This is a genomic window from Occallatibacter sp. FHG110214_02 (assembly GCF_059115385.1).
In genome coordinates this window covers 115,343-157,221 of record NZ_JBZYWK010000010.1, presented here as the reverse complement: position 1 = coordinate 157,221, position 41,879 = coordinate 115,343, and the positions used below count along the sequence as shown (strand labels likewise).

The 41,879-nt window shown below is 58.7% G+C and carries 52 protein-coding genes (1 of these 52 cut by a window edge); 38 read left to right on the top strand and 14 right to left on the bottom strand.

The window, feature by feature from the left end; translation table 11 throughout:
• From AC5S3R_RS11460 to rplQ, 32 genes are all read left to right on the top strand, one after another.
• A partial coding sequence (locus AC5S3R_RS11460; RefSeq protein WP_494267177.1) for an EF-Tu C-terminal domain-related protein occupies window positions 1-307 on the top strand: 307 nt, incomplete at its 5' end.
• 72 nt (window positions 308-379) lie between these two features.
• A complete protein-coding gene (gene rpsJ, locus AC5S3R_RS11455; RefSeq protein WP_493933614.1) occupies window positions 380-697 on the top strand; it encodes a 30S ribosomal protein S10 in 318 nt (105 codons plus the stop codon).
• A gap of 55 nt (window positions 698-752) precedes the next feature.
• Window positions 753-1,478, top strand: a complete 726-nt coding sequence (rplC, locus tag AC5S3R_RS11450; RefSeq protein WP_494267176.1) for a 50S ribosomal protein L3 — start codon at window positions 753-755, stop codon at window positions 1,476-1,478.
• Between the two features lie 88 nt (window positions 1,479-1,566).
• Window positions 1,567-2,241, top strand: coding sequence for a 50S ribosomal protein L4 (gene rplD, locus AC5S3R_RS11445; protein WP_494267175.1), 675 nt, complete (start codon window positions 1,567-1,569; stop codon window positions 2,239-2,241).
• A complete protein-coding gene (locus AC5S3R_RS11440; RefSeq protein WP_494267174.1) occupies window positions 2,241-2,534 on the top strand; it encodes a 50S ribosomal protein L23 in 294 nt (97 codons plus the stop codon). Before rplD ends, AC5S3R_RS11440 begins: the two co-directional genes overlap by 1 nt.
• Window positions 2,535-2,643: 109 nt before the next feature.
• Complete coding sequence (gene rplB / locus AC5S3R_RS11435) at window positions 2,644-3,468, top strand: 50S ribosomal protein L2 (RefSeq protein WP_494267173.1); 825 nt, start codon at window positions 2,644-2,646, stop codon at window positions 3,466-3,468.
• 15 nt (window positions 3,469-3,483) lie between these two features.
• Complete coding sequence (rpsS, locus tag AC5S3R_RS11430) at window positions 3,484-3,774, top strand: 30S ribosomal protein S19 (protein ID WP_494267172.1); 291 nt, start codon at window positions 3,484-3,486, stop codon at window positions 3,772-3,774.
• Window positions 3,775-3,902: 128 nt separating this feature from the next.
• Entirely contained in the window at window positions 3,903-4,391 is a 489-nt protein-coding gene (gene rplV / locus AC5S3R_RS11425; protein WP_494267171.1) for a 50S ribosomal protein L22, read from the top strand.
• Between the two features lie 19 nt (window positions 4,392-4,410).
• Window positions 4,411-5,085 carry a 30S ribosomal protein S3 gene (rpsC, locus tag AC5S3R_RS11420; protein WP_494267170.1) on the top strand — a complete coding sequence of 225 codons (675 nt, stop codon included), beginning with the start codon at window positions 4,411-4,413 and terminating at the stop codon, window positions 5,083-5,085.
• A gap of 137 nt (window positions 5,086-5,222) precedes the next feature.
• Window positions 5,223-5,669 carry a 50S ribosomal protein L16 gene (rplP, locus tag AC5S3R_RS11415; RefSeq protein WP_494267169.1) on the top strand — a complete coding sequence of 149 codons (447 nt, stop codon included), beginning with the start codon at window positions 5,223-5,225 and terminating at the stop codon, window positions 5,667-5,669.
• A 67-nt stretch (window positions 5,670-5,736) separates the two neighbouring features.
• Window positions 5,737-5,970, top strand: a complete 234-nt coding sequence (gene rpmC / locus AC5S3R_RS11410; protein WP_494267168.1) for a 50S ribosomal protein L29 — start codon at window positions 5,737-5,739, stop codon at window positions 5,968-5,970.
• Window positions 5,971-6,294, top strand: coding sequence for a 30S ribosomal protein S17 (gene rpsQ / locus AC5S3R_RS11405; protein WP_494267167.1), 324 nt, complete (start codon window positions 5,971-5,973; stop codon window positions 6,292-6,294).
• A 24-nt stretch (window positions 6,295-6,318) separates the two neighbouring features.
• Entirely contained in the window at window positions 6,319-6,690 is a 372-nt protein-coding gene (gene rplN, locus AC5S3R_RS11400; RefSeq protein ID WP_494267166.1) for a 50S ribosomal protein L14, read from the top strand.
• Between the two features lie 28 nt (window positions 6,691-6,718).
• Window positions 6,719-6,967 (top strand): 50S ribosomal protein L24, encoded by a 249-nt coding sequence (gene rplX / locus AC5S3R_RS11395; protein ID WP_494267165.1) that lies wholly within the window; start codon window positions 6,719-6,721, stop codon window positions 6,965-6,967.
• Between the two features lie 99 nt (window positions 6,968-7,066).
• Window positions 7,067-7,615 carry a 50S ribosomal protein L5 gene (gene rplE / locus AC5S3R_RS11390; RefSeq protein WP_494267164.1) on the top strand — a complete coding sequence of 183 codons (549 nt, stop codon included), beginning with the start codon at window positions 7,067-7,069 and terminating at the stop codon, window positions 7,613-7,615.
• Window positions 7,616-7,634: 19 nt separating this feature from the next.
• Window positions 7,635-7,820 (top strand): type Z 30S ribosomal protein S14, encoded by a 186-nt coding sequence (locus tag AC5S3R_RS11385; RefSeq protein ID WP_494267163.1) that lies wholly within the window; start codon window positions 7,635-7,637, stop codon window positions 7,818-7,820.
• Between the two features lie 145 nt (window positions 7,821-7,965).
• A complete protein-coding gene (gene rpsH, locus AC5S3R_RS11380) occupies window positions 7,966-8,361 on the top strand; it encodes a 30S ribosomal protein S8 (RefSeq protein WP_494267162.1) in 396 nt (131 codons plus the stop codon).
• Window positions 8,362-8,507: 146 nt separating this feature from the next.
• Complete coding sequence (gene rplF / locus AC5S3R_RS11375; protein WP_494267161.1) at window positions 8,508-9,047, top strand: 50S ribosomal protein L6; 540 nt, start codon at window positions 8,508-8,510, stop codon at window positions 9,045-9,047.
• Window positions 9,048-9,098: 51 nt separating this feature from the next.
• Window positions 9,099-9,449: a 50S ribosomal protein L18 gene (rplR, locus tag AC5S3R_RS11370; RefSeq protein WP_494267160.1), complete on the top strand. Its 351-nt coding sequence runs from the start codon at window positions 9,099-9,101 to the stop codon at window positions 9,447-9,449.
• A gap of 24 nt (window positions 9,450-9,473) precedes the next feature.
• Window positions 9,474-9,980, top strand: coding sequence for a 30S ribosomal protein S5 (rpsE, locus tag AC5S3R_RS11365; RefSeq protein WP_494267159.1), 507 nt, complete (start codon window positions 9,474-9,476; stop codon window positions 9,978-9,980).
• A 3-nt stretch (window positions 9,981-9,983) separates the two neighbouring features.
• A complete protein-coding gene (gene rpmD, locus AC5S3R_RS11360) occupies window positions 9,984-10,172 on the top strand; it encodes a 50S ribosomal protein L30 (RefSeq protein WP_494267158.1) in 189 nt (62 codons plus the stop codon).
• A gap of 155 nt (window positions 10,173-10,327) precedes the next feature.
• Window positions 10,328-10,801 (top strand): 50S ribosomal protein L15, encoded by a 474-nt coding sequence (gene rplO, locus AC5S3R_RS11355; RefSeq protein WP_494267157.1) that lies wholly within the window; start codon window positions 10,328-10,330, stop codon window positions 10,799-10,801.
• Between the two features lie 197 nt (window positions 10,802-10,998).
• Window positions 10,999-12,384 (top strand): preprotein translocase subunit SecY, encoded by a 1,386-nt coding sequence (gene secY, locus AC5S3R_RS11350; protein WP_494267156.1) that lies wholly within the window; start codon window positions 10,999-11,001, stop codon window positions 12,382-12,384.
• Window positions 12,384-13,103: an adenylate kinase gene (locus AC5S3R_RS11345; RefSeq protein WP_494267155.1), complete on the top strand. Its 720-nt coding sequence runs from the start codon at window positions 12,384-12,386 to the stop codon at window positions 13,101-13,103. Before secY ends, AC5S3R_RS11345 begins: the two co-directional genes overlap by 1 nt.
• A gap of 111 nt (window positions 13,104-13,214) precedes the next feature.
• Window positions 13,215-13,967, top strand: a complete 753-nt coding sequence (map, locus tag AC5S3R_RS11340) for a type I methionyl aminopeptidase (protein ID WP_494267154.1) — start codon at window positions 13,215-13,217, stop codon at window positions 13,965-13,967.
• A gap of 39 nt (window positions 13,968-14,006) precedes the next feature.
• Window positions 14,007-14,225: a translation initiation factor IF-1 gene (gene infA, locus AC5S3R_RS11335; RefSeq protein ID WP_494267153.1), complete on the top strand. Its 219-nt coding sequence runs from the start codon at window positions 14,007-14,009 to the stop codon at window positions 14,223-14,225.
• A gap of 54 nt (window positions 14,226-14,279) precedes the next feature.
• Window positions 14,280-14,393, top strand: coding sequence for a 50S ribosomal protein L36 (gene rpmJ, locus AC5S3R_RS11330; protein ID WP_058186099.1), 114 nt, complete (start codon window positions 14,280-14,282; stop codon window positions 14,391-14,393).
• A gap of 147 nt (window positions 14,394-14,540) precedes the next feature.
• Entirely contained in the window at window positions 14,541-14,927 is a 387-nt protein-coding gene (gene rpsM / locus AC5S3R_RS11325; RefSeq protein ID WP_494267152.1) for a 30S ribosomal protein S13, read from the top strand.
• Window positions 14,927-15,337 carry a 30S ribosomal protein S11 gene (gene rpsK, locus AC5S3R_RS11320; RefSeq protein ID WP_494267151.1) on the top strand — a complete coding sequence of 137 codons (411 nt, stop codon included), beginning with the start codon at window positions 14,927-14,929 and terminating at the stop codon, window positions 15,335-15,337. The genes rpsM and rpsK overlap by 1 nt, the downstream gene beginning before the upstream one ends.
• A gap of 165 nt (window positions 15,338-15,502) precedes the next feature.
• The gene (rpsD, locus tag AC5S3R_RS11315) at window positions 15,503-16,132 is read left to right on the top strand and encodes a 30S ribosomal protein S4 (RefSeq protein ID WP_494267150.1); all 630 of its coding nucleotides are present in this window, start codon (window positions 15,503-15,505) and stop codon (window positions 16,130-16,132) included.
• Between the two features lie 176 nt (window positions 16,133-16,308).
• Complete coding sequence (locus AC5S3R_RS11310; RefSeq protein WP_494267149.1) at window positions 16,309-17,400, top strand: DNA-directed RNA polymerase subunit alpha; 1,092 nt, start codon at window positions 16,309-16,311, stop codon at window positions 17,398-17,400.
• A gap of 94 nt (window positions 17,401-17,494) precedes the next feature.
• Window positions 17,495-17,965 (top strand): 50S ribosomal protein L17, encoded by a 471-nt coding sequence (gene rplQ / locus AC5S3R_RS11305; RefSeq protein ID WP_494267148.1) that lies wholly within the window; start codon window positions 17,495-17,497, stop codon window positions 17,963-17,965.
• Window positions 17,966-18,055: 90 nt separating this feature from the next.
• On the opposite strand, the gene AC5S3R_RS11300 is transcribed toward rplQ, so the two are convergent.
• The 3 genes from AC5S3R_RS11300 to AC5S3R_RS11290 form a co-directional block, all read right to left on the bottom strand.
• Complete coding sequence (locus tag AC5S3R_RS11300; RefSeq protein WP_494267147.1) at window positions 18,056-18,559, bottom strand: VanZ family protein; 504 nt, start codon at window positions 18,557-18,559, stop codon at window positions 18,056-18,058.
• 16 nt (window positions 18,560-18,575) lie between these two features.
• Complete coding sequence (gene guaB, locus AC5S3R_RS11295) at window positions 18,576-20,105, bottom strand: IMP dehydrogenase (protein ID WP_494267146.1); 1,530 nt, start codon at window positions 20,103-20,105, stop codon at window positions 18,576-18,578.
• 756 nt (window positions 20,106-20,861) lie between these two features.
• Entirely contained in the window at window positions 20,862-21,464 is a 603-nt protein-coding gene (locus tag AC5S3R_RS11290) for a TetR/AcrR family transcriptional regulator (protein WP_494267145.1), read from the bottom strand.
• 117 nt (window positions 21,465-21,581) lie between these two features.
• On the opposite strand from AC5S3R_RS11290, the gene AC5S3R_RS11285 reads away from it, so the two are divergent.
• Window positions 21,582-22,412, top strand: coding sequence for an oxidoreductase (locus tag AC5S3R_RS11285; protein ID WP_494267144.1), 831 nt, complete (start codon window positions 21,582-21,584; stop codon window positions 22,410-22,412).
• A gap of 78 nt (window positions 22,413-22,490) precedes the next feature.
• Here the strand turns inward: AC5S3R_RS11285 and AC5S3R_RS11280 are convergent, their stop codons facing one another.
• Window positions 22,491-23,972 (bottom strand): cellulose synthase family protein, encoded by a 1,482-nt coding sequence (locus AC5S3R_RS11280; protein ID WP_494267143.1) that lies wholly within the window; start codon window positions 23,970-23,972, stop codon window positions 22,491-22,493.
• A 319-nt stretch (window positions 23,973-24,291) separates the two neighbouring features.
• On the opposite strand from AC5S3R_RS11280, the gene AC5S3R_RS11275 reads away from it, so the two are divergent.
• Together AC5S3R_RS11275 and AC5S3R_RS11270 are read left to right on the top strand one after the other, a co-directional pair.
• Window positions 24,292-26,082 carry an acyl-CoA dehydrogenase FadE gene (locus AC5S3R_RS11275; RefSeq protein WP_494267142.1) on the top strand — a complete coding sequence of 597 codons (1,791 nt, stop codon included), beginning with the start codon at window positions 24,292-24,294 and terminating at the stop codon, window positions 26,080-26,082.
• 681 nt (window positions 26,083-26,763) lie between these two features.
• Window positions 26,764-27,867 (top strand): hypothetical protein, encoded by a 1,104-nt coding sequence (locus AC5S3R_RS11270; protein ID WP_494267141.1) that lies wholly within the window; start codon window positions 26,764-26,766, stop codon window positions 27,865-27,867.
• Between the two features lie 41 nt (window positions 27,868-27,908).
• On the opposite strand, the gene AC5S3R_RS11265 is transcribed toward AC5S3R_RS11270, so the two are convergent.
• The 7 genes from AC5S3R_RS11265 to AC5S3R_RS11235 form a co-directional block, all read right to left on the bottom strand.
• Complete coding sequence (locus tag AC5S3R_RS11265; RefSeq protein ID WP_494267140.1) at window positions 27,909-29,042, bottom strand: phospholipase D-like domain-containing protein; 1,134 nt, start codon at window positions 29,040-29,042, stop codon at window positions 27,909-27,911.
• A gap of 230 nt (window positions 29,043-29,272) precedes the next feature.
• Window positions 29,273-29,455: a hypothetical protein gene (locus AC5S3R_RS11260; protein ID WP_494267139.1), complete on the bottom strand. Its 183-nt coding sequence runs from the start codon at window positions 29,453-29,455 to the stop codon at window positions 29,273-29,275.
• A gap of 348 nt (window positions 29,456-29,803) precedes the next feature.
• Window positions 29,804-33,100 (bottom strand): translation initiation factor IF-2, encoded by a 3,297-nt coding sequence (gene infB, locus AC5S3R_RS11255; protein ID WP_494267138.1) that lies wholly within the window; start codon window positions 33,098-33,100, stop codon window positions 29,804-29,806.
• Window positions 33,101-33,236: 136 nt separating this feature from the next.
• Entirely contained in the window at window positions 33,237-34,781 is a 1,545-nt protein-coding gene (gene nusA / locus AC5S3R_RS11250) for a transcription termination factor NusA (RefSeq protein ID WP_494267137.1), read from the bottom strand.
• A 156-nt stretch (window positions 34,782-34,937) separates the two neighbouring features.
• Window positions 34,938-35,540, bottom strand: coding sequence for a ribosome maturation factor RimP (rimP, locus tag AC5S3R_RS11245; protein WP_494267136.1), 603 nt, complete (start codon window positions 35,538-35,540; stop codon window positions 34,938-34,940).
• A 255-nt stretch (window positions 35,541-35,795) separates the two neighbouring features.
• Window positions 35,796-36,182: a type II toxin-antitoxin system VapC family toxin gene (locus tag AC5S3R_RS11240; RefSeq protein WP_494267135.1), complete on the bottom strand. Its 387-nt coding sequence runs from the start codon at window positions 36,180-36,182 to the stop codon at window positions 35,796-35,798.
• Complete coding sequence (locus AC5S3R_RS11235) at window positions 36,179-36,424, bottom strand: type II toxin-antitoxin system Phd/YefM family antitoxin (RefSeq protein WP_494267134.1); 246 nt, start codon at window positions 36,422-36,424, stop codon at window positions 36,179-36,181. Before AC5S3R_RS11235 ends, AC5S3R_RS11240 begins: the two co-directional genes overlap by 4 nt.
• Window positions 36,425-36,469: 45 nt before the next feature.
• Between AC5S3R_RS11235 and AC5S3R_RS11230 the strand changes: the two genes are divergently transcribed.
• From AC5S3R_RS11230 to AC5S3R_RS11220, 3 genes are read left to right on the top strand one after another with little or no spacing between them, the layout of a single operon-like run.
• The gene (locus AC5S3R_RS11230; protein ID WP_494267133.1) at window positions 36,470-36,640 is read left to right on the top strand and encodes a hypothetical protein; all 171 of its coding nucleotides are present in this window, start codon (window positions 36,470-36,472) and stop codon (window positions 36,638-36,640) included.
• Window positions 36,640-36,870: a M24 family metallopeptidase gene (locus AC5S3R_RS11225; RefSeq protein WP_494267132.1), complete on the top strand. Its 231-nt coding sequence runs from the start codon at window positions 36,640-36,642 to the stop codon at window positions 36,868-36,870. The genes AC5S3R_RS11230 and AC5S3R_RS11225 overlap by 1 nt, the downstream gene beginning before the upstream one ends.
• Window positions 36,870-37,220, top strand: coding sequence for a hypothetical protein (locus tag AC5S3R_RS11220; protein WP_494267131.1), 351 nt, complete (start codon window positions 36,870-36,872; stop codon window positions 37,218-37,220). Before AC5S3R_RS11225 ends, AC5S3R_RS11220 begins: the two co-directional genes overlap by 1 nt.
• Before the next feature lie 69 nt (window positions 37,221-37,289).
• On the opposite strand, the gene AC5S3R_RS11215 is transcribed toward AC5S3R_RS11220, so the two are convergent.
• The 3 genes from AC5S3R_RS11215 to AC5S3R_RS11205 form a co-directional block, all read right to left on the bottom strand.
• The gene (locus AC5S3R_RS11215; protein WP_494267130.1) at window positions 37,290-38,150 is read right to left on the bottom strand and encodes a putative outer membrane beta-barrel protein; all 861 of its coding nucleotides are present in this window, start codon (window positions 38,148-38,150) and stop codon (window positions 37,290-37,292) included.
• A gap of 184 nt (window positions 38,151-38,334) precedes the next feature.
• Entirely contained in the window at window positions 38,335-41,505 is a 3,171-nt protein-coding gene (locus AC5S3R_RS11210; protein WP_494267129.1) for an Rne/Rng family ribonuclease, read from the bottom strand.
• A gap of 44 nt (window positions 41,506-41,549) precedes the next feature.
• Window positions 41,550-41,879: the 3' portion of a hypothetical protein gene (locus tag AC5S3R_RS11205; protein ID WP_494267128.1), read on the bottom strand. Its footprint extends 15 nt past the window's final position; 330 of the gene's 345 nt are visible here — the last part of the coding sequence; the start codon falls outside the window, past its right edge — the gene reads right to left on this strand; it ends in the stop codon at window positions 41,550-41,552.

Genomic DNA, 41,879 nt, shown 5'->3' with positions numbered 1-41,879 from the left:
GGCGAAGACCGGATCGATCACGCCTCACACGAACTTCAAGGGCGAAGTTTACGTGTTGTCGAAGGAAGAAGGCGGCCGTCACACTCCGTTCTTCAAGGGCTATCGTCCGCAGTTCTACTTCCGCACGACGGACGTGACGGGCGTGGCGGAGCTTCCGGAAGGCACGGAGATGGTGATGCCTGGCGACAACGTGCAGCTGGTTGTTGAGCTGATTACGCCTGTGGCCATGGAAAAGGGCCTGCGCTTCGCGATTCGCGAAGGCGGACGCACCGTCGGCGCTGGCACCATCAGCGAGATCATTAAGTAAGTGGAATCAGGGGCCTGAGTTGAAGCATCAGGAATAAGATGCCTCTCCTCGGGCTCCTCAGAAAGAAGAGCCATGGTAGGACAGAGAATTCGCATCCGGTTGAAGGCATACGACTATCGCGTGCTCGACACCTCGACCGGCGAGATTGTGGAGACGGCCAAGCGCACCGGAGCACAGGTGGCGGGTCCGATTCCCTTGCCGACGATCAAGAACAAGTACTGCGTGCTGCGTTCGCCGCACGTGGATAAAAAGTCTCGCGAGGCTTTCGAGATCCGTACGCACAAGCGTCTGATCGACATTCTTGAGCCGACGCAGCAGACGGTGGACGCGCTGATGAAGCTTGATCTGCCTGCTGGTGTGGACGTCGAGATTAAGGCTTTCGAGAAGTAGTTTCATTAACCCGGCAGTGCGTGGTGATGAGCCTCGCATGATGAGGAGAGGAAAAATGGCAGTTACAGGAATTCTTGGAAAAAAGATCGGCATGACGCAGGTCTTCGACGAAAAGGGCGAAGTTCACCCGATCACGGTGCTTCAGGCCGGTCCCTGTGTTGTTACGCAGTTGAAGACCCTGGCCAAGGACGGCTACGAGGCCGCGCAGATTGGTCTTGTCGAGTTCGTGAAGGCAAGCAAGCTGACCAAGCCCGAAGCGGGTCACCTGAAGAAGTCGGATGCGCCCCCAGTAAAGTTTGTAAAGGAAATCGACCTTGAGCTTGGCGAAGACGGCCAGGAGAACACCAAGGCTGGCGACCGCGTTCTCGTAGACATCTTCTCGGATGCGAAGTTTGTCGATGTGATCGGCACCTCGAAGGGCCGCGGTTTCGCGGGCGTTGTGAAGCGTCACAACTTCGGCGGTGGTCCTGCTGCTCACGGACACATGTTCCAGGTGCAGGGTTCGATTGGCGCCTCGAGCTTCCCGTCGCGTGTTTTCCCTGGTCAGCGTATGCCTGGCCACTTCGGCACCGACCAGGTGACGGTCCGCAATCTTCGGATTCGTGGCATCGACTTGGACGAGAACCTGCTGATGGTGGAAGGCGCGGTTCCGGGCCCGAAGGATGGTTACGTGATGATCTCGAAGGCCAAGGCTCCGCCGCGTGAGCGTCGTGGATTTGGCGGCTCGGGCACGGTTGATCCGCTGAAGGCTTCGAAGAAGGCTTCGCCGAAGAAGAAGTAGTTCTTGCGGCTTGAAAAATATGCGCTCGGTATGAGTGCGACAAGATGACGAGCTGACAAGCAAGAAGAGTCAGCGGAAGAAGAAGACGATGGCAAACGTGGATGTAGTTAATCTGAATGGGCAAAAGGTGGGCTCGGTGGAGCTGGCCGACGCTATCTTTGGCGCCGACCAGGTGAACGAGGCTCTGCTCTGGGAGGCGGTCAAGCACTACCGTGCTTCGCTGCGTCAGGGTACGCACGCCACCAAGAACCGCAAGCTGGTTGCCGGTTCGGGCAAGAAGCTTTGGAAGCAGAAGGGCACGGGCCGTGCGCGTATCGGCTCGGTGCGTTCGCCCCTGTGGCGTCATGGCGGCACGGTTCACGGACCTCAGCCCCGCTCGTACGACTATGCTTTCCCCCGCAAGAAGCTCATGGGCGCACTGCGCTCGGCTCTCGCGGCCAAGCTGGCCGACGGCAAGCTGACGATTGTGGACTCGCTCGAGATCAAGGAAGCGAAGACCAAGCTTTATCGCAAGGCGCTGGATACCTTGGGTGTGAAGCGTACGGCTCTGCTTGTCGACAACGGCAAGACGCTGACGACGGCTGTGGTGCTTGGCGCACGCAACCTCGAGGGCGTGGAACTGGTGCTGAACAACGAGGTTCATCCTTATGACCTGCTGCGTTATGATCGCGCGATCTTCTCGAAGGAAGCGATTGAGCAGTTGGCCGAGGTGCTGACCAAAACCGTGTCGAAGCGCAAGCTGGCACAGACGGAGGCTGCGTAATGCCTACGATTTATACCGTAATTCGCCGCCCCCTCATTACAGAGAAGGGCCTAGGCATGAAGGAAACCGAAGGGACGCTGGTGTTCGACGTGGCTCCCGAGGCGACCAAGACCGAAGTGAAGCAGGCCGTTGAGGCTCTTTTCAAGGTCAAGGTTGCCGCGGTTCGCACTTCGAACGTGGTCGGCAAGGAACGCCGCCGCGGCCGTTTTGCGGGATTCCGCCCTGACTGGAAGAAGGCATATGTCCGGCTGAAGGCCGGCGAAAAGATGCCTGAGTACGTGAGCAACCTGTAACAAGGGGCTCGCGACTTGAGAAGGATTATCGGAGCGCGGATTGGATAGCGCTCCGGAGAAACGGGGAGAGTGGCGTTGAAGTTTGCGCCGATTCTCCAGGACAAAGACGATGGCTATCAAGACATATAGACCGATAACGCCGACGCTGCGCTTCAAGAGCACGCAGGTGAACGATGATCTCACGACATCGACGCCGCACAAGCCGCTGCTCACCACGCGTAAGCGTACCGGCGGACGCCGCAACTCGGGCGATCTGACCATCCGTCACCATGGCGGTGGTCACAAGCAGAAGATTCGTCTGATCGACTTCAAGCGCGACAAGACCGGCGTTCCGGGCAAGATTGCGACGATTGAGTATGATCCGAACCGCTCGTCCCGCATCGCGCTGGTGCACTATGCAGACGGCGAGAAGCGCTACATCCTGCAGCCGGTTGGCCTGAAGGTTGGTGCGACGGTGACCTCTGGTCCCGAAGCCGACATTCTCGTTGGCAACGCTCTGCCGCTGCGCTTCATCCCGGCTGGTACCACGGTGCACGCAATTGAGCTTCGCCCCGGCAAGGGCGCGCAAATGGCGCGTTCGGCTGGCGCGCAGGCGCAGTTGGTTGCCAAGGAAGGCGACTACGCACTGCTCAAGCTGCCTTCCGGTGAAACCCGCAAGGTGCTGGTGGATTGCTACGCAACCATCGGCCAGGTGGGCAACACCGACCACGAGAACGTTTCAATCGGCAAGGCCGGCCGTAACCGCTGGAAGGGCATTCGCCCGACCAACCGCGGTGTGACCATGAACCCGGTTGACCACCCACATGGCGGTGGTGAAGGCAAGACCTCGGGCGGACGTCATCCTGTGACGCCGTGGGGCCAGCCGACTCGCGGATACAAGACGCGCAACAACAAGCGGACCGACGTGTTTATCGTCAACCGCCGGACGAAGTAAGGAGCGAGGAGAAAAATGGCACGTTCAACTAAGAAGGGTCCGTTTATTGACTCGCACCTGATGGTAAAGGTGGAAGCGCTCAACGCGGCGAATGACAAGAAGGTTGTGAAGACCTGGTCGCGTCGTTCGACCATCTTCCCTGAGTTCGTAGGGCACACTATTGCCGTGCATAACGGCAAGAAGTTTGTTCCGGTTTACGTAACCGAGAACATGGTAGGCCACAAGCTGGGCGAGTTTGCTGCAACGCGTACGTTCAAAGGCCACACGGCAGGCAAGCAGGCCGAGGCCGGCGCGAAGGCAAGGTAACAGGGCAGCTTCTAGCTCCTAGCCTCTAGCTTTTTAGCTTGATGCGTGGAAATAGACAGCTTGCCAGAACTAGATTGGCTAGCAGCTAGAAGCTAGCAGCTAGAAGCTGATTTTCGAGGAAGAAGACGATGGCAGTCGAGACAAAAGAATATCGGGCAGAGGCCAAGTTTCAGCGCGTGTCGCCGCAAAAGGCGCGCCTGGTGCTCGATCTGATCAGGGGCCGGGGAGTGCAGGAGGCGCTGGAGACAGCGGCCTTCACGAAGAAGCGTATCGCTCCGGTGATCCACAAGCTGTTGGTTTCGGCAGTGGATAACGCCAAGTACGTGGCGGGCGAGCAGGGATTGGACCTGGATGTGGATAACCTCTACGTCAAGCAGGCACTGGCGAACGACGGACCGCGCATGAAGCGCATCCGCCCTGCGCCCATGGGCCGTGCATACCGTTACCAGCGCCGTCTGGCACACATCATTGTGTCGGTCGCGGAGCGCAGCGGTGGTGCAACGCTCGTGACAAAGGTGGAAGAGCCCGAAGTAGCGGCGAAGCCTGCGAAGAAGGATCCGGCAAAGAAGGCTCCCGCGAAGAAGACCGCAACCAAGAAAGCCGCCACCAAGGCGTAAAGGGATTGAGGGAGTAATTATGGGACAGAAAGTCCATCCTTACGGATTCCGGCTGGGAGTAAACAAGCCGTGGCGTTCGCGCTGGTACTCAGAGCGCGACTATGACAAGCTCCTTGTCGAAGATGTCAAGCTGAAGGCCGAGCTTCGCGAGAAGCTGAAGGCCGCCGGTGTCAGCTCGGTCGAGATCGAGCGTCCGGGCAACAAGCTGCGTTTTCTCATCCGCACGGCTCGTCCGGGCATCGTGATTGGCCGTAAGGGCGCCGAGATCGAAAAGCTCAAGGCTGAGCTTGGCAAGCGCACCAACCGTGACGTGTTCATCGACATCATCGAGGTAAACAAGCCCGAGCTTGACGCTCAGCTCGTCTCGGAGAATATCGCTCTCCAGCTCGAGAAGCGCGTCAGCTTCCGCCGCGCTATGCGTAAGAGCGTGGATTCGGCGCTGCGCTTCGGCTGCAAGGGCATCAAGGTTCGCGTTTCGGGCCGTTTGAACGGTAACGAAATCGCTCGTTCTGAGTGGTATCTGCAGGGCCGTCTTCCGCTGCACACGCTTCGCGCGGATATCGATTACGGCTTCACCGAAGCGAACACGACCTATGGCGTGATCGGTGTGAAGACGTGGATCTATCGCGGCGACATCTATGAGCAGAAGCGCCGTACGGCGCAGGTTCCGGTAACGGGCACGTCGGTGTTCTAATCGCAGCTTCCCGTCTTCAGTACCTGGCCGGATTTGGTTCCGGCGGGGAGCGGGACGGGAAACAAGCTGCAGGGTAAGCAATTCAAGCTAAGCGCTGGTAGCTCCAAAGCTAGTAGCAGCTTTTGAGGAAATTCGCTATGTTGATGCCAAAGAAGGTAAAATATCGTAAGCAGCAAAAGGGCAAGCGTCGCGGTAAGGCGTGGCGCGGTTCGCAGCTTGCATTCGGTGAGTACGGCCTGAAGGTTCTTGAGGCGGGCTACATTACGGACCGCCAGATTGAAGCCAGCCGTATCGCCATGACACGCTTCATTAAGCGCGGTGGCAAGATCTGGCTCCGTCTGTTTCCGGATAAGCCGATTACCAAGAAGCCGGCCGAAGTCCGAATGGGGTCGGGCAAGGGCGCGCTGGACCACTGGGTAGCCGTGGTTCGTCCGGGCAAGATTCTCTTCGAGATGGAAGGTGTCGCTCCGGAGATTGCGCAGGAAGCCATGCGCTTGGCAGCAAACAAGCTGCCGCTGAAGACGAAGTTTGTGCAGCGCCCTGGCGTCATCAAGGCTGCGGCAGAGAAGGAAACGGCTGCCTAAGCAGCGTTTGAAGATTGAGCGGTAGTAAGTTCTGCTTGCAGAAGACTGCGCCGCTGGAGAAGAAGAGATGGAACTCGATAAGATTCGCAACTTGAGCGATGAAGAACTGGCAAGCCAGGAGAAGACCTCGGCGGAGCAGCTTTTCCGCCTACGTTTTCAGGCGTCGCTGGGCCAGAACGACGGAGTGAAGAAGCTCCGCGAACTGCGCAAGGACATTGCTCGCATCAAGACCGTGGCGCGTGAGCGTCAACTCGGCTTCGCGCCTAAGGCGGCTACGAAGGCTGGAAAGGGAGCACGCTAAATGGCGAACGAAGAAGCAGTGCAGACGCCGGCGGCTAGCTCGCGGCGCAATGAGAAGGTCGGCAACGTGGTCTCGACCAAAATGCAGAAGACCATCGTTGTTGAAGTGGAAATGCGCAAGGCGCACCCCAAGTACAAGCGCATTGTGAAGAGCTCGAAGAAGTTTTATGCGCATGACGAGCAGAACTCGGCGCGCGTGGGCGATGTGGTTCGCATTCGCGAAACCCGTCCGACGAGCAAGCTGAAGCGCTGGGCACTCGAAGAGATCGTCCGCCGCTCGTCGCTTGGCCAGATTGAAGACGCCGCGAAGCCGGCTGCGGTTTAACGCGCGAGGAAAGGGAGAAGAACCATGGCAGTGCAAATGAGAACCATGCTCGCGGTGGCCGACAACTCCGGCGCGCGCAAGCTGCAGGTCATCAATCCGATTGGCGGCAGCCTTGGCCGCACGGCGTCGCTCGGCGACATCGTGACCGCCGCGGTGAAGGAAGCTTCGCCGGATGGCACGGTAAAGAAGGGCAAGGTCGTCAAGGCCGTGATCGTCCGTACGCGCAAGGAATACCGCCGTAAGGACGGCACCTACATTCGCTTCGATGAGAACGCGGCTGTGGTGATTGACGATTCGCATGAGCCGGTGGGAACCCGTGTTTTCGGTCCCGTTGCTCGTGAGCTCCGTGAAAAGAAGTTTTTGAAGATCGTTTCGCTGGCTCCGGAAGTTGTTTAGTTTTCGAGTCTGCTGAAGAGAGAAGAAGATGGCCAAGGTTAAGATTCATCGCAACGATACGGTCAAGGTGATTACGGGCAGCGACCGCGGCAAGACCGGGCGCGTTCTGCGCGTCTTCCCTGACAAGGGCAAGGTGCTGGTTGAGCACGTGCGCATCATCAAGAAGACGATTTCGTCGAAGACCGGCCAGCGTACGCAGGGCGGCATCGCCGAGCAGGAGTCGCCGATCGACGTCTCCAACGTGGTGCTCGTCGAGCGCGGGAAAGCTGGTAAGTAAGCAACAGTTCTCAGCCACGCGCTGAGAAAATTGAACACCTGCCGTAACGGTATACGGTCGAAAGGCCACTCCGACAACCGGCAGAAAGAGAGCAAAGAAATGGCAGCAAGGCTGAAAGAGAAGTACAACAAGGAACTCAAGCAGGCTCTTCAGAAGGAGCTTGGTCTTGAGAATCCGAACGCAGTGCCGAAGATTGAGAAGATTGTTCTCAATATGGGTCTGGGTGAAGCGACGCAGAACAGCAAGCTTCTCGACCCGCTCGTGGGCGACCTCGCGGCGATCAGCGGCCAGAAGCCGGTAACCACCAAGGCCAAGAAGTCCATAGCGGCCTTCAAGGTTCGTGAAGGCATGCCGATTGGCGCGATGGTGACACTGCGCAACGATAAGGCGTACGAGTTTCTGGACCGCCTGATTGCCACGGCTCTGCCTCGTGTTCGCGACTTTCGCGGCGTTTCAACCAAGAGCTTTGACGGACGCGGCAACTACACGCTCGGCCTGCGCGACCAGCTTATCTTCCCGGAGATTGATTACTCCAAGGTTGAGAAGCTCAAGGGCCTGAACATCACCATTGTGACCACGGCCCAGGACGACAACTCTGCGCGCGCGCTGCTGAAGGCTTTCGGCATGCCGTTCCGTCAGGGTGCCTAAGAGGAGTTAAGAGGATTTTATGGCAACCACTGCAAAACGAGTGAAGGACGCGCGGAAGCCGAAGTTTAGCTCCCGCAAGCACAACCGGTGCAAGCTCTGTGGACGTCCGCGAGCCTATCTGCGCAAGTTCGGCGTTTGCCGTCTGTGCTTCCGTGCACTGGCGCTGAAGGGCGAAATCCCCGGCGTTGTGAAGTCAAGCTGGTAAGTAAAGTAGCTTTAGCCTTAGCTCTTAGCTCGATATGTGGACCGATGCGCTCGCAACGAGTAGCAGGCTAAAAGCTAGAAGCTGGTTTTAACCATTTCCGCTGGTTTCCGGCAGAGCCGGACGAACGGGAAATGAAGGAGAAGGAATGAGTCTGACAGACCCTGTAGCAGATTTTCTGGCGCGCATCCGCAATGCGATCCGTGCACGCCACCAGAAGCTGGATGTTCCAGCCTCCAAGCTGAAGACCGAGATTGCCCGCATCCTCAAAGAAGAGGGCTACATTTCGAACTACAAGACCCAGGAAGAAGATGGCAAGCAGGTTCTTCGCGTGTACCTCAAGTACGGCGGAACCGAGTCGGCCATCCGTGACCTCGCTCGCATTTCGCGTCCCGGCTGCCGTGTGTACATTGGCCGCGATGAGATCAAGCGCGTGCAGGGCGGACTGGGCATCTCGATCATGACCACCCCCAAGGGTGTCATGACCGGCCGCCAGGCTCGCCGCGAAGGTGTAGGCGGCGAAGTGCTCTGCGAAGTTTGGTAAAGCCAGGGAGCAGGGCACCGCGTATCGAGGACAGTTCAGGCATCATAAAGCTACTGTACCCCGTACCCTGTACCCTAACCCCTGTTTCCGGCTGCAGTGGAACGATGGCGACATCGGGACTCGCAAGCCACTTAAGGATTGAAGCAATGTCTCGTATTGGAAAGAAGACGATTGCGCTCGCCGCTGGTGTCAAGTACACCGTGGATGGCAACACGGTTCTCGTGGAAGGCCCCAAGGGCAAGGTTACGGCGATGGTTGCCGAAGGTATCACGCTCGAGACCAAGGATGGTCAGCTCCTCGTCAACCGTCAGGATGACAAGTACGCTGCTGTTCACGGCCTCACCCGCGCTCTGGTCTTCAACGCAGTCGAAGGCGTGACTAAGGGCTGGACGAAGGAACTCGATATCGTCGGCATCGGTTACCGCGCCGAAATGAAGGGCAAGAACACGGTTGTGTTCACGCTGGGCTACTCGCACGTGATTGAGTTCCCGCTGCCCACCGGCATCGAAGTCACCATCGACCCGAAGCAGACGCACCTGACCGTGACGGGCATTGACCGTCAGAAGGTTGGCCAGGTTGCCGCCGACATGCGCTCACTGCGTAAACCGGACCCCTACAAGAACAAGGGCGTTCGCTACTCGAATGAGAAGCTGAAGAAGAAGGCCGGCAAGACGGGCTCCAAGTAAGAAATAACCCGAACGGGGTCGCAGGGCGGCCCCGCTGATAGGAAGTGACACATGATCACACAGACCAAGAGAAATGAAATTCGCAAGCGCATCCACTCGCGCATTCGCCGCAAGCTCAGCGGCACCACCGAGCGCCCACGCCTCAACGTTTACCGCTCGCTCAACCACATCTACGCACAGGTGATTGACGACGCGACCGGCGTAACGCTTGTCTCTGCTTCGACCATCAAGTCGAAGACCGGCGGCAACGTAACCGCTGCCAAGGAAGTGGGCACGGAAGTTGCGAAGAAGGCAGTAGAGAAGGGCATCAAGAAGGTGGTCTTCGACCGCGGTGGCTATCTCTATCATGGGCGCATCAAGGCGCTTGCCGATGCTGCTCGCGAAGCCGGACTTGAGTTCTAACGGATTTTTGAAGGAATCGACACGATGACGACGAAGAAGAAACTCGATGCCAACCAGTACAACCTGAAGGATCAGGTGGTGGCCATCAACCGCGTGACCAAGGTGGTCAAGGGCGGCAAGAACATGTCCTTTGCCGCGCTGGTCGTGGTGGGCGACGCCGCTTCGGGCGTGGTCGGCTACGGCTCCGGCAAAGCCAAGGAAGTGCCGCAGGCAATCCGCAAGGGTATTGAATCGGCGAAGAAGAATCTGGTCCGCATTAACCTGACCGAGACCACGATTCCTCACCAGGTTCTGGGCCGTTTTGGTTCGGGACAGGTGCTGCTCAAGCCGGCTCCGGAAGGTACCGGCGTGATCGCCGGCGGCGCGGTTCGCGCTGTCATGACCTCTGCCGGTGTGCAGAACGTTCTGACCAAGAGCCTCGGCACCGCCAACCCGCACAACGTAATCAAGGCTACCTTTGACGCCCTGGTTCAGCTGCGCGACAAGGCTGAAGTCGCCACCACGCGCGGCAAGGCCGTAGAGGAGCTATAAACAATGGCTGAGACCAAGAAGATTCGCATTCAGTACTACCGCTCGGCCATTGCTACCCCGGTGAAGCACAAGCTGGTAGTGAAGGGCCTAGGCTTCACACGCCTCAACCAGATCGTCGAGCGTGAAGACTCCGACTCGATTCGCGGAATGGTCAAGAAGGTTCCGCATCTGGTTCGTATTTTGGAAAGCTAGCTGTTAGCTCCTAGCTTTTAGCTACTAGCTGTTCCGTAGGGAATCGATAGTGTCGGTTCCAGCAGGATGAGCTAAAAGCTAACGGCTAAGAGCTAAAAGCTTAATTAACGCGAGTCGTCCGAACCAACTTCGGACGGCGGTATAGCGAGGAAAACATGGCAACTCGTAATCTTTCAAATCTGCGCGCCCCCAAGAAGGCAAACACTGGGCGCAAGCGTGTCGGCCGCGGTATGGGCTCCGGCATGGGTAAAACTTCAACCCGCGGCCACAAGGGCCAGGGTTCGCGTTCGGGCTCCAGCCTGATGCGCGGCTTTGAAGGCGGCCAGATGCCGCTGCATCGCCGCCTCCCCAAGCGCGGCTTTACCAACATCTTCCGCACCGAGTACACGGTTGTGAACCTTGACCGCATTGCGGAGCTGGGCGTTTCGGAAATCGCGATCGACGACTATAAGAAGCTCGGCCTCGCATCCAGCAAGAAGGCTCTCATTAAGATTCTTGGCTCGGGCGAGCTGACCTCGGCGGTCAACATCACCGCGCACAAGTTCTCCAAGTCGGCTGTTGAGAAGATCGAAAAGGCTGGCGGCAAGGCAGTCGTGCTCGGCGGCGAACCGGAAGCGGCAAAGGCCTAAGCAGGAAACAGGGTACGGGGTGCAGGGTACAGTATGTGGTTACATGCCAGACTGTACCCTGCATCCCGTACCCTGCACCCCGTTTGAATGCGCGGCAATCCCCGGTCAGCGCTGCGAAGACAGCCCCGAGCGAGACGATCTAATATAGACGCACACGGACATTTCGGCGCCTGCGGGCGCGAAGGATATTCCTAAACATGCTTGAGAAGTTCCTGAACATCTTCCGGGTTCCCGATCTACGTAAGCGCGTGCTGTTTACGCTCGGAATTCTGGCCGTTTACCGTCTTGGCGCATTCATTCCCACTCCCGGCATCAACACTGACCTGCTCGAAAAGCTGTTCGCAGCGCAGAGCGGTTCGGCGCTGGGCCTCATGGATCTCTTCGGTGGTGGCAACCTGCGCCGCATGACGATCTTCGCGCTCGGCATTATGCCGTACATCACCGCGTCGATCATCTTCCAGCTTCTGACCGTGGTTTACGAGCCGCTCGCCCGCATTCAGAAGGAAGGCGAACTAGGCCGCCGCAAGATTACGCAGTGGACGCGCTACGTAACAGTTGTTCTCGGTGCACTGCAGTCCATCGGCATTGCAACCATTCTCACCAAGCAGGGACTCGTCCTTCACCCTGGCATCGGCTTCAGCCTCATGACCGTATTGACGCTCACCACCGGCACAGCTTTCATCATGTGGCTCGGCGAGCAGATTACAGACCGCGGCATCGGCAATGGCATGAGCTTGCTCATCTTCGCCGGTATCGTTGCAGGTCTTCCGCACGGCGTCGTTGATCTGGTCCAGAAGATTCAGTCGAACGCCTGGGGCGCCTTCACGCTCTTCGGCATCCTGATCGTCATCGTGCTGATGATTGCTGTCGTCGCATTCATCGTCTATGTCGAGCGTAGCGAACGCCGCATTCCGATTCAGAGTGCGCGCCGCATCGTTGGCCGCCGCATGATGGGCGGAGCCTCCAGCCATCTGCCTCTCAAGGTCAACTCCGGCGGCGTCATGCCCGTCATCTTCGCCAGCTCCATCCTCTCGGCTCCGCTGCTCTTCAGCCAGATCGAGTGGGTGCAGAACAACAAGCTGCTCCAGCCCATCGTCCGCGCACTCACGCCCGGCGAGCCTTGGTATGAGTTGCTGTACATGCTCGGCATCATCTTCTTCGCGTACTTCTACGTGTCCATCGTGATGAAGCCAGATGACATCGCGGATAACTTCCGCAAGTCGGGTTCGTTCATCCCCGGCATCCGCCCCGGCAAGCGCACCTCGGATTTCATCAACGACATCCTGACCCGCATCACGCTGGTCGGCGCGCTCTACCTCATCATCATCTCGCTGGTTTCTACCTTCATGATCTCCGGCATCCATCTCAACCACCTGCCGCTGATTGGCCGTGTGTTTGATGCGCTACCGGCATGGATGACCAACGGCCTCGGTTTCAGCTTCGCCTTCGGCGGCACCTCGTTGCTGATCGTGGTGGGCGTAGCCATGGATACGGTCAACCAGATTGAGTCGCAGTTGATTATGCGGCACTATGACGGCTTCTCGCCTCGTTCAGGCCGCATTCGTGGAAGGAAAACCTGGTAATGTCCTCCTCTGTTGCGGAAATCATCTCTGGCCGGGAATCGGGAAACTCCACGATTCCCGGCCCTATCCTTTTGCTCGGCGCGCCAGGCGTGGGCAAGGGCACGCAGGCCAAGGAGCTGGTCAAGCTCTGGAGCATCCCGCAGATCTCCACCGGCGACCTGCTACGGTTCCATAAGGACAATGGCACCTCTCTCGGCCTGATTGCCAAGGACCTGATGGCGCGCGGAGAACTGGTCCCGGATAACCTCGTGAATGAGATGGTCGCGGATCGTCTGGCGCAGCCCGACACGAGCCGTGGTTATATTCTGGATGGCTTTCCCCGCACGTTGAATCAAGTCGATTGGCTCGACAGCCGGCTGGCATCCCAGCAGAGTGGCCTCCCCGTGGTTGCCGTCAGCATCAAAGTGGACTATAATCAGTTACTGCGCCGAATTACGGGGCGCAGGAACTGTCCTGTCTGCCAGACCATCTACAACATCTACGCTAAGCCCCCGAAAGTAGAAGGCTTATGCGATGTAGAAGGCGCTGCGCTGGTCCAGCGAGCCGATGACACGGAAGAGGTCTTTGCGGAGCGCATGAAAGCGTACTCCGCATTAACCGCGCCTGTCGTCGAGCACTACCGGACCCAGGGACGTTTCGCGGAAGTGGATGGAGACCAGCCCATTGAGGTGGTTTCCGCCGGAATTATTGCCGCCGTCGAGCGGTTGCGGGAAAGCTAGCGCAACCGGCGGTGGATTCTGCGTGTAAACGCGTAAGCGTGGTTCTGAGCACGAAGCCGGTTCAACCGGCATCAAGCTAAGAGCTAAAAATTAGGAGCTAGTAGCTGCCTTATGGCTGTTGTTCTGAAGTCGTCGAAAGAGATCGAGAAGATGCGCCGCGCGGGCAGTGTAACTCGGCAGGTGCTGGAGCGCGTGCGCATGGTGGTCAAGCCCGGCGCCACGACAGCCGATCTCGACCGCGCAGCAGAAGAGGCACTGAAGGAATTTGGCGCAAAGGCTGCCTTCAAGGGCTACCACGGCTATCCCGCAGTGCTCTGTACCTCGGTGAACAGCGAAGTGGTGCACGGCATTCCTTCCTCGAAGCGGGTTTTGAAGGAAGGCGACATTGTTTCGCTCGACTTCGGTGCGATTGTGGACAGCTATTACGGCGACTCGGCAATTACGGTTGCGGTGGGCGACAAGATTGATCCCCAGACCGAGCGTTTGCTAAAGGTCACAGAAGAGTCCCTGCACAAGGCAATTGCCGTCGTAAAGCCCGGCGCAACTCTGGGCGATATCGGCGCGGCCGTGCAGCAGGTGGTCGAAGCCGAAGGATTCTCCGTGGTTCGTGATTTCGTCGGCCACGGGATTGGAACATCGATGCACGAAGACCCGCAGGTGCCGAATTACGGCAGCGCGGGCAAGGGCATGAAGTTGAAGGCCGGCATGGTCTTTGCCATCGAACCGATGGTGAATGTCGGCAAACCGGCAGTCCGCGTTCTCAAGGATGGCTGGACGGCGGTTACGGATGATGGAAGCATGAGTGCTCATTTTGAGCACACGGTGGCGGTAACCGACACCGGGGCAACAATTCTGACAGCGTAGCAGTAACGCGCATGTCCAAAAAGTAAAGGTGCGGAGCGCTTGTCGAAAGAAGACGCGATTGAGGTAATGGCAACGGTCGTTGAAACGTTGCCCAACGCCATGTTTAAGGTCAAGCTCGAGAATGAGCATGAAGTTCTGGCTCACGTCTCGGGCAGGATGCGCAAAAACTTTATCCGCATTCTTCCGGGTGACCGCGTAGCGGTGGAACTGAGCCCGTACGATCTGAATCGCGGACGAATTGTGTACCGCTACAAGTAAGTTTTACAACCCCGCGTGGTCACCACGATGCGCGGAGAAAAGGGCAGCAAACGAATGAAAGTCCGTGCATCAGTAAAGAAGATTTGCGTGAAGTGCAAGGTCATCAACCGCAAGGGTGTGGTTCGTGTGATCTGCGAAAACGCAAAGCACAAGCAGCGCCAGGGCTAATCAAGCCTGGTATTGCGGAACCTTCATCATGAGGCGAGTTAGCTTGAGTCAAGGCTTGCGAGGAACCTCGAAGGGCATCCGATTAACCCGTGCGAACCGGCGCTAGGCCGGAGGCACATAACCTGAAGCAGTAAGAAGGATTCTCGAATGGCACGTATTGCTGGCGTCGATCTGCCCCGCAACAAGCAGGCCCGGATCGCGCTGACCTACATCTACGGCATCGGTGATCCCCGTGCCGCTCGCATTCTGGAGAAGGCCAACATCGATGGCTTTAAGAAGATCCAGGATCTGGGCGAAGACGAGGTCAACCGCATCCGCCAGGTGATTGAGGACGAAGGTGGTGTCGAGGGCGATCTCCGCAAGGACACCCAGATGCACATCAAGCGCCTCATCGACATCCAGAGCTTCCGTGGCAGCCGTCATCGTCGCGGCCTGCCTGTTCGCGGACAGCGCACCCACACCAATGCCCGCACGCGTAAGGGCCCTCGTAAGGGTACCGTGGCTGGCAAGAAGAAAGCGACGGCGAAGACCTAATGGCGAAGGAACAAAAGGGCAAGGCTGGCAAGAACAAGAAGTTCAAGAAACGGGAGCGGAAGAATGTGCCGTACGGCATTGCGCACATTCAGGCCTCGTTCAACAACACCATCGTGACCATTACGGACCAGATGGGCAACACGCTGAGCTGGAAGACGGCTGGCTCTCTGGGCTTCAAGGGTTCGCGCAAGGGAACCCCGTTTGCAGCACAGCAGGCGGCTTCCAACGCTGCTGGCATCGCCCGCGACCACGGCCTTCGTGCCGTCGATGTTCGCGTGGCTGGTCCCGGCTCGGGCCGCGAGTCGGCAATCCGTGCTCTGGCTGCCGCAGGTATCGAAGTGAAGTCCATTCGCGACGTCACCCCGGTGCCGCACAACGGTTGCCGTCCGCCGAAGCGCCGCCGCGTGTAAGAAACAGGAACTAGGGACGTAGAGACTAGGGACTAGAAAGCACAACGCAGTATCGTGCTAGTCCCGATGTCCCTAGTCCATAAGTCCCTCAAAGAAAATTCGGGCCGGGATGAAGTGCTCATCCGGACACGTAAACCGGCCGTCACCTGAGATTTAGGAGAAGAAATGGCTCGTTATACCGGAGCAGTATGCCGCCTTTGCCGTCGTGAAGGCACCAAGCTTTTTTTGAAGGGCACCAAGTGCACCTCGGACCGTTGCCCGCTTGAAAAGCGCAACTTCGCCCCTGGCCAGCATGGCAAGGACCGCAAGACCAAGGTTGTAGGTTACGGCCTCCAGCTTCGCGAAAAGCAGAAGGCAAAGCGCATCTACTTCACGCTTGAAGGCCAGTTCCGCGCTTACTACGAAAAGGCCAGTCGCGCCACCGGCGTTACCGGCGATCTGCTCGTGCAGCAGCTTGAGCGCCGCCTCGACAACGTTGCCTTCCGCCTCGGCTATGCGATTTCGCGGCGCCAGGCCCGCCAGGTTGTCCGCCACGGTCACGTCCTCGTCAACGGCAAAAAGGTCAACATTCCTTCCTACCAGGTGAACGTGGGCGACACCATTTCCATCCGCGAAGGCGCCAAGAAGCACGTCATCATCGAGCAGGGGGTGCAGTACGCCGCACAGAACCTGGTTCCGGCGTGGCTTGAAGCTGATTTTGCGAACCTCTCGGGCCGCATTCTGTCGTTGCCTGAGCGCAAGGACGTGAGCCTGCCCGTCAACGAGCAGCTCATCGTCGAACTTTACAGCAAGTAAAAAAGAGGGACATAGGGACAGGGACATAGGAACTAGGAAGTACAGCTTGATTCAGCGGTTTTTCTAGTCCTTAGCCTCTACGTCCCTAGTCCCTGAATTCCAACTGAAGGAGAACTTGCGCGGCCGCCGCAGAATGCTTCGCGACGTACCTGCCGCGCGGGAAACGAGAGACACATATGCTTTGGAGAGGATTTCAAAAACCCAAGCGCCTCGCAGTTGATGCCGAGACGCTCACTGACACCTACGGTAAGTTCAGCGCTCAGCCTTTTGAGCGTGGCTTCGGCACCACCATTGGCAACGCGCTTCGCCGCACGCTGCTCAGCTCGATTGAAGGCGCGGCTGTTACCGCCATTCGCATCGAGGGTGTGCTGCACGAGTTCCAGTCGATCACGGGCGTTGTAGAAGACGCGACCGACATCATCCTGAACCTCAAGCAGGTTCCCTTCAAGCTGGCGGGCGATGGCCCGAAGGCGCTCTACCTGCGCGCTGACCAGCCCGGCGTCGTAACCTCCGGCATGATTGAAGCCGACGGCGACGTTGAAATTCTCGACAAGAATGTGTATCTCGCGACAGTCTCCGAGGGCGGCAAGCTCGAAATGGAGATGCGCCTGAAGCGTGGCCGTGGCTATGTCTCCGCCGACAAGAACTTTGACGCGGACCTCGGCCTCGGATTCATCCCGGTGGACTCGGTTCACTCGCCCGTACGCCGCGTGAACTACGTGGTCGATGCTGCCCGTCTCGGGCAGATCACCGACTACGACAAGTTGACGCTCGAAGTGTGGACCAACGGTGCCGTGCTTCCCGCCGACGCAGTGGGCCTTGCAGCCAAGCTGCTCAAGGACCACATGAACATTTTCATCAACTTCGAGGAAGAAATTGAGGCTGGTCAGGAAGGCGTGGAAAGCCCCATCCGCCTGACGAACGACAACCTCAACCGCTCCGTCGAAGAGCTGGAGCTTTCGGTCCGCAGCTACAACTGCCTCAAGAACGCCAACATCCAAACCATTGGCGAACTTGTACAGAAGACCGAAGCCGAAATGCTGAAGACCAAGAACTTTGGCCGCAAGAGCCTGAACGAGATCAAGGAAATTCTCGCGCAGATGGGCCTCTCGCTCGGCATGAAGATCGACGAGCGCGGCAACGCGGTTCCGGGGCCGACCAGCATTCCGCCAGCGGCGGCACTGGCAGCCAGCTATGGCCGCTATGACGACGAAGACGAGCCACTGGATTCGGTTGACCTCCAGTTGCCCACCGAAGAGAACTTCTAAGCTTCGGTTGTAACAGATTTTTCAGGGTGCCCCGCATCAAGTTTTCGAGATGCGGGGAAACTCCCAAGCAGATTATCGGAAAGAGAGTTTCACCATGCGCCATCGCAATGCAGGATTCAAGCTCGGACGCAACACCAGCCACCGCCGCGCGCTGCTGCGGAATCTGGTCACGTCCGTGATCGTGGAAGACCGCGTGGAGACGACCGTGGCCAAGGCCAAGGCTGTTCGCCCGCACATCGAAAAGATGATTACCCTCGGCAAGAAGGGTGATCTGCACTCGCGCCGCCAGGCGCTTAGCTTCCTGATGACCGACACGGCCGTTACCCGCCTCTTTGAGACGGTGGCTCCGCGCTACGGCGACCGCCAGGGCGGTTACCTGCGCATCGTCCGCACCGGCTTCCAGAAGGGCGACGGTGCCGAGAAGGCATTCATCGAACTGCTGGGTGCTGAGAAGCAGTTGGACGAGAAGCGTCAGAAGCGCGCCGAAGTGAAGGCCAAGAAGCGTGCCGAGCTGGAAGCAGCTCTGGAAGAAGCTAAGAAGGAAGGCGGCGAAGAGGCTGCTTAATCGCAGCGTTATTTGCACCGCAATTTAGAGCCTGCCGCAATGCGGCAGGCTCTTTGCGTTTATGCAGGAATAGAACCTGATATATGGTTTTTAGGCAGCGCGTTGCAACTGCCCAGGCTGAAAAATACGCAGGAAGACGTAGACGCAGCACTGCAGGATGAGTGATCCAGTGCAATCCAGCATTACGTCACGAATAGACGAAGTGCGGTTCGGCAGGAAGCTTTGATGGAGCTCGTCGGAGCCGGCGATGAGGAAGGTGAACAGGAGAGCCAGCTTTACATCCGTGGAAAAGCGTAGGTTTGGCAGACTGCGCCAGAAGGCGCGCAGCCATGTAATCCCAATCAGTCCATAACCGAAGAAATGGCCAGACTTACGTATGTAGAGATGGATGACATCCCAGCGCTGGCTGCTTACCTTGCCGAAGATTGTCTCATAGAGAACACGCAGAGGGTGGTTGGTGTTGTCCGAGCCCATCGCCCTGGTTGACTCCACGCAAATGATTACGATGCCAGCCGCGACGGGAAGCCAAGTCCAGAGCCAATACCTGAGAGTTCTGTTTGAGTGCGTGCGCTCCGTGTCCGTCGGTGCGGACACGGGCGCTTCGCTCAAGTTACTCGACATGATAGTTCGGAGCTTCGCGCGTGATGATGACGTCATGGACGTGGCTTTCGCGAAGGCCGGCGCCGGAGATGCGGATGAAGCGGCCGTTCTCCTGCAACTCCTGAATCGTGCCGCAGCCGAGATAGCCCATGCCGGAGCGAAGGCCGCCGACGAGCTGGTAGACCATTTCGCTCAAGGGGCCACGATAGGGAACGCGGCCTTCAATGCCTTCCGGCACAAACTTGGCGAGGCGGTTGGAGTTCTCAGCGCGATCGCGTGCCACAACGCCTGTCGTGGAACCGTCGGTGGCGCCCTGCAGGTCTTCTTTGCCCTGGAAATAACGCTCGCCTGAGCCTGCGCTCATTGCGGAGAGCGAACCCATACCGCGATAGCTCTTGAAGCTGCGGCCCTGGTAGAGAATCGTTTCGCCGGGGCTCTCGTCCACACCCGCGAAGAGCGAACCAATCATGACACAGCTTGCGCCGGCGGCGATGGACTTGGTGATTTCGCCGGAGTACTTGATGCCGCCATCGGCGATGACGGGAATGTTGTGCTCCTTAGCGGCGCGGTAGGCTTCGGAGATGGCGGTAATCTGGGGCATTCCAGCGCCGGTGACCATGCGCGTGGTACAGATGGAACCTGGGCCGATGCCAACCTTAACGGCGTCCGCGCCTGCTTCGATAAGAGCCTTGGTACCTTCGTAGGTTGCCACGTTGCCGGCGAGAAGGCCCACATTCGGGAAGCGCTTCTTGATTTCACGAACGGCTTCAATCACGCGGGACGAGTGGCCGTGGGCGGAATCAATGGCAAGAACATCAGCGCGGGCGGCTACAAGCTCGGCGGCGCGTTCGAGGAAGTCTCCCGTTGCGCCGATGGCTCCGCCTACTCGCAGGCGGCCTTTTGAGTCCTTGGCGGCGTTGGGATACTTCTGCTTCTTCTGGATGTCCTTGACTGTGATGAGGCCCTTGAGCTCGTACTGGTCGTTGACGACGAGCAGCTTTTCAACGCGATGCTCGTGGAGAATCTGTTCGGCTTCTTCGAGGGTGGTGCCTACGGGCACGGTAATGAGGTTCTTGGCGGTCATCACGGAGCCCACGGGAATATCAGTGCGGGTCTCGAAGCGAAGGTCGCGGTTGGTGAGGATGCCGACGAGCTTTTTGCCCTCGGTAACCGGCACGCCGGAGATCTTGTAGCGGCGCATGACTTCGAGTGCGTCGGCGATGAGCTGATTGGGACCGATGGTGACGGGGTCCACGATCATGCCGCTCTCGGAGCGCTTGACCTTGTCGATTTCCCCTGCTTGCGCGGAGATGGACAGGTTACGGTGCACGATGCCGATGCCGCCCTGCTGCGCCATGGCGATGGCCATGCGCGACTCAGTCACGGTATCCATGGCCGAGGAGATGAGCGGTGTATTGAGCACGATGTCGCGCGTGAGCTGCGTCTGCGTGCTTACCTGGTTCGGCACTACGTCGCTGAAGGCAGGCACCAGCAGGACATCATCAAAAGTCAGGGCTTCAGGAAGATTTGGGGCAAGCATAATACTCTGATGCGCCTGGCGGCACGGGGATTCGAGTCCCCGGACGGCAGGCGCTTCCTAGTATTGTACAGGGCTTTGGTAAGTATGCAGATAAGGGGTTTGTAAAGTGGCTCGGGGGAAGGGAAAGGCCTGTCTTTACGGTTCCCTTATGCGTCCGTGTGTATGCGCACAGCGGGGTACTTTCCCATTTCTTTTATTTTGTTTGGGTTGTGTGGGATTGCACAGGGACTGTGCAGTTTCTTTATTCCGGAACTGTGCAAAAGGCGGGGGACAGGGTACGGAGTGCAGGGTACAGGGGATTGTGCTTGCTGTTGACGGCATGGGGTCTCCTTTCTTTTGCTGTAGCTGGTTAGCAGCGCTTCGCGCTTGGCGAGTCAGTGGAAAAACAGAACGGCCCGATTCCTTTGGGATCGGGCCGTTTCTTCTTCTGCTGATTCTATTGTGGCAGATTTCGCATAATTGAGCGCAAACTTGGATGGGAATTTTTCTGAATGGAATCAATGAGTTAGGAAATATTTTCGGGTTTGGGGCTTGACAGGATTTTTCCACAGGACAGCGGGAGAGCTTGATGCGGGAAGAACTCTCGGTATGGGTATCCCCGGTCCCCAAATGCCAGGGACCGGGGGCACCCGATATTTGGGGGCTAATTGAGAAAAGATAACGGCAAGGGCGACTGCAGAGGCTTTTCAGGAGGCTCGGGCGGGCTTTGGGGTGTTTGCCTGTTTTATTGATACCGCTACTGTGTCCACGGCGTTTTTAGTGGCGGGCTTTGGGGCGTTGGTGGCCCTTCAGGAATTGCTTGTAGAGCTGTTTGATGAAGGGGCGGTCCAACTCGCCGGTTCCGAGGAGCAGGCGGTAGTAGAGAGGGCCGTAGAGCAGGTCGGTGGCGGTTTCGAGGTCGAGGTCTTTGCGGAGGTCGCCTTGCTGGATGGCGCGCTGGAGGGTTTCCTGGACGCCACGGCGGCGGGGAAGGAGCCAGCGTTCACGGAAGGCGGTGGCCAGCTCTTCGTCGGACTGCGCTTCGGCGAGCAGGGAGCGGATGAGGCGGCCGTAGTCGCTGCAGAAGAACTTTCCCTGCAGGAAGAGTTGCTGCTGGAGGCTTTCGAGCGCGTTGGGCTGCGAGGGGAAATCGGTTTCCGGGCCTATCAGTTCGAGCAGCGCATCCATTACGAGCGCGGACTTGTTGGGCCAGCGGCGGTAAATGGTCATTTTGCCGACGCCGGCTTCGGCGGCTATCTGGTTAACTGTTATGGCGCGGAAACCCTGTGTGGATACGAGATGGAGGGCAGCCTGGAGAATGGCGTTATGCGCGCTTTCACTGCGCGGGCGACCAAGACGGGGTGTAACGGGAGGATTCATCCGTGATTTCCTTAAGACGAATTTCCTTAGACCGGATTTTTTTGCATCTTTAACGATACTCTAAGTATCGTATACTAGGGCTGTAACGATACCTTGGGTATCGTTAAGGAGAAATCGATGGCTAAGGTTGTTTTGATTACAGGTGTGAGCACGGGATTGGGCCGTGCCTTTGCGGAAGAGTTGCTGGCCGCGGGTTACAGCGTTGTGGGTACGGTGCGAAAGGAAGAAGCGGCGAAGGAGTTTGACGCGATTCAGCCGGGAGCGGCATTTGCGCGTGTGCTGGATGTGACGGATGAGAAGGCGATTCCCGCGGTGGTTGCCGATATCGAGGCAAAGGTTGGCCCAATTTATGCGCTGATTAACAATGCGGGATATGGGCATGAAGGAACGCTGGAAGAGAGCACGATGGAGGAGCTGCGCCAACAGTTTGATGTCAACGTGTTTGGCGCGGTGGCAATGATGAAGGCGGTGTTGCCGTATATGCGGCAGCGGCGCGAGGGGCGGATTCTCAACGTGACTTCGATGGGCGGGCTGATGGCGTTTCCGGGGATTTCGTATTACCACGGGAGCAAGTTTGCGCTGGAAGGGCTTTCGGCTTCGCTGGGCAAAGAGGTGAAGAGCTTTGGCATCTTTGTGACGGCGGTGGAACCGGGGATGTTCCGCACGGATTGGGCGGGACGGTCGATGGTTCGCGCGCCGCGTAGCATTGCGGATTACGATGCGGTGTTTGATCCGCAGCGTGCGGCGAGAGCGGCACGGAGTGGGAATCAGGCGGGCGATCCGGCGAAGGCTGGGAAGGCCGTGGTGAAGCTGCTTGAGGCTGCGAATCCACCAGCGCACTTGCTGCTGGGGCCTGATGCTTTTGAGCTTGTGACGAAGAATCTGGAGGATTTGAAGGCGGAGTTTGCGGAGTGGGAAGCCGTGACGAAGTCTACGAATTTTGATTGAGATGTGGTTTTGCATTCTTGCAAGAAGAAAGGCTGCTCTGTTTCGAGCAGCCTTTTCTTCTTGGATTGGATGTGGCGTTTACACGCCGACGGGGAATGGTTTGGGGCTGGATTCTTCTTCGTTGGCTCCGGCGCGCCAGCGGTCGAAGCTGCCTTGCAGCAGGCTCATTAAACCTGTGTACCAGTAGCCAGCTACGAAGAGGATGAGAAATGGCGCGGTGAAGTAGTTCTGGTTGACGAAGCAGTAGACGATGGCCAGGGCGAAGTAGCTGCCGATAAATAGCTCAATCCACGGGGCGAAGTTGAGGCGCTTGCGGTATTTCTTGGCGGCGACGGATTTTTCGCCCTTCTTTTGGACGGCGAACTTGGGCGTGCGGGCGAAGGCTGTCTGGATGCCGAAGAGGGCTTCCATTACGGCTTTGGTGTTTGTCACGGTGAGGCCGATGCCGAGCGCCATGAGCGCGGGGAGATAGAGGAAGGTCTTCCACCATGTCTTGGGGAAGAGCTCGCGCTGGGCGACTACGTAAAAGACGGCGATGGAGAGCGTGCTGGCGGTGAAGAGCGGCACGTCGATGAGCAGCATCTGGAACCAGCCCTGGTAGAAGCGCACGATCATGCAGGGGATGAGCAGCGCGGTCATGATGACCATGAGCGGGTAGGAGATGTTGGCCGTGAGGTGGTAGACGGCTTCGATCTTGAGCTTGCGGGGAATGTCGGCGTGCCAGATTTTTGGCATTAGCTTGAGGCTGACCTGAATGAGTCCCTTGGCCCAGCGCGCCTGCTGGGTTTTGAAGGCGGTCATTTCGATGGGGAGTTCCGACGGGCACTCTACGTCGGGTAGATATTTAAACTTCCAGCCGGCCATTTGCGAGCGGTAGCTTAGGTCAGTGTCTTCGGTGAGGGTGTCGTGTTCCCAGCCGCCTGCGTCGAGGATGGCCTGACGGCGCCACATGCCAGCGGTTCCGTTGAAGTTGAAGAAGTCTCCGGCGCGGGAGCGGCCGCCGTGCTCCAAGACAAAATGTGCGTCGAGGAGGATGGCTTCGATCTGCGTAAGGATGGAGTAGTCGCGGTTGAGATGCGTCCAGCGGGTTTGCACCATGCCGATGTTGGGCTCGGCGAAGTGGTGGATGACGCGCATGATCCAGTCGGTAGGCGGAACGAAATCGGCGTCGAAGATGGCCACGAATTCGCCTTTGGCTACGGCCAGGCCCTCGTCTAATGCGCCGGCTTTGTAGCCGTGGCGGTTGGTGCGGTGGATGTACTGGATGGGGTGGCCCATTGCGGCGTAGCGGGCTACGATGTCGGCGGCTACCTGCTGCGTTTCGTCGGTCGAGTCGTCGAGGACCTGGATTTCAAGCTTGTCGGCGGGGTAGTCCATGGCGCAGACAGCTTCAATGAGGCGGTCAATGACGAACTGCTCGTTGTACATGGGGAGCTGGACGGTGACGCGGGGCAGCTCATCGAAGTGCATGGGGGGATTGGGGTTGTAGTTCTTTTTGTACTTGTAATAGAGGTAGACGAGCGTATAGCGGTGGATGCCGTAGATGGCTAGGACAATCATGACGGCGAAATAGGGGAGAAGGAGCGAGAGGTCGAACCAGTTCCAGTGGTAGAGACCCTCGAAGGTGCGGTCGGCGTACTGCGATTTGAGGTAGTGCTTGAGGCTGTTCTGCGGCGCGAAGGCGAAGAGGGCCAGGCGGGTTAGGGCTGCGGGTTCAAAGAGGCTGGCGAGCGCGGCGAGCAGGGTGAATCCTCCATCGAGTGGCTATGGGGTATTGTATGCGAGCAGGGCTGGGTTTCTGCGGGATTCGGGGCGGTGGGGTTGTCTGCGAATGTGCGGCTGGCGTAGTGTTTGAGGCATTGAGGAGTGTGTTGCGGGTATGGCTACTTTGACTGGGGTTCCTGTAGCGGCGGCGGGCGGAAGTTTTTTGCTGGAAGAGCGCAGGCCGGAGGAGGTTTTTACGCCGGAGGACTTCTCGGAGGAGCACTGGCAGATTGCTGCTACGGCGGCGAAGTTTGCCCGTGAAGAGATTGCGGCGGCGGTGCAGGAGATTGAGGCCAAGGAGCCGGGCGTGGTGCGGGGGCTGCTGGAGAAGGCCGGCGAGCTGGGATTTCTGGCTAGTGATATTCCCGAAGAGTTTGGTGGGCTGGGGATGGATAAGACCAGCTCGGCGGTGATTGCGGATCATCTGAGTGTGTTGGGGAGTTTTTCTACGGCGTTTGGCGCGCATGTGGGGATTGGGACGCTGCCGCTGGTGTGGTTCGGGACTGCTGAGCAGAAGGAAAAATATCTGCCGAAGCTGGCTACGGCGGAGTGGGTGGCGGCGTATGCGCTGAGCGAGGCTTCGTCTGGGTCGGATGCGATGAATGTGCGGACTCGGGCGGTGCTTTCGGAGGATGGTTCGCATTATGTGTTGAACGGCGAGAAGATGTGGATTACCAACTGTGGCATTGCGGATTTGTTTACCGTTTTCGCCAAGGTGGATGGCGAGAAGTTTTCAGCGTTCCTGGTGGAGAAGACTTTTTCTGGAGTGACGGTTGGTGCTGAGGAGCACAAGCTGGGGATTCGCGGGTCTTCTACTTGTCCGCTGGTGCTGAATGATTGCAAGGTGCCGGTGGGGAATCTGCTGGGTGAGGCAGGCAAGGGACATCACATTGCTTTCAATGTGCTGAATGTGGGGCGGTTCAAGCTGGGTGTGGCCTGCGTGGGCGGGGCGCGGTATGCGCTGGCGGAGATGATTCGCTATGCGAAGGAGCGCAAGGCGTTTGGGAAGGCGATTGCGGAGTTTGGGCTGATTCAGCGGAAGATTGCTACGAGTGCTGCACGGCTGTTTGCGGCAGAGAGCATGGCTTATCGCACGGTTGGGTTGATTGATGCGGCGCTGGCTTCGCTGGATGATGCGAAGGCGAAGGAGTCGCGGGAGATACAGAAGAAGATTGAGGAGTATGCGGTTGAGTGCTCGGTGCTGAAGGTGTATGGCTCGGAGATGCTGTCGTATATTGCGGACGAGCTTGTTGGCACGATGGGCGGGTATGGGTATGTGGAGGATTATCCGGCGGAGCGCGTGTATCGCGATGCGCGGATTAACCGCATCTTTGAAGGGACGAATGAGATTAACCGGCTGATTATTACGGGCTGGTTGATGAAGCGGGCTTTGAAGGGGCAGCTTCCGTTGCTTGGTGCGATCAAAAAGGTGATGGATGAGGTGATGGTGGGGCCTTCGTTGGATGCCGGCGACGCGAGCGGGGAAGTACTGGAGCGCGAGGCTTCTGTGTTGGCGAGCATGCGGAAGATGACTCTGTTTGCGGCGGGAGTGGCTAGTCAGCGGTATATGACGGCGCTGGAAGAGCAGCAGGAGATTATGGCGGATCTTGCGGACCTGATTGCGCAGGTGTTTGCGCTGGAGTCCTGCTTGCTGCGGGCGCGGAAGATGGATGGCAAGAGCAATGCGGCTGTTGCTGCGCAGATGACGGGGATGATTGCGGAGGAGTCGCTGGCGTTGGCGGATGCTGCGGCGAAGCGTGTGCTTGCTGCTTCGGCTGAGGGAGATGAGTTGCGGACGCAGCTTGCGATTTTGCGGCGGCTGGCCAGGGCTGTGCATGCGGATTCGGTGGTGTTGAGCAGGGCTGTGGCTAAGGAGTGTGTGAGGCTGGAGCGATATCCGGTGTGAAAATTGGAAGACGAGGCAGAGTGAGGGATATAGAGAAAAGCAGAGTCTATAAAGGCTGTATCTGTTCCATCTATGTGCTAAAGCCACACGCGAGTGAGGCACCGGGCGTTGTTATCGATATTTAATTTGACATTTTCCCTTTTTTTTGCTGCAATCGCCCGCATAAGGGGGAGCAATGAAAATTATGCGGAAGCTTAGGAAAGTTTTGTTGCTGGGTACTGTAATTTTGCCTCTTGGCATGGCAAGAGCCCAGCAGCCCCCATCATGCTATGAGGCCACAGAAAATTTGTGTTCTGAGCAATGCCAAGGTGGGTACAACACCTGTCTTGATGGCGCAGAAGCGTCTCCAAGTGGGAGCTTTAGTCAGGCAACTTCTGTTTCGTCAAAATGTGTGGTGGGGGCAGGTGGACCACCATGTATCGCATATGGCTTGGCGATTAACTTTTGTTCAATACTAGCCCCTTGTTCGACAGACGTGTCTCTTGCACCGCGAGTCGCACATCTCCAGCAAATCGCTCATGGAGCCCCAATCTTTGTGGCGTCTTGTACTGGCGGTCTCAGTCGGGGAGATATTCGGGGGCTACAGAGAAATACAGCCAACAATGGCGATGGTATAGAAAGTGTTCTTCAAAGAATCAATCGAGAGCCCTCGGTACCCATTTTGGGGAAAGGAGCAAAGAGATGAGGGAGTCAGTCAGTTTCCTTCCAATGCTATTTGCTATCGCGCTTTGCTGTTGCAATTTGCAAGCGCAAGAGCATGGTGTTGCCGCGCCTGCACCGCAGCTGGAGTTTTCCCGGCCCAAGCTAATTGAGAATGTTGGGGCGGGGGCCATGTTTGCCGCGAGATTTGATTGCGACAGTGATGGAACAATTTATGCGCCTGTGATCGGGTACGTTGGAGGCAATGGCAGTAATCGTGATCCGATGCTGTTGTCTATCCATTCCGACGGGTCATCGGCGAGTTTTGCAGCGCAGTTACCAGGTGTTACAGGATTTTCCATGCCGGAAGCAGTTTTTGTGGGCTATGGCAAGGTTTATATCCTGGCTTCCGTGCAAAGCGATTCGCCGAATCCGGGAAGTGCATCAAGACATTCGGTGGTTTTGATCTTTGACAAGCAAGGGAGGCTGATTAATACGATCCAGGTAGAGCAGGGGGTGAGGCCGCTTGTAATTGGAGCATTTCCGTCCGGGCATATTTTGTTGGGCTCAGAGGATCGCTTGAATCATCGTTTGGCGTTGACCCTTATGAACGATCATGGGGCATATATTCGCGATATTGCATTGCATGGCGACGATCTGGTAGTTAGAGCCGCTTCACTTCCACAAGACGGTGTTGGGGCTGGAAGTTATTCCTCACATTTACTCATTGCAATGTCGAAATTCATTCCATCGGGCGATCATCTTCTGCTTGTTCCGTTACTAACATCTGGTCTGCCAATTATTGAATTGGGAGAAGAGGGGGTGATCCATTCTCTCGTTCCTAAGATGCCTGACGGTAAAATTTTGAGCGCATTCTTAGGCTCAGATGCAGCAACATTCAAAGTGCAACTGGGTACGAGGATTGTTCCCCGCAGGCAATATGCGGATGCGGACGGCAAGATTTCAGGTGGGGGTGTTCAACCCATGCCATCTGTCACAGAGATTTCGCGTACCGATGGGAGCATTGTGAGAGAGAGTGCTCTGGGCGGAGACCAAGTGCAGCCTGCGTGCGAAGCGAAAGGCGTTCTCTATTTGCTGACTGGAAGTGATGAAAGGTTGCAGGTTACGACTGCCGCTCTTCGTTGAGTGTGGGGCGTGCGGAGGACGGTACTGGGATTGTAATTCCACTAAATAATTTGCGGGTGGAAGTGGGCGGGGACTACTAAGGTCTGGCTGCCGTTGTTGTAGTCGGCAGTGATGGCGGTGTAGACGCCCTCCATGCAAGCTGCGTCGTTGAAGATTAGGCCCAGTTCACGGTTCTTGTCCAACGAGGGAGTGGAGACATTCTCAGAGCCGAGGAAGAGCGTGGCCTGTGCGGTGTTGTAGTCGGCGAGGATGATTTTGGCGTGGATGTAGTAGCCGGTGCGAGAGGAATAGGTAGCTACGCTGGCTCCGTCTGCCTTGAAGGTTTGCAGGATGGCGGAGTAGGTGCCGGTCATGTTTTCCTGCACGAGTGTTACGGCTACGCCGCGCTTGAGTGCGGCTTCAATGGCGGATTCGACGCCGGTGTCGGACATTTCTTCCTGTGCGATTAAGAGCGATTGGGTTGCGTTGTTGATGACACTGAGCAGGGAAGTGCGCGCGTTGGTGGGAGACCACACCAGGTTGTCGCCGGTGGGCGGCGTGATGGTGGCGTCGGTGAAGTCGGCGTTGAAGGTGGTTTCGATGGCGGCGATGTCGGCGGGGTTGTTGGTGATGACGGCGAAGTCGCGCGTGGTGGAGTAGTACTCCGGCGTGAGGTTGGCGGTCAGGATGGCGCTGGTGGCCGAATCTATGGTGATGGTCTTTTGGTGTGTGACGGCGTAGGTTGGGTTGGCCCAGTGGACGGAGACTCCGCCCGCGGTGAGCGTGTTGTAGGCCGTGGTGTTTGATTTCTTCTCGTTGTTCTGGTCGAGGATGACGCGGACGGTGATTCCGGAAGCGGCTGCGCCAGTGAGGATGGACGTGACGGTGGTATCGGTGAGCTCGTACATCGTCATGTCGATGGTGTTGGTGGCGGATTTGAGCAGGTTATAGATGGCGGTGAGGCCGTCGTCGGGCAAGATAATGAGTGTGTAGGTTGTGGGGCCGCTGGTAGGCGCGGGTGTGGTTGTTGGCCTTGGGGTGGTGGTTGTGGTGTGCGCTGGCCGGGGCGTCGTTGTATGTACGGGTTTCGGGGTAGTTGTATGTATAGGCCTTGGAGTCGTGGTTGTATGTGTCGGCTTTTTCTTATGTACGGGCTTTTCAGGCGCAGGCTTGTGCGTGGCTTTCTTGATAGTCATGCATTCTCCCTTCGGATAGCAGACGAGCAAGGGATGCAAAGGGTATAACCTGTGCTGATTTTGCCGGCGTGTTTTCGCGCGGTCAGGGGAGATTTTAGTTGCCGGGAATGAAGTTCCGATGAATTGTGAAGAAAGGTCTGGCGGACGTTTCAACGGAGACTGGCGCAAAGCAAACGGCCTGCTCTTCGGAGGAGAGACAGGCCGCTGGTGCTGCTGGGAGAACCTGGTTGTTACTGCCCCTGCTGCTCGTTGCGCTCTTCTTCCTTCTTCTCGATAAAGTTCTCGACGGCGCCCGCGCCTTCAAAACCGGCGACTGCGGCGACGGCTTCCGTGAGGATTCCCGCGTTGGGGTCGAGCTTCTTGACGCCTTCAACGGCGGCGAATGCGCCTGCTGCTTCTTCTAAAAGACCCATGATTTCTCTCCTTTGCGTTGAACGTTCTATTTGTATTACCTGCCGGAACGAATGCGCTCCGGAGGGAAAGGTTCCGCTTCCTGCGGGGGAAGGCAGGATGGCGGTGTATGAGATTGGATGCAGGAATGGGGTTGGGCGTTTTCCACAGCATTGCATGCAGCCATTGCGCGCCGGCCTGGCTTAGGTGGTCCTCCCGCTGGTCGGTATCGACTGCAGCGAGGGGTCAGGATTTAATTTGCTGCTGCCTAAATTATGTATGCGTATCAATCATTTTATTGTGTTCGTTGCGGGAGAAAAGAAAACGGCCCGATGCGCAAGCATCGGGCCGTTGTTGTTGATTGGATTGCGTTATGCCTTGGCTGAGGTCAGGGCGCCGAGGTCGGCAGCGATTTTCTCTGTCGTGAAGGCTTCGATGATGTCGCCTTCCTTCAGGTCGCTGAAGCCCTGGATGCCGAGACCGAACTCCATGCCGTTGGTGACTTCCTTGACATCGTCCTTGACGCGCTTGAGCGAGGCGATCTTGCCCTTGAAGACCTGTTCGCCATCGCGGAGGACCTTGACTTCGGCATCGCGCTTGATGACGCCGTCCTGCACGCTGGAGCCTGCAATGGTTCCGACCTTGGGGATGCGGAAGATTTGCAGCACCTTGGCGCGGCCCTGGTAGTTTTCCTTGAAGACGGGTTCGAGGAGGCCCATCATGGCCTTCTGAATCTCGTCCTGCAGCTCGTAGATGATGGAGTGCAGGCGGATTTCCACGTCTTCCTGTTGCGCCAGGTCGGCGGCTTTGCGTTCGGGGCGCACGTTGAAACCGATGATGATGGCGTTCGAGGCAGCCGCGAGGAGCACGTCGGATTCCGTGATGGAGCCGACGCCGGAGCGGATGACCTTGATGCGCACCTTCTCGGTGGACATGCGGACGAGCGAATCGGCGAGCACTTCGACCGAGCCGGTGACGTCGCCCTTGATGATGAGGGGCAGGTCTTTGACGCCGGCGAGGCGAATTTGCTCGGCGAGGCCTTCGAGCGAGACGCGGCTGGATTTGGCAAGCTGCGCTTCGCGCTCCTTCATCTTGCGATAGGAGGCGACGGACTTGGCCTTGTCGCGGTCGGCCACGACGAGGAAGGTATCGCCGGAGTCGGGCATCGATTCGAGGCCGAGGACTTCGACGGGGGTCGAGGGACCGGCTTCTTCGATGGCGCGGCCACGGTCATCGAACATGGCGCGGACCTTGCCGAAGGTGTTGCCGACGATATAGCTGTCGTTGAGGTGCAATGTGCCGTCCTGCACGAGGATGGTGGCGACGGAGCCGCGACCACGATCGAGCTTGGCTTCGAGCACGGAGCCGACTGCCTTGCGTCCCGGCGTGGCCTTGGGGGCCTTGATGTCGGAGACGAGGCAGATCATTTCGAGAAGCAGGTCGAGATTGAGATGCTTCTTGGCCGAGACTTCGACGAAGACGGTGGAGCTTTCGCCGCCGCCTGCCCATTCTTCTGGGATGAGGCCACGGTCTGCGAGCTGCTTCTTGACGCGGTCGGGGTTGGCTTCCGGCTTGTCAATCTTGTTGACGGCCACGATGATGGGCACGTCAGCAGCCTTGGCGTGGTCGATGGCTTCGATGGTCTGGGGCATGACGCCGTCGTCTGCTGCTACGACGATGACGACGATGTCGGTGACCTTGGCTCCGCGGGCACGCATGCGGGTGAAGGCTTCGTGACCAGGGGTATCGAGGAAGACGATCTCGCGGCCGCTGGCAGGGGAGCCTTCCTTGGTGAACTTCACCTTGTAGGCACCGATGTGCTGCGTGATGCCGCCGGCTTCGCCTGCCGCCACGTCGGTTTCGCGGATGGCGTCGAGGAGCGAAGTCTTACCGTGATCGACGTGGCCCATGATGGTGACCACGGGAGCGCGCTGTACCTCGATCATATCGGCGTTGTCGGTGTCGAGAACGTCTTCGATGGCCTGGTTTTCGAGCTCCTCTTCGTAGCTGATGACGGTGGCGCCAGCGCCGAATTTGGCGGCAACGTCCTTGACCATCTCGGCGTCGAGAGACTGGTTGACGGTGACGAAGACGCCGCTCATGAGCAGCGTAGCGATGAGGTCCTTGGCGCGGATTTCTAGCTTTTCCGCGAGGTCCTTAACGCTGATGCCTTCCGTGACCGTAATTTCACGGGTAATTTCGACAGGGCCGCTGGGGAGTTGCACACCGCCATAACGTGGCGGCGGTGCAAAGCCCTTCATCGGACCTTCCTTGGTCTTGGGGTACTGATTCTGGCCACGGCCACGACCCTTGGCGCCTGCTCCGCGATTGCGCGAAGGCTCACCTGTGGGCGGAGGCGCACCTGCGCCGGGTCCACCAAAGCCGCCGGGGCGGGGACCGCCGAATCCACCGGGACGAGGACCACCAAAACCGGGGCGCTGGCCAAAGCCGGGACGTCCGCCGGGACCACCACCAGGCCCACCGGGGCCTCCGGGACCGCCTGGGAAGGTGCGTGTGGGATGCTTGGGGCGCGGCCCGCCTTGATACTGGCCGGGGCGCTGCTGGAATCCACCGGGACCGCCGCCGGGTCCACCCGGACGGGGGCGCTCAAAGATGGGACGACCGCGCTGGATGCCGCCGCCTTGCTGGCCTTGCGGAGCCATGTTTGCGGCGATATTCGGGTTGACCGGCGGGGCCTTGTAAACAGGGCGCGGGCCGGTTTGGGGCATGACTACGCGGCGTACCGGGGCAGCGGGGGCTGCGGGAGCGGCAGGTGCTGCTGCGGCCGGAGCCGGAGTTGCGGGCTTGGGCGCTTCTGCTGCCAGCGCGGGGGCCGCTGCTGCTGCGACTGCGGGTACTTCCGCAGGTGTTGCTGCGGGAGCCGGAGTAGCGGGCGCAGCCGGGGCTGCTACTGCCGGAGTGGCGGCAACAGGCGCTGTTGTTGGAGCTGCGGGTGCCGCTACGGGCTTAGGTGCTTCTGCGGCAGGCGCTGGAGCTGCGGTTACGACAGGCTTGACCGGGGAAGCTGCGGGCGTAACGGGTTCTACTGGCTTGACGACGGCTACCGGCGGCCTGACGACAACCGCGGCAGGCGGGGCGCTGGCAACAGCCGGGCGCGGAGTTGCAGGCGCTACCGTGGCTGCGGGCCGGGCAACGACGGGGTTCGCGGGCGGTCTGGAGGCGATAGCCGGGGCCGCGGGCGGAAGGATGATGTTCGGGGCCTGGCGCGGCGCGGGAACAATTTTGCGCGGCGCGGGCGGAACAGCCGCGGGCGGTGCAACCGTTACGGGCTGCACGACGGGCTTTGCGGCCACAACGGCAGGCTTGGCAACGACGGTCGTTACGGGCCTTGCCGGTGCTGCGGGGTGCCTGGCTGCTTCTTCCTGCTCCTGCTTGCGGGCAAGGATGGCCTTGAGGGCGTCGCCGGGCTTGGAGATATTAGAGAGATCGACCTTAGGCTGGATGCCCTGGGGGGCGCGCGAGGAAGTAGCGCTGCGGGAGCCGTTGCCGCCAAAATGGGAACGGACCTTGTCGGCCTCGTGGTCCTCAATGGAGCTGGAATGGGTCATCTTGGAGTCGCCCAAGCCAAGCTCTCCCAACAGGTCCAGAACCTGACGGCTCTTTACCTCTAATTCGCGTGCCAGATCGTTGATTCGAACTTTACTCATCCGCCTCTTTTCGATGTACTACTGATGCCACTAAGAGTTCATAACTACCCCTTGGCATTGGTTATTGTGTCTGCTGGAATTTCCAGTGCAGGAAATTCCATTATCTCCCGAAATTGGGCAAAGTGAGCGATGCATATTATGCATCGCCGCCGTCTTCGCTTGCTTCCGGTACGTTCTCAATGGCTTCTTCGATCGCCGATTCGTCGTTTTCGTCGGAATCGGTTTCAAAATTCTCGGTTTCATGGAGGACATCCGCCGCGTTTTCGGCTTCGGCCTCCGTGGTGGCTTCGGCTGCTTCCGGCGTGGCGATTTCCGCTTCACCCTCAGGCGAGTGAGCCTCGTGCTCAGTGGTCGATTCGCCTTCGCGATGGGCCGATTCCGCAACTGCCGCGCCTGCTTCGCCCTCTTCAAAGTGGCCGAAGTAGTGGCGAACCGCGACGGAGATTTTTTCGAGCGTCTTTTCGCCGATTCCGGGGATCTCTTCGAGCTCTTCGGGCGTCATGTCGGCCAGGTTCTCGACGGTGGTGATGCCGGCGGCGACCAGCTTCTGGATGATGGTCTCGCCGAGTTCGGTGACCTGCTCGATGGGAGTGGTCGGACCGCCGGAGAGAGCCTGCATCTGCTGCTCGACTTCCTGGCGCTTCTCTTCCTCGGACTTGATGTCGATTTTCCAGCCGAGGAGCTTGGCGGCGAGGCGCACGTTCTGGCCCTTCTTGCCGATGGCGAGCGAGAGCTGCGTGTCGTCCACGATGACTTCAAGCTGCTTTTCGCCGAGGTCGGTGATGGAGACGCGGCTGACCTTGGCAGGCTGCAGAGCCTTTTCCGCAAAGGTGGTGATCTCTTCGCTGAACTCGATGATGTCGATCTTTTCGCCGCGCAGCTCACGGATGATGGACTGCACGCGCATGCCCTTCATGCCGACGCAAGCGCCAACGGGATCAACATCCTTGTCGCGGCTCATGACGGCGATCTTGGTGCGCTCGCCGGCTTCGCGGGCGATGGCGCGAATGATGACGGTGCCGTCGTAGATTTCAGGGACTTCCGACTGGAAGAGGTTCAGCACCAACTCCGGCGCGGCGCGGGAGACAATAACCTGCGGTCCCTTGGCGGCGCGATCCACCTTGATGAGCACCACGCGGGCGCGTTCGCCCACGGCGAAGGACTCAAGGCGCGACTGCTCGCGCTTGGGGCAGCGGGCTTCGGCTTTGCCGAGGTCGAAGATGACGTCCTGGCCCTCGATGCGCTTGACGGTGGCGGTGAGGACTTCCTTTTCGCGGTGCGCGTACTCCTGGAAGACGGTGTCGCGCTCGGCTTCGCGGACCTTCTGGAAGATGACCTGCTTGGCAAGCTGTGCGGCAATGCGGCCAAGCGGCGAGGTGTCCTTGTACATGCGGATTTCGCTGCCGACTTCCACGCCGGGCGCGAGTTCATTGGCTTCCGCGAGGGTAATCTGGTTGACCGGGTCCTCGATCTGCTCTTCGTCGGCAACTACGGTCTTGTACACGTAGGCCGTGATTTCGCCCGTCTCCCTATTGAGCTCGCCGCGCATATTTTCCTGAGTTTTGTAGAACTTGCGCGTGGCCAGGGCGATGGCTTCCTCGACGGCTCCGACGACTACCTCGGGCTCGATGCCTTTTTCCCGGCTCAGGATCTCGATGCTCTGATATAGAGGACTGGACATAGTTGCTGACTCTCTTCGTTCTGTGATGGCGAAGGGTTTTATGGCTTCGCGGATGTTGCGTGTCAGGGATTAGGGACTGGGGACGTAGGAACTAGGAGGATTGCTTAATGTTGTTTTGCTAGTCTCTACGTCCCTGGTCCCTGTGTCCCTGCCTCTCTAAATTTCCGGTATCAACTGCGCTTTTTCGATATTGCTCAGCGCAATCTCAACTTCGCTTACGCCGGTTTTGCGGCTCTTCGAGTTCTGCTTGACGGCGTTCAGGTCAATCTTGATGTTTTCGCCGGTGGCCTCGGTCATGCGGCCTTGCCAGTGGCGGTTGTTCTTGAGGGGGTCAAAGGTCTGGATTTTTACCAGACTGCCTGTGAACCGCTGAAAATCTTCGGGCGTGCGGAGCTTGCGGTCGAGACCGGGTGAGCTTGCTTCAAGCAGATACTCGCTGCCGGGGACCAGGTCTTCCACATCGAGCAGAACGCCGAAATCGCGGCTAAAACTGGCGCAATCTTCGTGCGTGACGCCGGATAGCTGTTCGATGCTCAACGTGCCTTCGCGGAGCGCTTCCGGCAGCTCGTCGAGTTCTGATGCTTTTGCGGACTCAATCTGTGCTTTCAGTGCGGCGCGGCCTTCGGCGTTCTTTTCGAGCGTGACACGCAGGATGCGCTCCTTGCCGGAGGTGGCCATTTCCACGTCCACGACGTCGAGGCCGAGCGAGCTGGCTACGCGCTGGGCGGCGTTCCGGATTTCGTCGAGCTTGATTGCCATCTTGTTCCATTACGGCAACTTACGCCGTTCGCAATGCCTTGTTTCCGGTTCCAAAGACCGTTCGTGTTGCGACGGGTTTTGGAGGGGATTTCAAACCAAATAAAAAGTGGGCTGTAAGCCCACTAGTCTGTCCGCCAGTCTTGATCCGAAGCCCCATCGACAAGTCGCTGGGGGATGTTCACGGTCCATTGGCGAATAAACGCGTCTGCTTATCTATATTACGGCGGTTCCGGGGGAATTACAACCCGGCAACGATTACCAGAGGCGACGAGTGCCCAAGATGTCCAGTTGCGTGTCGGGGCTGAGGATGGGGATGTCGAGGGCAATGGCTTGCGCAGCGAGCATCCGGTCGAAAGGGTCACGGTGGTCTGCGGTCATGCGGCCCGCACGGAGGGCGCTGGCCGTGTCGATTTCAAGCAGCGTGTAGTCGGCGGAGTTGAGGATTTCAAGGTAGTTCTGTTCCAGCTTTTCGGCTCCGGGGAGTTTGCCGAGACGGACCTTGGTGGCGATTTCCCACGCGGAGGCGGCGGAGACGAGGATTTCGTTGGCTTCGTCGTTAATGAGCTGGCGGGCTTGTGTGGAAAGTGCACCGGGGGAGAGCGTGGCCCAGAGGATGGTGCAGGTGTCGAGTAGAACCTTCACGCACCCTCATTCCATAGGCGCAATTCATCATCCAGGAGCGGCTCGAAGAACGCAGGCGTGAGGGCGAAGCCGGGTGTTTCGAGGGCTCCGAGGCGCTTTTTTTTGATAGGCGCAATGGCTTCGAGGCGCGCTACGGGGGTTTTTTCGCGGCCGGAGGTGATGATGATTTCTTCGCCCTTCTTTGCCTTTTGGAGCAGCTCAGAAAGGTTCGTTTTGGCTTCAAAGATGGTGGCAGTGGTCATATCAATCCTGCTAATATAAGTTAGCTAAAATTCATGAGTGAGTCAATGGAAAATCCGAGTGAAAGGCCCGATGTGGTGGAGACGGCGGCGGAGTTCTTCAAACGGCGTGCGGGAGATGTGGCTCCGCTGATTGCTCCGCTTCGCATGGTGAAGGATGAGGGCGAGATTGCGCTGATTAAGAAGGCCGCCGAAGCATCGAATGCGCGCAGCGAGTGATGATTCACTCGCTGTGGCCACGCGTGCATGATTCGCAGGATTATCCGCAGGCGCTGACGCCGGGGACAGTGTTTACGATTGAGCCGGGGATTTATATTCCGGAAGAGAAGCTTGGCGTGCGGATTGAATGCACGTTTCTGGTTGGCGCGGATGGCAAGCTGATTGATTTGAATGCTGACCTGCCGCATACGGCGGATGAGGTGGAAGCGATGATGAAGGATAAGCAGTAGTGGATGAGTTTGGGTTGAATGAAGAGCAGTTTTCGCCGCTGGTGGAGGCATTTCAGGCACAGTTGATGGCTTGCCTGGAAGAGTGTGCGCGGGGGCGGCGCGGATTGTTTTCCGATGTGTCGTATGCGGGCGGCGAGGAGTGGCCTGAGGCAGAGCGGTTGCGCGAGTTGGCAGCGGCGCTGCAGGCGATTCTTAGCCAGTCGGAAGAGCGGAATGCGCTGGCGGATGAGTTTCTGGATTTGTGCACGATGCACGGAGAGGCGAATCCGGGAGAGCCGCGATTGGCAAGGGAGTTTCTGCGGCGTATTGAGCGCGGTGAGGTGGGGTCGCCTACGCAGAAAGAGCAATAGTTGTGATGAGGAAACAAGAAGCGCCTTGCATGTGAGTGCAAGGCGCTTCTGTTTGTGGAGGAATACATTTTAGAATCGGATGCCGAAGGTCACGGGGATTAGTTCCGTAGTTCCGCCGCCAATGAAGTAGTCCTGCCCTGACGACTTGTATATGAGCCCCGGCGAGTTGATGAAGGTATAGCGAGCTTCTGCGAAGAGCCTAGTTTTGCCGTCGCCGTAGACACCTCCCAGCTTGTGGTAGATGCCGAAGCCGATATTTGCGCCCTGTTGATCCGAGCTAATGGAAAATTCAGTTACGGGAACTTCGTAGCCATAAAAGTCGCAGCACTCGAAATCGGTGAAGTTGGTGGACATGTGGTAGTAGCCCCATCCTCCCACTGCGTAGAGGCCTGTTGACCATTTCTCGGGAACCAGGTCGTAGAGGGCGGAGCCGGTAATGGAATTGATGTGCGCATTGCCCGAGTCCGTGCCTCCCGCTGCGATGAGTGAGCCGGGAATCTTGTTGTCCATGAACTGGTACTCGGCGAGGACGGTGAGGCGGCGGGACAGGTGGAGGCCGCCACCGACGGTGAAGTTTCCGCCCCAGGTGATGTAGGGCTGGTCATTGCCGATGGGTGCATTGAAACCTGCTCCGGCCTCAAATGCCCAGTGGTAACGTCCGCCGCCGCCATAGCTTCCGCCGCGGTTGTCATATTGGCCGCCGCCTGCTGCGGGTGCGGCGGGAGTTGCGGCGTCGAAATCATTCGACAGGAAGTCGTATTGCTGCGAGCTTGATTCTGTGGATTCGTGCGAGGCGGTTGATGTGTCGTTGGGAGAGGATGCGACCTGTGCATGGGCGGCGCCGGCGGCCATAAGAACGGCTGCGGCTGCCAAAGAAATGCCGCGCAAGCGGGACGGCCAGTTTGGAGACGGCCAGCGAAACGAAGACATAGTTAGACCTCTGCGATTGAATTTGTGCTGCTCTATCCGCGAAAAAGCGCGTTTGCGGTCTTCTGCCGGGATTTGCGCGCTTTCCGTTAACACCTTAGACACGAAATTTTGGTTCGCGTTGCGCGGAATGCGAACAGGCCGGAGAGATTTTCTCCGGCCTGTGAGTGTTTGAGTTTAGTTTGGTTTAGCCCTGGATGTCGAACTGCTCGGGGTGGAGCGCGGCGTCGCTCTTGACAAGGATGTTCTTGCCAATGAGGTCTTCGTACTCGGTGAGCCAGCGGGCGTTGTTGGACTTGAGGATCTTGACCGTTTCAGGATGGACACGGAGCATGACGTCGGCGTTCTCAAAGTGTTTCCGCATCTTGCGCAGCTCGATATAAATCTCGTTGCAGACCGTGGCCGGGCTCTTGACCATGCCGGTGGCCTGGCAGGTGGGGCAGGGGATCGACAAAGTGCGCTCAAGTGATTGCTTGACGCGCTTGCGGGTGATGGCGACGAGGCCGAAGTCGTTAAACTGAAGCACCTTGGTGGGGGCGCGGTCGGTTTTCAGAGCTTCTTCCAGAGCGGCCATGACCTTGAAGCGGTTCTTGCGCTCATCCATATCGATGAAGTCGATGATGATGATGCCGCCGAGGTCGCGCAGGCGTATCTGGCGCACAATCTCGGGGATGGCGTCGAGGTTCGTCTTCACGATGGTGTCTTCGAGGCGCGCCGTCTTGCCGACGTACTTGCCGGTATTGATGTCGATGGCGACGAGGGCTTCGGTCTGGTTGATGACGATGGATCCGCCGGACTTAAGCCATACCTTGGAGCGCAAGGCCTTGGAGATTTCGTCCTCGATGCCGAAGTGTTCGAAGAGCGGAGTTTCCTTGGTGTAGAGCTTGACGCGGCGCACGAGCGTGGGCGAGAAGCGGTTGAGGAAGCGGACGATGCGCTCGTAGGCTTGCTCGTTATCGACCCAGATGGAGGAGAAATCTTCCGAAACCTGGTCGCGGAGTACGCGCTCAATGAGCGAGAGGTCGTGGTAGATGAGCGCGGGCGACTTGGAATTTTCTGAGCGCTGCTTGATTTCGTCCCACAGGTGAATGAGGAAACGGAGGTCGTTGCGGAGTTCTTCTTCCGACGCGCCTTCGGCTGCGGTGCGGACGATGAATCCGCCGGTGGCTTCGCCGCGCTCGTGGATGAGGATGCGCTTCAGGCGCTGGCGCTCTTCATCGCTGGCAATCTTGCGGCTCACGCCAACGTGCGAGACGGTAGGCATGAAGACAAGGAAGCGGCCGGGGAGTGCGATGTGGCTGGTGATGCGCGCGCCCTTCTTGGCGATGGGCTCCTTGGCGATTTGAACGAGGATTTCCTGGCCGGGCTTCAGCAGGTCGCTGATGATGGGCAGGTCAGAGGTCTGCGCGGTGCGGCGCGACATGCCGCCGTTGCGTCCACTGCGGCCACCACGTTCGCGGTCTCCGCTGCTGCGTTCTCCGCGATCGCTGCGCTCGCCACGTCCGCGGCGGCCACGGCCACCACGTTCACGGCCGGAACCGCTACGCTCGCGGGTTGCGGGTGCGGCGGAGGTTTCTTCAACGGCCTCTTCTTCCGCTTCGAGGTCTTCGTCTTCTTCGTCCGCGGCTACGCTGCGGCCAAGCTTGGCGTCCTTGAAGGCGTTGCTGAATTCGTCAGCGGCGGCGCGAATCTGCTCGGTCTCTTCGTACTCGTCCAGGTCGTTTTCCGCATGAGCGTGGCGATGCGGAGCGGCCAGTTCTTCTTCTTCCACGAACTCTTCTTCCACAAGGCCGTTGCCGGGGGCGTAGGCCGAGACGGAAGCGACGGTGGTGTTGACGGCGGGCTTTTCGAGGAACTCGGGTTCAGGCTCGGAGCCGCCGGACTTCTTTTTGCCGCCGAAGCCGAAGAGACGGAATTCACTGGGCGGAAGAGGATCGACGTGGTGCGAAGCGCTGCGGTCTTCTGCTTCCGGTGCGGTTTCTTCCTGCTCTTCAAATTCAAATTCGGGCGCGGCGTGGGTTGCGGGCTCGGCTTCCGGCTCTGCAACGTGGGTGTGCGCGACTTCTTCCTCTTCCAACTCCTCTACTACGGGCGCATGGGACTCAGCAGCAAAGTCGTCTACGATGCGCGAGTCATGCTGCGCGCCGAGGGATTCGAGAGCCGCGCTGTGTAGCGCTTCAATCTGCTCATCGTCGTGCAGGTGGAATTCGGGTTCCGCTTCCGGCGTCGCCTCTTCGATTTTCTGGTCGAAGAAGGCCATGGTGGTGCTTTGCTCGGCTTCGTCTACGGGCTCAGGAGCGGCTTCCGGTGTGGCTTCTTCCAGCTTTTGGTCGAGGAAAGCTAGGTCGGCGGCCTGATCGGCATCCGCAAATACACCTTGAGGCTCGGCCTCTACGGTGACTTCGGGTTCCGGCTTGCGGTCACGGTGACGCGAGAGCGATTCGCCGGGCAGAAGGCCGGTGCCGTCCCACTCGATGGGGGATTCAATCAGCGTGGAAGGCTTGGACGTGACGGCAGGGCGCGCGGGCTCGGCAGGCTGTTCTGCCTTGGCTACGGGAGCAGACTCGCCGCCGTACTTGGAAAGCGATTCGCCGGGGAGGACGAACGGAGCGGCCTCGCTGCTGGGTGCTGCCTCGCGCTCGCGTGGTGCGGATTCCCGATCGCGGGAACGCAGCTGGCGGGGCTCACGCTCGGAGCGGCCAGAGCGGCGGTTTCCACGGGATTCGCCGGGAAGAGCGAAATCGGACGGGGCAGGCTCGGCTGCTGCGGCGTGGTCGCCGGCAGAGGCGTGAATTTCGTGCGCGTCGTCTTCTTCCTCTTCGGAGGGAGCTTCAAGATAGGCTTCCGAGGTGGATTCGGTTTCAACCGGATCGGCGATGGGGGCTGCCTGGTTGCGGCCTCCGCGACGGCGGCGGCGTCCACGCCAGCGGCGAGCTCCACCTTCGGAGTCGTCGTCCTGTTGGGCAGCCTCTTCACCTGCAAAAGCCGCGGGCTCTTCGGTTTCTGTGGGCTCGGCGGCTTCGGCCACCGGAGCGGCTTCCGCAGCGCGGCGGTGCGAGCGCACTTCCCGCGGCTTGACGGGGCCGGAGACGGCGGCCTTTTCAAGCTCGTCCGAGTCTTCGGGGTCTTCCATTTCGAGGAAGTCGGTTACATAAAGAAAGGCGTCGCGTTCGAGACCGAGGTCTACAAATGCCGACTGCATGCCGGGGAGGACGCGGGTGACGCGCCCGTTGTAAATGGAGCCGGCGAGGGTGTATTCATTCTCGCGCTCGTAGTAAATCTCGGAGAGCTGGTCGTCTTCGAGGATAGCCAGCCGCGTTTCATGCGGCGTGGAAGAGATGCAAATTTCCTTTGCCATCTTACCTTTCCGGTTGCCCCTTGAGGGTCAACCTGACGGCAAGGTCACTGGCGAGCGAGCAGGCGGCGGGAGTGGGTTGCGAGCGGGAGGGATGACCGTGGAGACGCGGGAATGCCGATGGCCGCCAGGTGCATTTGCAACGCTAGCGGCGGGCCTGAACTCAGGCGGTATGGCAAACCGGGGAGCGCAACGGCGAGTTGCGCGGCGCGGCTATGTGGTTGATCCGAAAGCAGAAAGTTTGTGGCCGCCCAGTTGAGCGCCGATTTAAAAATCGACGTTAGCGGGGCCGTTACGCCGCAAAGAATCACCAGAAAAGACAGCACAAAATGTGCCGGGTGGGTTATCACCTTATCTTTCTGGCTGCGGCTTTCCCG

What these genes read in the sequence shown, in the direction of transcription:
- rplR (WP_494267160.1), top strand. Translation starts at nt 9,099, where the DNA reads ATGATCACACAGACCAAGAGAAATGAAATTCGCAAGCGCATCCACTCG.
- rpsD (WP_494267150.1), top strand. Translation starts at nt 15,503, where the DNA reads ATGGCTCGTTATACCGGAGCAGTATGCCGCCTTTGCCGTCGTGAAGGC.
- AC5S3R_RS11290 (WP_494267145.1), bottom strand. Translation starts at nt 21,464, where the DNA reads ATGAATCCTCCCGTTACACCCCGTCTTGGTCGCCCGCGCAGTGAAAGC.
- rpsH (WP_494267162.1), top strand. Translation starts at nt 7,966, where the DNA reads ATGAGTCTGACAGACCCTGTAGCAGATTTTCTGGCGCGCATCCGCAAT.
- AC5S3R_RS11345 (WP_494267155.1), top strand. Translation starts at nt 12,384, where the DNA reads ATGTCCTCCTCTGTTGCGGAAATCATCTCTGGCCGGGAATCGGGAAAC.
- map (WP_494267154.1), top strand. Translation starts at nt 13,215, where the DNA reads ATGGCTGTTGTTCTGAAGTCGTCGAAAGAGATCGAGAAGATGCGCCGC.
- AC5S3R_RS11280 (WP_494267143.1), bottom strand. Translation starts at nt 23,972, where the DNA reads ATGATTGTCCTAGCCATCTACGGCATCCACCGCTATACGCTCGTCTAC.
- AC5S3R_RS11210 (WP_494267129.1), bottom strand. Translation starts at nt 41,505, where the DNA reads ATGGCAAAGGAAATTTGCATCTCTTCCACGCCGCATGAAACGCGGCTG.
- rplN (WP_494267166.1), top strand. Translation starts at nt 6,319, where the DNA reads ATGGCAGTGCAAATGAGAACCATGCTCGCGGTGGCCGACAACTCCGGC.
- AC5S3R_RS11235 (WP_494267134.1), bottom strand. Translation starts at nt 36,424, where the DNA reads ATGACCACTGCCACCATCTTTGAAGCCAAAACGAACCTTTCTGAGCTG.
- rplD (WP_494267175.1), top strand. Translation starts at nt 1,567, where the DNA reads ATGGCAAACGTGGATGTAGTTAATCTGAATGGGCAAAAGGTGGGCTCG.
- rplF (WP_494267161.1), top strand. Translation starts at nt 8,508, where the DNA reads ATGTCTCGTATTGGAAAGAAGACGATTGCGCTCGCCGCTGGTGTCAAG.
- rplC (WP_494267176.1), top strand. Translation starts at nt 753, where the DNA reads ATGGCAGTTACAGGAATTCTTGGAAAAAAGATCGGCATGACGCAGGTC.
- rpsS (WP_494267172.1), top strand. Translation starts at nt 3,484, where the DNA reads ATGGCACGTTCAACTAAGAAGGGTCCGTTTATTGACTCGCACCTGATG.
- rpsK (WP_494267151.1), top strand. Translation starts at nt 14,927, where the DNA reads ATGGCGAAGGAACAAAAGGGCAAGGCTGGCAAGAACAAGAAGTTCAAG.
- nusA (WP_494267137.1), bottom strand. Translation starts at nt 34,781, where the DNA reads ATGTCCAGTCCTCTATATCAGAGCATCGAGATCCTGAGCCGGGAAAAA.
- AC5S3R_RS11225 (WP_494267132.1), top strand. Translation starts at nt 36,640, where the DNA reads ATGATTCACTCGCTGTGGCCACGCGTGCATGATTCGCAGGATTATCCG.
- rpsC (WP_494267170.1), top strand. Translation starts at nt 4,411, where the DNA reads ATGGGACAGAAAGTCCATCCTTACGGATTCCGGCTGGGAGTAAACAAG.
- rplO (WP_494267157.1), top strand. Translation starts at nt 10,328, where the DNA reads ATGGCAACTCGTAATCTTTCAAATCTGCGCGCCCCCAAGAAGGCAAAC.
- secY (WP_494267156.1), top strand. Translation starts at nt 10,999, where the DNA reads ATGCTTGAGAAGTTCCTGAACATCTTCCGGGTTCCCGATCTACGTAAG.
- AC5S3R_RS11265 (WP_494267140.1), bottom strand. Translation starts at nt 29,042, where the DNA reads ATGACTATCAAGAAAGCCACGCACAAGCCTGCGCCTGAAAAGCCCGTA.
- AC5S3R_RS11270 (WP_494267141.1), top strand. Translation starts at nt 26,764, where the DNA reads ATGAGGGAGTCAGTCAGTTTCCTTCCAATGCTATTTGCTATCGCGCTT.
- rpmJ (WP_058186099.1), top strand. Translation starts at nt 14,280, where the DNA reads ATGAAAGTCCGTGCATCAGTAAAGAAGATTTGCGTGAAGTGCAAGGTC.
- rpsE (WP_494267159.1), top strand. Translation starts at nt 9,474, where the DNA reads ATGACGACGAAGAAGAAACTCGATGCCAACCAGTACAACCTGAAGGAT.
- AC5S3R_RS11310 (WP_494267149.1), top strand. Translation starts at nt 16,309, where the DNA reads ATGCTTTGGAGAGGATTTCAAAAACCCAAGCGCCTCGCAGTTGATGCC.
- rplV (WP_494267171.1), top strand. Translation starts at nt 3,903, where the DNA reads ATGGCAGTCGAGACAAAAGAATATCGGGCAGAGGCCAAGTTTCAGCGC.
- AC5S3R_RS11260 (WP_494267139.1), bottom strand. Translation starts at nt 29,455, where the DNA reads ATGGGTCTTTTAGAAGAAGCAGCAGGCGCATTCGCCGCCGTTGAAGGC.
- AC5S3R_RS11440 (WP_494267174.1), top strand. Translation starts at nt 2,241, where the DNA reads ATGCCTACGATTTATACCGTAATTCGCCGCCCCCTCATTACAGAGAAG.
- rplQ (WP_494267148.1), top strand. Translation starts at nt 17,495, where the DNA reads ATGCGCCATCGCAATGCAGGATTCAAGCTCGGACGCAACACCAGCCAC.
- rpsJ (WP_493933614.1), top strand. Translation starts at nt 380, where the DNA reads ATGGTAGGACAGAGAATTCGCATCCGGTTGAAGGCATACGACTATCGC.
- AC5S3R_RS11230 (WP_494267133.1), top strand. Translation starts at nt 36,470, where the DNA reads ATGGAAAATCCGAGTGAAAGGCCCGATGTGGTGGAGACGGCGGCGGAG.
- rplX (WP_494267165.1), top strand. Translation starts at nt 6,719, where the DNA reads ATGGCCAAGGTTAAGATTCATCGCAACGATACGGTCAAGGTGATTACG.
- rplB (WP_494267173.1), top strand. Translation starts at nt 2,644, where the DNA reads ATGGCTATCAAGACATATAGACCGATAACGCCGACGCTGCGCTTCAAG.
- rimP (WP_494267136.1), bottom strand. Translation starts at nt 35,540, where the DNA reads ATGGCAATCAAGCTCGACGAAATCCGGAACGCCGCCCAGCGCGTAGCC.
- infB (WP_494267138.1), bottom strand. Translation starts at nt 33,100, where the DNA reads ATGAGTAAAGTTCGAATCAACGATCTGGCACGCGAATTAGAGGTAAAG.
- AC5S3R_RS11215 (WP_494267130.1), bottom strand. Translation starts at nt 38,150, where the DNA reads ATGTCTTCGTTTCGCTGGCCGTCTCCAAACTGGCCGTCCCGCTTGCGC.
- rplE (WP_494267164.1), top strand. Translation starts at nt 7,067, where the DNA reads ATGGCAGCAAGGCTGAAAGAGAAGTACAACAAGGAACTCAAGCAGGCT.
- rpsM (WP_494267152.1), top strand. Translation starts at nt 14,541, where the DNA reads ATGGCACGTATTGCTGGCGTCGATCTGCCCCGCAACAAGCAGGCCCGG.
- rplP (WP_494267169.1), top strand. Translation starts at nt 5,223, where the DNA reads ATGTTGATGCCAAAGAAGGTAAAATATCGTAAGCAGCAAAAGGGCAAG.
- rpmC (WP_494267168.1), top strand. Translation starts at nt 5,737, where the DNA reads ATGGAACTCGATAAGATTCGCAACTTGAGCGATGAAGAACTGGCAAGC.
- AC5S3R_RS11385 (WP_494267163.1), top strand. Translation starts at nt 7,635, where the DNA reads ATGGCAACCACTGCAAAACGAGTGAAGGACGCGCGGAAGCCGAAGTTT.
- AC5S3R_RS11275 (WP_494267142.1), top strand. Translation starts at nt 24,292, where the DNA reads ATGGCTACTTTGACTGGGGTTCCTGTAGCGGCGGCGGGCGGAAGTTTT.
- AC5S3R_RS11285 (WP_494267144.1), top strand. Translation starts at nt 21,582, where the DNA reads ATGGCTAAGGTTGTTTTGATTACAGGTGTGAGCACGGGATTGGGCCGT.
- guaB (WP_494267146.1), bottom strand. Translation starts at nt 20,105, where the DNA reads ATGCTTGCCCCAAATCTTCCTGAAGCCCTGACTTTTGATGATGTCCTG.
- rpsQ (WP_494267167.1), top strand. Translation starts at nt 5,971, where the DNA reads ATGGCGAACGAAGAAGCAGTGCAGACGCCGGCGGCTAGCTCGCGGCGC.
- rpmD (WP_494267158.1), top strand. Translation starts at nt 9,984, where the DNA reads ATGGCTGAGACCAAGAAGATTCGCATTCAGTACTACCGCTCGGCCATT.